The sequence below is a fragment of the Enterobacter sp. FUJ80071 genome (assembly GCF_038739915.1).
Classification (GTDB): domain Bacteria; phylum Pseudomonadota; class Gammaproteobacteria; order Enterobacterales; family Enterobacteriaceae; genus Enterobacter; species Enterobacter kobei.
The window spans coordinates 225495-283165 of record NZ_JBBXKH010000002.1 but is presented as its reverse complement, the minus strand read 5'-3'; the positions used below and the strand labels follow the sequence as shown (position 1 = coordinate 283165).

56 protein-coding genes (1 of these 56 only partly in view) are annotated in these 57671 nt (G+C 44.5%); 41 read left to right on the top strand and 15 right to left on the bottom strand.

The genetic code is table 11. The features are described 5' to 3' along the window. The 9 genes from AAER43_RS24600 to trhN form a co-directional block, all read left to right on the top strand. Positions 1–390, top strand: the 3' portion of a protein-coding gene (locus AAER43_RS24600) for an IS5-like element IS903B family transposase (protein ID WP_001118619.1). Its footprint begins 534 nt before the window's first position; only the last 390 of its 924 coding nucleotides appear in the window; its start codon lies off the left edge, out of view; its stop codon occupies positions 388–390. 604 nt (positions 391–994) lie between these two features. Beyond that, positions 995–1447 carry a H transfer determinant A gene (hdtA, locus tag AAER43_RS24595; protein WP_000952689.1) on the top strand — a complete coding sequence of 151 codons (453 nt, stop codon included), beginning with the start codon at positions 995–997 and terminating at the stop codon, positions 1445–1447. Beyond that, the gene (locus tag AAER43_RS24590; RefSeq protein WP_087878620.1) at positions 1437–1862 is read left to right on the top strand and encodes a htdF; all 426 of its coding nucleotides are present in this window, start codon (positions 1437–1439) and stop codon (positions 1860–1862) included. The genes hdtA and AAER43_RS24590 overlap by 11 nt, the downstream gene beginning before the upstream one ends. A gap of 8 nt (positions 1863–1870) precedes the next feature. Beyond that, entirely contained in the window at positions 1871–2425 is a 555-nt protein-coding gene (locus AAER43_RS24585) for a plasmid transfer protein (protein ID WP_000235773.1), read from the top strand. A 119-nt stretch (positions 2426–2544) separates the two neighbouring features. After that, positions 2545–6849, top strand: coding sequence for an IncHI-type conjugal transfer protein RSP (rsp, locus tag AAER43_RS24580; protein WP_001232109.1), 4305 nt, complete (start codon positions 2545–2547; stop codon positions 6847–6849). A gap of 277 nt (positions 6850–7126) precedes the next feature. After that, positions 7127–7639 (top strand): IncHI-type conjugal transfer protein TrhF, encoded by a 513-nt coding sequence (gene trhF, locus AAER43_RS24575; RefSeq protein WP_001286760.1) that lies wholly within the window; start codon positions 7127–7129, stop codon positions 7637–7639. Beyond that, a complete protein-coding gene (locus tag AAER43_RS24570) occupies positions 7626–9137 on the top strand; it encodes a TrbC family F-type conjugative pilus assembly protein (protein WP_001256132.1) in 1512 nt (503 codons plus the stop codon). The genes trhF and AAER43_RS24570 overlap by 14 nt, the downstream gene beginning before the upstream one ends. 144 nt (positions 9138–9281) lie before the next feature. Beyond that, a complete protein-coding gene (gene trhU, locus AAER43_RS24565; RefSeq protein ID WP_181231580.1) occupies positions 9282–10337 on the top strand; it encodes an IncHI-type conjugal transfer protein TrhU in 1056 nt (351 codons plus the stop codon). An 18-nt stretch (positions 10338–10355) separates the two neighbouring features. Next, positions 10356–13544, top strand: a complete 3189-nt coding sequence (gene trhN, locus AAER43_RS24560; protein ID WP_000776701.1) for an IncHI-type conjugal transfer protein TrhN — start codon at positions 10356–10358, stop codon at positions 13542–13544. Between the two features lie 28 nt (positions 13545–13572). Here trhN and AAER43_RS24555 read toward each other — a convergent pair whose 3' ends face one another. Beyond that, the gene (locus tag AAER43_RS24555) at positions 13573–14445 is read right to left on the bottom strand and encodes a hypothetical protein (protein WP_000771834.1); all 873 of its coding nucleotides are present in this window, start codon (positions 14443–14445) and stop codon (positions 13573–13575) included. A gap of 179 nt (positions 14446–14624) precedes the next feature. Here AAER43_RS24555 and trhI point away from each other — a divergent pair, with 179 nt between their 5' ends. The 24 genes from trhI to AAER43_RS24435 all read left to right on the top strand — a co-directional run bounded on the left by trhI (position 14625) and on the right by AAER43_RS24435 (position 36120). Continuing rightward, entirely contained in the window at positions 14625–16409 is a 1785-nt protein-coding gene (trhI, locus tag AAER43_RS24550; protein ID WP_000517885.1) for an IncHI-type conjugal transfer helicase TrhI, read from the top strand. A 394-nt stretch (positions 16410–16803) separates the two neighbouring features. After that, positions 16804–17676, top strand: a complete 873-nt coding sequence (locus AAER43_RS24545; protein ID WP_000041927.1) for a hypothetical protein — start codon at positions 16804–16806, stop codon at positions 17674–17676. Positions 17677–17733: 57 nt separating this feature from the next. Beyond that, positions 17734–18111, top strand: coding sequence for a hypothetical protein (locus AAER43_RS24540; RefSeq protein WP_096149695.1), 378 nt, complete (start codon positions 17734–17736; stop codon positions 18109–18111). A 60-nt stretch (positions 18112–18171) separates the two neighbouring features. After that, complete coding sequence (locus AAER43_RS24535) at positions 18172–19149, top strand: hypothetical protein (RefSeq protein ID WP_000810361.1); 978 nt, start codon at positions 18172–18174, stop codon at positions 19147–19149. Between the two features lie 57 nt (positions 19150–19206). Next, positions 19207–20265: an AAA family ATPase gene (locus tag AAER43_RS24530; protein ID WP_342702036.1), complete on the top strand. Its 1059-nt coding sequence runs from the start codon at positions 19207–19209 to the stop codon at positions 20263–20265. A 131-nt stretch (positions 20266–20396) separates the two neighbouring features. Continuing rightward, a complete protein-coding gene (locus tag AAER43_RS24525; RefSeq protein WP_001176645.1) occupies positions 20397–20570 on the top strand; it encodes a hypothetical protein in 174 nt (57 codons plus the stop codon). Between the two features lie 63 nt (positions 20571–20633). Beyond that, positions 20634–21761, top strand: a complete 1128-nt coding sequence (locus AAER43_RS24520; protein ID WP_000174396.1) for a DUF3150 domain-containing protein — start codon at positions 20634–20636, stop codon at positions 21759–21761. Positions 21762–21838: 77 nt separating this feature from the next. Then, positions 21839–23845 (top strand): VWA domain-containing protein, encoded by a 2007-nt coding sequence (locus AAER43_RS24515; RefSeq protein ID WP_000762700.1) that lies wholly within the window; start codon positions 21839–21841, stop codon positions 23843–23845. A gap of 72 nt (positions 23846–23917) precedes the next feature. Beyond that, complete coding sequence (locus AAER43_RS24510) at positions 23918–24139, top strand: hypothetical protein (protein WP_000192120.1); 222 nt, start codon at positions 23918–23920, stop codon at positions 24137–24139. Between the two features lie 113 nt (positions 24140–24252). Further along, positions 24253–25485 (top strand): toprim domain-containing protein, encoded by a 1233-nt coding sequence (locus AAER43_RS24505; RefSeq protein WP_000220379.1) that lies wholly within the window; start codon positions 24253–24255, stop codon positions 25483–25485. A 269-nt stretch (positions 25486–25754) separates the two neighbouring features. Next, positions 25755–26276, top strand: coding sequence for a hypothetical protein (locus AAER43_RS24500; protein ID WP_001011130.1), 522 nt, complete (start codon positions 25755–25757; stop codon positions 26274–26276). Between the two features lie 78 nt (positions 26277–26354). Further along, positions 26355–27233 carry a hypothetical protein gene (locus AAER43_RS24495; RefSeq protein ID WP_000762003.1) on the top strand — a complete coding sequence of 293 codons (879 nt, stop codon included), beginning with the start codon at positions 26355–26357 and terminating at the stop codon, positions 27231–27233. 69 nt (positions 27234–27302) lie between these two features. Next, positions 27303–28238 (top strand): hypothetical protein, encoded by a 936-nt coding sequence (locus tag AAER43_RS24490; protein ID WP_000691119.1) that lies wholly within the window; start codon positions 27303–27305, stop codon positions 28236–28238. Positions 28239–28306: 68 nt separating this feature from the next. Further along, on the top strand, positions 28307–29227 hold the full coding sequence (locus AAER43_RS24485) for a hypothetical protein (RefSeq protein WP_000991697.1): 921 nt from the start codon (positions 28307–28309) through the stop codon (positions 29225–29227). A gap of 66 nt (positions 29228–29293) precedes the next feature. Beyond that, positions 29294–30232, top strand: a complete 939-nt coding sequence (locus tag AAER43_RS24480; RefSeq protein WP_000472041.1) for a hypothetical protein — start codon at positions 29294–29296, stop codon at positions 30230–30232. 171 nt (positions 30233–30403) lie between these two features. Further along, complete coding sequence (locus tag AAER43_RS24475) at positions 30404–31360, top strand: hypothetical protein (RefSeq protein WP_000149830.1); 957 nt, start codon at positions 30404–30406, stop codon at positions 31358–31360. A gap of 263 nt (positions 31361–31623) precedes the next feature. Continuing rightward, a complete protein-coding gene (locus AAER43_RS24470; protein WP_001004201.1) occupies positions 31624–31899 on the top strand; it encodes a hypothetical protein in 276 nt (91 codons plus the stop codon). Between the two features lie 44 nt (positions 31900–31943). Further along, positions 31944–32534: a hypothetical protein gene (locus tag AAER43_RS24465; protein WP_000578891.1), complete on the top strand. Its 591-nt coding sequence runs from the start codon at positions 31944–31946 to the stop codon at positions 32532–32534. A gap of 7 nt (positions 32535–32541) precedes the next feature. Beyond that, positions 32542–32799, top strand: coding sequence for a hypothetical protein (locus AAER43_RS24460; RefSeq protein ID WP_001371933.1), 258 nt, complete (start codon positions 32542–32544; stop codon positions 32797–32799). Positions 32800–32872: 73 nt separating this feature from the next. After that, positions 32873–33409 carry a hypothetical protein gene (locus tag AAER43_RS24455; RefSeq protein WP_000107167.1) on the top strand — a complete coding sequence of 179 codons (537 nt, stop codon included), beginning with the start codon at positions 32873–32875 and terminating at the stop codon, positions 33407–33409. A gap of 16 nt (positions 33410–33425) precedes the next feature. Continuing rightward, positions 33426–33872 carry a hypothetical protein gene (locus AAER43_RS24450; RefSeq protein ID WP_000549069.1) on the top strand — a complete coding sequence of 149 codons (447 nt, stop codon included), beginning with the start codon at positions 33426–33428 and terminating at the stop codon, positions 33870–33872. A 90-nt stretch (positions 33873–33962) separates the two neighbouring features. Next, positions 33963–34925, top strand: coding sequence for a DNA replication terminus site-binding protein (locus tag AAER43_RS24445; protein ID WP_000119428.1), 963 nt, complete (start codon positions 33963–33965; stop codon positions 34923–34925). A 9-nt stretch (positions 34926–34934) separates the two neighbouring features. Continuing rightward, positions 34935–35840 (top strand): hypothetical protein, encoded by a 906-nt coding sequence (locus tag AAER43_RS24440; protein ID WP_001198595.1) that lies wholly within the window; start codon positions 34935–34937, stop codon positions 35838–35840. Next, complete coding sequence (locus tag AAER43_RS24435; protein ID WP_001805195.1) at positions 35776–36120, top strand: hypothetical protein; 345 nt, start codon at positions 35776–35778, stop codon at positions 36118–36120. The genes AAER43_RS24440 and AAER43_RS24435 overlap by 65 nt, the downstream gene beginning before the upstream one ends. A 21-nt stretch (positions 36121–36141) precedes the next feature. Here AAER43_RS24435 and AAER43_RS24430 read toward each other — a convergent pair whose 3' ends face one another. After that, on the bottom strand, positions 36142–37317 hold the full coding sequence (locus AAER43_RS24430; RefSeq protein ID WP_000795949.1) for a tyrosine-type recombinase/integrase: 1176 nt from the start codon (positions 37315–37317) through the stop codon (positions 36142–36144). Between the two features lie 169 nt (positions 37318–37486). Here AAER43_RS24430 and AAER43_RS24425 point away from each other — a divergent pair, with 169 nt between their 5' ends. Both AAER43_RS24425 and AAER43_RS24420 read left to right on the top strand, forming a co-directional pair. Beyond that, the gene (locus AAER43_RS24425) at positions 37487–37699 is read left to right on the top strand and encodes an Hha/YmoA family nucleoid-associated regulatory protein (RefSeq protein WP_001285422.1); all 213 of its coding nucleotides are present in this window, start codon (positions 37487–37489) and stop codon (positions 37697–37699) included. A 360-nt stretch (positions 37700–38059) separates the two neighbouring features. Next, a complete protein-coding gene (locus tag AAER43_RS24420; RefSeq protein WP_001232447.1) occupies positions 38060–39142 on the top strand; it encodes a hypothetical protein in 1083 nt (360 codons plus the stop codon). Positions 39143–39307: 165 nt separating this feature from the next. Here the strand turns inward: AAER43_RS24420 and AAER43_RS24415 are convergent, their stop codons facing one another. The 13 genes from AAER43_RS24415 to AAER43_RS24355 form a co-directional block, all read right to left on the bottom strand. Beyond that, complete coding sequence (locus AAER43_RS24415; RefSeq protein WP_001284318.1) at positions 39308–40807, bottom strand: lipopolysaccharide kinase InaA family protein; 1500 nt, start codon at positions 40805–40807, stop codon at positions 39308–39310. 25 nt (positions 40808–40832) lie between these two features. Continuing rightward, positions 40833–42470 (bottom strand): PP2C family serine/threonine-protein phosphatase, encoded by a 1638-nt coding sequence (locus AAER43_RS24410; RefSeq protein WP_000081060.1) that lies wholly within the window; start codon positions 42468–42470, stop codon positions 40833–40835. Further along, positions 42470–43510, bottom strand: coding sequence for a TerY-C metal binding domain-containing protein (locus tag AAER43_RS24405; RefSeq protein ID WP_001253656.1), 1041 nt, complete (start codon positions 43508–43510; stop codon positions 42470–42472). Before AAER43_RS24405 ends, AAER43_RS24410 begins: the two co-directional genes overlap by 1 nt. Before the next feature lie 84 nt (positions 43511–43594). Next, positions 43595–44233: a VWA domain-containing protein gene (locus AAER43_RS24400; protein WP_001253658.1), complete on the bottom strand. Its 639-nt coding sequence runs from the start codon at positions 44231–44233 to the stop codon at positions 43595–43597. Beyond that, positions 44233–44874, bottom strand: coding sequence for a TerD family protein (locus AAER43_RS24395; protein ID WP_000116681.1), 642 nt, complete (start codon positions 44872–44874; stop codon positions 44233–44235). The genes AAER43_RS24400 and AAER43_RS24395 overlap by 1 nt, the downstream gene beginning before the upstream one ends. Before the next feature lie 22 nt (positions 44875–44896). Further along, a complete protein-coding gene (locus tag AAER43_RS24390) occupies positions 44897–45535 on the bottom strand; it encodes a VWA domain-containing protein (RefSeq protein ID WP_001253657.1) in 639 nt (212 codons plus the stop codon). 462 nt (positions 45536–45997) lie between these two features. Then, entirely contained in the window at positions 45998–46465 is a 468-nt protein-coding gene (gene terW / locus AAER43_RS24385; RefSeq protein WP_001176767.1) for a tellurium resistance protein TerW, read from the bottom strand. 17 nt (positions 46466–46482) lie between these two features. Then, complete coding sequence (locus AAER43_RS24380; protein ID WP_011152964.1) at positions 46483–47691, bottom strand: DUF4236 domain-containing protein; 1209 nt, start codon at positions 47689–47691, stop codon at positions 46483–46485. 10 nt (positions 47692–47701) lie between these two features. Beyond that, on the bottom strand, positions 47702–48658 hold the full coding sequence (locus AAER43_RS24375; protein WP_011152965.1) for an HpcH/HpaI aldolase/citrate lyase family protein: 957 nt from the start codon (positions 48656–48658) through the stop codon (positions 47702–47704). Then, entirely contained in the window at positions 48658–49737 is a 1080-nt protein-coding gene (locus AAER43_RS24370) for a cysteine protease StiP family protein (protein WP_001585166.1), read from the bottom strand. The genes AAER43_RS24375 and AAER43_RS24370 overlap by 1 nt, the downstream gene beginning before the upstream one ends. A 1-nt stretch (position 49738) precedes the next feature. Beyond that, positions 49739–50512, bottom strand: a complete 774-nt coding sequence (locus AAER43_RS24365) for a hypothetical protein (protein WP_001040058.1) — start codon at positions 50510–50512, stop codon at positions 49739–49741. Next, positions 50505–51647: a phosphoribosyltransferase domain-containing protein gene (locus AAER43_RS24360; protein WP_001280115.1), complete on the bottom strand. Its 1143-nt coding sequence runs from the start codon at positions 51645–51647 to the stop codon at positions 50505–50507. The genes AAER43_RS24365 and AAER43_RS24360 overlap by 8 nt, the downstream gene beginning before the upstream one ends. A gap of 9 nt (positions 51648–51656) precedes the next feature. Next, the gene (locus AAER43_RS24355) at positions 51657–52715 is read right to left on the bottom strand and encodes an ATP-grasp domain-containing protein (protein WP_012695441.1); all 1059 of its coding nucleotides are present in this window, start codon (positions 52713–52715) and stop codon (positions 51657–51659) included. Positions 52716–53035: 320 nt separating this feature from the next. Between AAER43_RS24355 and AAER43_RS24350 the strand changes: the two genes are divergently transcribed. The 6 genes from AAER43_RS24350 (at position 53036) to AAER43_RS24325 (ending at position 57586) form a co-directional block, all read left to right on the top strand. Continuing rightward, entirely contained in the window at positions 53036–53617 is a 582-nt protein-coding gene (locus tag AAER43_RS24350; protein ID WP_000254137.1) for a tellurium resistance-associated protein TerZ, read from the top strand. Beyond that, complete coding sequence (locus AAER43_RS24345) at positions 53617–54774, top strand: TerD family protein (RefSeq protein WP_251258076.1); 1158 nt, start codon at positions 53617–53619, stop codon at positions 54772–54774. The genes AAER43_RS24350 and AAER43_RS24345 overlap by 1 nt, the downstream gene beginning before the upstream one ends. 22 nt (positions 54775–54796) lie before the next feature. After that, positions 54797–55252 carry a tellurite resistance TerB family protein gene (locus tag AAER43_RS24340; protein WP_000007449.1) on the top strand — a complete coding sequence of 152 codons (456 nt, stop codon included), beginning with the start codon at positions 54797–54799 and terminating at the stop codon, positions 55250–55252. A gap of 22 nt (positions 55253–55274) precedes the next feature. Continuing rightward, entirely contained in the window at positions 55275–56315 is a 1041-nt protein-coding gene (terC, locus tag AAER43_RS24335) for a tellurium resistance membrane protein TerC (RefSeq protein WP_000255079.1), read from the top strand. Between the two features lie 48 nt (positions 56316–56363). Then, complete coding sequence (terD, locus tag AAER43_RS24330; RefSeq protein WP_000116680.1) at positions 56364–56942, top strand: tellurium resistance membrane protein TerD; 579 nt, start codon at positions 56364–56366, stop codon at positions 56940–56942. A 68-nt stretch (positions 56943–57010) separates the two neighbouring features. Further along, a complete protein-coding gene (locus AAER43_RS24325) occupies positions 57011–57586 on the top strand; it encodes a TerD family protein (protein ID WP_000301247.1) in 576 nt (191 codons plus the stop codon). Positions 57587–57671: the final 85 nt, after the last annotated feature.

Below are 57671 nucleotides of genomic sequence, written 5' to 3'. Positions count from 1 at the left end.
TTAATCCGGCAAACCCACCGGAAAATCAGGTCAGCCGCCGCCGATGGCGCTTACGATACCCGGCTATGTCACGATGAACTGCGGCGTAAGAAAATCAGCGCGCTTATCCCTCCCCGAAAAGGTGCGGGTTACTGGCCCGGTGAATATGCAGACCGTAACCGTGCAGTGGCTAATCAGCGAATGACCGGGAGTAATGCGCGGTGGAAATGGACAACAGATTACAACCGTCGCTCGATAGCGGAAACGGCGATGTACCGGGTAAAACAGCTGTTCGGGGGTTCACTGACGCTGCGTGACTACGATGGTCAGGTTGCGGAGGCTATGGCCCTGGTACGAGCGCTGAACAAAATGACGAAAGCAGGTATGCCTGAAAGCGTGCGTATTGCCTGAAAACACAACCCGCTACGGGGGAGACTTACCCGAAATCTGATTTATTCAACAAAGCCCAGGTGCATCCAAAATTTCAAAAGAAAAGTCCATTTCCTCTGTGGTGCCAGTGCTAGAAAAAGTATCGGATGAAAATCAAACCGCCTCCATAAGCATAAAATCTAAAGCTAAGGCAAACAAGCGACTAGCGACTTTGGCAAGATAGGTGAGAGACAGTACAATCGACTTCTGAGTTCAACTTGTCTTACCAGGAAAGCCAGCATACTTGCTGGCCTTTTTTTTGTTATAATAAACTCAGGCTTCAGCTGAATCTGTAAAATTACTGTTAATGAAACGGTATTTTAGGTTAATTTGGATGCTGTTACAGGAAGTGCGGATTTTTCCTAAATTTGTAAAAAACCTAAGAATTATCTTAATAAATCTGGTACTTAATTATTATTTTACGTAAAAAGTCTTTGTGGTTTAATGGTTATGTAAGGATTTTTTGATACCCTTATACCCGATGGACCTAAGGTCACTGACAACGATGTTCATGTAGAATCTTCGTTTCTGTAATCCCTTTTGTCCTTGTCCCAAATGATTGATTATTATAATAAAGGCTGATCGAATGCTATCTCGCAACTCACTAATACATGGTTTACGCCGAGACCAGTTAATCGGAGTTCTGACTATTTCAGAGTTTCCGGTAGTTATGGTAGAAAGCCACTTCATTCAGTCTGAGGTTATGGGAATAAAACCCGTAATTTTTAATATTGATGAGCTTCTTGTTTCTATATCCCCAATTTCCTCTCTTAAGTTCGATTGGGAGTGGGCCCCAGTTGATACAATACTCATTGAAGTTATCATTCCACCTGTAGAGTCAGACCTTGTAAGTGCAGAAAATGACTTCCTCCGTGATTCTGGTATTGGCCATATCCAGTGCGAGCCTGGCGGAGCATCAATACGACGTACAGTTACCTTCGTTGGTGGAATAACCGCTGATAACTTACTGTATCAGTTGAGGCTTATGTGCGTAAGCGCGTTAAAACTTTTAGGAGAGGAACTGGGGGATGAAGTCTAAGATTAGATATGTTTTATCTGGTTTTGTTGTGTTATGTGCATTTGCTGGAGTTTATAAAATCCTAAACAATGTTACGGTTAAACCTGACCTTTTGGACTTCACTGGAAACACATTTAAAAAGACATCACTCTTCCTGCCATGTGATAAAAGCTCGCCTTCTTTAAACATTAAAATTGCTGATAACGAGAAAATCGTGATCAACGGCATCGCTTCAAAAGTAACTTTTGTTGAAAAGGCTGACCCCGTCAAAAGCCCTGGTTTTTGTGATGATCTTGATCTAAACAATTCTCGCCTTGTACATACGGCATCTTACAGCCTGGTGATTTCTGAAACCAAAACAGGATTTACACTATCAAATTTCAAGCATCTTGCCGATGATGAATCATTAGGCGGTATGTGGTTTTATCAAAAGTGACTTTTTATATGGCAACTTCAGACTTCGCTCTTAAAAACCATAATGTTAAAGCATTTGGTCAGGATGCAGCCCTTGTCATTGAGATGAACAATGAAGATGTTAGCTCATCAAAACCTTCACCTTTTTCAAATGAGATTGATAATTATTATCTTACATTGCACGTCGCTCCAAGGAACGCAAAAAAAGATTATGACTGGGGCTCAAACCGTTCTGTACTTCTAAAATTGTCGACGAATGAAGTTATGCAGATGGCATCTGTATTTCTTAGAATCATGCATACTTTAAAGATTGATAAGAGGAAAACCTCACATCATGGCCACGTCGTATACAAAAATATAAGCGTTACCCCAAACGAGAGGGGCGGTTTGTTGTTATCCGCAGGGATAGTTCCAGTCGATAAAGATGGCTTAAAACCCTTCATGCACATGGTCCCCGTCTCACAAATGGATTGCGTTAAAATTGGCCTCTACATACTTGGATATCTTGCTCAAAAAACGCCCTGGGTAAGCTCCGAGTCTATAATTACCGCGCTTCGCTTATCTGAAGCCAAGAATTCAAAATAGCGCATTAACATACGGAATATACGGAAAAATACAGGTTTTTTTAAATGTTATACGAACGGATATTTCTGTTTTTCATCGTAAAGTGAGTTTAATTTTGCTCAGAAAAACAGGTATTCGTCATGAGAAAATCAGGTTTAGGTTTAGCCCTGTTGTTTTCTTTAATTGCTCCGATTAAAGCGGTCTATGCTGAAGCGATTATGATTTCAGGAAAGCTACAGGCTGATTTGCCAGCCGTATCCTTTGACCCGGGGCCGGGCGACTTTGTTGCATACGTTAATTCTAACACTATCACTGCCTCAGGTGCAGGCACAGCCTGTAATGTAACGGTTGATGATCGAGCGACTTCCTCTGTTGATAACCTCGTTTGTTTTTTTGAGTGGTTACCCAATACCTTGGGATTAACTTCTAACGGCTTCACTCTTTCAGGCGTTCCCAACACCACCGGTGATTTAAAACTACCTTACAAGATTTCTTACTTCTCTGGTTCTGAACGGAAAAAAGTTGAAATAGTAAAAGGTGAATATTCAATCAAAAGTGTGGCACCGGTAAAACCAACTATCACCGGTCTTAAATCATCCCTGAACGGATTAGTCTATGACGGCTTTTCTTTCAAATCGTATTTAAAGGATGAAGCGATCAAAGATATCGCTGTTTCTGTTGAACCCCGCAATTATATTCAATACATCTCAATAGGTTCAGGCTCCGCCTGTGAAGTACCTATTGGCGGAACTTCCTGTACCATTGAAGTTGGAAGCATTAAGGCCAGTGATACAGATGAACTTTTGGGTTCACGTGATATCACAATTACAGCAAACTCTAAGAATAATTATTTCGCACCTCCTGAATCCAAAAAGCTTGTTGTTAACTGGGATTATCGGCCTCCTGTAGTAGACCATACACTTTGGAATTTTACCGATGAGGCTAAAACAATCAAAGTAGGTGGCCAGGACATCTATACCGGAGCCAAAACCGTTGCTGTGGCCGTTAAGGTACCCCAGCAAGAAACAGAAGGTGAATGGTGGCTCCCAACAGCTATGTCGCTCACTATGACTCCGGATGGCGTGTTTAAGCCGACGACTAAAGTGACTTTAGATGATGGCACTGAGATTGATTTCAAACAGTCCTGGGCAACCCCTTTACGTAGAACTTTACAGCCGGTAAGTGGACCTCAAAAAGTCGGTGATGAGTACCTCTATATCTTTGACTTAACGGATCTTATAAACGGGTCCTACGCAGCGACTTTTACAGTAGAAAATACGAGCAAAAACTCTTCTACGTACACTGAGCCTGAAAGCAAACTGATGCTGTCTGATAACCCAACGCTTATGGTTCTCAAAGATGGGCAGGTATTAACTAAACGAGCACCCGTATACTTCCTGAACGAGATTATCGTTGCAGCTTTCCAGGGGCAGGCTGGGGTTGCTGACATAAAATCAGTAACAATAGACAACAAAGTAGTTTCGTTAACACCTACAAATTATAAAGGTATTTACTACCTGCCGGTTGGAGACGATTTAGCAGTTAATTCGGATCACGAGATTACTGTGGTGGCTGAAAACCTTTATGGAAAAAACGTAAATTTCAGTACCGTGTTCACTTATCAACCTACTGGATTCACTCTTAAGAATCTGGAAAAAAACGTAACTCTTTACTCGCGCGTACGTCAGTATACGGACCTGCTTAGTCAAACAGCTGGTGATAAATGCACTCTGTTTACCACAGAGGAAAATGCGAATGCTTACCTCGCCTGGTATGGGGAAAAATCAGATGTTACAGCATGCTACCCTCAGTGGAACAATGTCCCTGATGGGTTGGAGTTCTATTTTAAAGGACGTACCCCGGGTCTAACTGGATTCTTTAATAAAACAGGTGAGAATCTGCTCGACTATCAAGTCTATATGATTAACGGGAAGGGCTCTAAAGCGGTTTCCGCAAGGAATCGCCGTACTCTGACCACACAATTACCATACAACCCGATCATCTCTTACAAAAAGAATAAAGTCATAGCAGGCATCAATCCGAACACTGCTCTGGCTTATACGACCGGGGGGGAGGCCGCTCGAATATTAGCGAAGGTGGTACCAGCTGACGTTACGATGATCGTCTCTCAAAACGGCTCTGAGGCTGTCAAAACGTCATTTAAAAATCGTTCCTCAAACAACGATGCAACGACCTTTGTACAAAGGGTCAAGGTTGCTGCTGCACCATTGTGGACAAAGAACGTCTTTGACATAGCTGTAGAATACTCAAAGGATCCAGAATTAAGAACTACAGACACCCTCAACGTATATACGGTGCCTGATTTCAATATTCGAGCATCGATGGAAGTGGATGACAAAAAAACAGCCACATCTCTTGAAGTGCCCTTAAAGGTAACAGTGGGGCGTTATAACAACTCCACACGTAAAAGTGCATTTGACCGTAAAACAATGGGAGAATGGGACGTCACGATATACTCTCAAAAAAGTGTATACGGCAAAGATCCAGAAACAGGCCGTTATAAAACTACATACGAAAGAACTGCGCTGACTGAAGCATTGCCGGTCAATGATGCGGGCATTGTCGAAACCAAGATTAAAATTGAAAATATGGATCTGGGTAATATGCGTCTGGTTGGTGTGGCTAAGGTCAGATCGCCATTCTCTGATTTTGAAATGAAACGTGAGACCAGTGCTGTAGGCATTCGAATCTATAAAGGTGAGGAACTGGAGGGTAACCTGTCGAAAAGCCTTATTATCGGAAGGATCCCACTTAGTACTCTGGTAAGCTTCAAATCTGCCAGTACGGCTAACTCTGATGCACTCGCCCCCACCGAATGGCAGCAGTCCTCTGATAATGGTCAAACCTGGACCATGCTTTCCGACATGACCGGAAAGAGAAGTGTAAGTATCAAAAAGACAGAAGTAGGAAAGTGGCTTTATAGGGCAAAAATGACTAATAAATTCACATCCAAGATTTCCTACACAGATGCCTTAACGGTAGTTACCTACAAGCAGCCTAAGCTCAGTATAGATGTTACAGACATTCTTCAGGGCTCAGATATACCTGTAACCCTGCTTGATAACGATGAACCTATACCAGCAGGCACCGCTGAGGTTCTCTGGTCAGAGGATAAAGTCAACTGGGTGCAGGGAGATACAACTTACACTGTGGCTTCAGCTGATACCCTACCGTCTACGATTTATGCCCGGATGCGTTACCTTGATTCCGATGAACTGGCAGAGGAGTCTTCATGGAAGGAAACGTCTGCTCGGTTGGCAGCCGCAAAACCCAAGCGCCTTTCTGTCTCGGTAACGGGGGTTTCAAAGGTAGAGGTTGGTCAAAAAGTTACTTTGGAAGGTAAGTTCACGAACCCTAACAGTAAGTACCAGAATGGTAATAACGTAGTTGAAGAATGGAAAACACCGGATGGCCAGACATTTAAGGGCTCTTCACTGTCTGTTACCCTTACTGAGCAAATGTTGGATAAACAGGGATATGCTGCTTTTGAATACAGTGCATGGTTAGCGGACAATAAGGAGAATACGGTTTCTACCCGTAGAGTTTCTGTCAAATCGTGGGTTTATAAATTTCCCGAGATGAAAATAAGCTCCAAACTTAAATACGACATGGCACCGACCACCCTACGCGTTGCGTTGAGCGGTATTAAGGATGGAGACTATCCTGGTGTTACTTATTCCCGTGAATGGATCTACGACAAAGAGAATCTGGTAATCACTAAAGATGAAGGTGACACCAAAGAATTTACAATTGAAAATCCTGGCAAATATACATTGATGGTTGTTTTCAAAGATAACCGAAACAATGAACAGCGTATCGAAAATACCTTTGTTGTCGATGAACAAACGCCAATGAACGTTGAGATGACACCCAAGTTCTCTAACAAATATATGAGAGCTCCACTCGATGTAACCTTAAGGTCAAACATCAAGCTATCTCATTCGGCGGACTCGATAGATACGGTCACATACAAGGTGAACGGTGAAGTAATACCCAGCGGCAAAAATTATTGGGCTCAACTGATCTCGGGTTTAAAAGAAAAGAAATACGAGATTACAATTGATGTTGTTAGTAAACTTGGACAGAGAGGTTCAGCATCTGTTGAGTTTGATGTCGTTAAAAACGCAGTGCCTAATTGTACATTGAGCTACACGGAAACCAACCTAAGCTGGAGCTTTACCAATAAATGTGATGATACTGATGGAAAAATGGTTAGATATGAATGGTTCATCAACGGCGAATTAAGGAACGTTTTCGGTAGTACGGCTACACTTTCTAAAAACCTTAACCGTGGTAAGCAGGACATAAAAGTAATTGCTTATGATGATAGTGGAGACTTTGCAACACAGCACGTGACAGTTTTCGGACCGGCTGAAGAGGCAAGTAAGTCTGAAAACACTGTATCAATACCAAGCAGTGAGTAGTTAATTTTTAAATATAAAGCCGGGACATTATGTCCCGGCTTTTTTATACCCAATAATTGGACCTTTGAAAAATTAATGTCGGAAAGTAACTTTGCTCCAAAGGCATCTTTCATGGCCGCTAACAAAGCTGCGTATACATGCTGAGGAATTAACATTCTTATAGGTGAATATTAGGTTAGTTTGCAGACTTCCGAGCGTTGAAAAACATGGATAATAGTTACTTGGATAGAGGTGCATCTGCCTAGTAAAAATATTCTTCAGTGCCAGTGAGAAAAATATGAGCGACTACATACCTAAAAAGAGAGGGCTGCTTATACTGGATTGGTATGTCCCCCTTAATATTTTATTGCTGATTCTCGTTATGTGTGTCTTTTTCACCCGTTATACATTTGGATACGGTTTATTGAATGGGTGCCTGCCTGCTGATTTTTATATGATTGATCATTCGGATAAAAGTATTAAAACTGGTGAACTCATAGCATTTAACATGCCGAAATCGGTACGTTTTATCCCAGAAAATGAACGAGTCATAAAAATTGTTGCCGGTGTGGGCGGTGACAAACTTAAAGTAACAATGGATGGGGTTTATAACGGGGACAAATTTTTTGAAGCTAATGCACGTCGTATTTCGAAGAAATACAATATTCCGTCCATTTTGATTGAAAAAGAATTGATAATTCCTGAAGGCGAAGTTTTCCTAATTGGGCAAACCGATCACTCATGGGATTCCCGTTTTTGGGGAACAGTAAAGCTGAATTCAGTAATTGGGAAAACATATGCGATCTTTTAATGTAAATAAAAAATATTTACCAATACTTCCTGGACTTGCGTTATGTGCAGTTTTAAGTAATACAAATGCAAGCACTGAGTATCAACATGATGCTGACCTAATCGCTCAGCAAGCAAAAGGGCTTGGGGCACAGGCTAAAGGTGCACAGCAGCCAGATGGGGCTCTTAGCCTTGATGCTACGCTAAAATCACCAGATGTGCAGAAGTACATAGCGCAAGCTGAAGCACTCCAAAAAAACCAGGACCTGAGCAAGCAAATAAACCGTGGTTACGTCCCCGGTATGAATGCGGATAGTGTTCAAGCAGTTATAGACCATACCCAGGCTATCAGGGCCCAAAGTAATAACTCTGAAGCTGTCAACGATATAATTAGAAGACGTGATGAAATTCAAGAAAACGCCAGCCTTAATGAAGCGGCTCTGAAAGCTGTGGAAAATAAGCCGGAAGTCATGCGAGGACAATCTAAAAATATCGAAAAATTGTTTGGTTCCTCGGGCATCACAGCTGCTGACTTCGAAAGAAAAATGGATAGCACACGTGAAGAAGCACTATCAACTGAAAATGGAATAACGATCTTTGCTTCATTTAGCTTGCCGGATTATGTACTGGAAGACCTTCTACGTACGGCCTCAGAGCATAAAGCTCGTGTAGTTTTCAATGGTCTAAAGAAAGGAACTACTCGGCTACCAGAGACACAGGCAGCAATAAACCAAATGATTGTCAAAGGAAAATTTGAATCTCCTTTGATTACAATTGATCCTGATAGCTTCAGTCAGTATCAAGTAACTCAAGTACCGACAATTATTTCTAGGGAGCAAGCTCGTTTTGCAAAAATGGTAGGCTCCTTCAACGTTGAGTTTTTTCAGCGAGAACTTGCTAAAAAACCCGATCAGGATATTTTCCCGGTTGCTGGTACCACTTATCCCGTTGAAGAAAAGAGCATCATTAAAGAACTGGAAGAACGTGCACAAAAATATGACTGGGAAGGTGCAAAAAAAAGGGCCGTTTCTGACACATGGAAAAATCAATGGATGGTCGACCTCCCTCCTGCCCAGGAACACAAAGAATTTTTAATTGACCCTACAGTGAGGGTCACTCAGGACGTAAAAGATAAGCAGGGCCGTGTAATAGCTTCCGCCGGTGAGTTGATTAATCCACTTTCGAGATTTCCTCAAAACCTGACGATGATAATTTTCGATCCACTCAATCCGGGCCAGCTGGTATGGGCTGAGCAGCAGTATCGACAACGTCTGGGTAGTGGAAAAGTAATGCCAATGTTTACCCGTATCCAAAAAGATAATGGATGGGATCACCTAAATGATTTACGTGAAAAATTTAACGGTAAGGTGTTTAAAGTTAACGAACAGATCATCTCACGCTTTCAGATTAAAAACACACCTGCGCTTATAACTACTGACCAAGATAAATTCCGGATCACCCTGTTTAGCGAGGCAGAAGTCCGTGGTATCGGAGCCCCAAATCTTTCAGAGGAAAAATAAGATGAAACTCGGATTTATTATAGGCGCTCTCTTTGCAACATGGCTGACGCTAAATTATCCGGACCAGATGAGAAGTTATTTTACCAAAGCCGTCGACTATATCGAAAGTGTTGCAACATTTATTACATCCAAGTGAGCATGATGGTGAAAAAATTCAAAAAGTTACTTTTAGAGTTCATTGTAGCAGTTATGCTTTCGCTTTCTATACCGGGTATGGCTATGGCAGCAGATGCTGGAGTCCCTGGGGCTATGTGTCAGTCAGCTGGAGTGTGGCAGGGCTTGATTAAGAATATCTGTTGGAGCTGCATTTTTCCCATGAGGATAATGGGCATAGGGGCAGCTCCAGAAGGCGCTGCTCCTTCACGTCCGGGTTGCTACTGCACAGATCAGAACGGCGTACCGGAAATAGGTTGGCAATTGAGCTTCTTTCAGCCGGTGAAGATTGTTGAAGTTGTAAAGAGCCCCTGGTGCAGCCCCTTTCTTGAAGGCACGATGCTTCAAAAATCGCAGTTTGATATTGGTAAAAGCAACACAAATCAGCCAATGACAGCAACTGAAGCCGGATTTTACGATGTTCATCTTTGGGAGTTCCCAATCATGACAATGCTCAAATTACTGATTATTGGCGAGTGCACTGCTGAACCCTATATAGATGCCAGCCTGACCTATATAAGCGAAGTGGACCCTATGTGGGAAAGTGATCTGCTTACACTCGTCCTGAATCCAGAGGCAGTAGTTTTTGCAAACCCAATTGCCTCAATGGTGTGCGCTGCTGACTGTGTAGCAGTAACAGCAGGAAAGGATAATCTCGCTGCATACTTTTGTGCCGGATGCGATGGCAACCTTTATCCATTAACCGGCCACATTTACGCAAATGATGACGCTGTAAGGACGAGTTCACTGATAACCCAGCGTCTTCTGACTAAACTACATCGCCAGGGAATGCTGATGCGAACGATGGGAGCAGACGCAATGTGTGAGAAAACGTGGGAATACTTTACACCTCGTTCCCAGTATCGGCTTTCAATGCTTTTCCCAACTCCTGAGGCGAAAGGGCCGGATTGCTGTCATCGTCTTGGTGATTCGGTACATGACTGGTCAACCCTTAAAGGTGGGCGCAAAAAAATAGGCAATGATAATTATGTCTATATGTTGTGGCGTTACAATGACTGTTGCGTCAGATATATACCAGGCGCTTGATTTCTAAGGGTAAAAATAATGAAACTTAGAAAAACGATAGCTTCAACTATTATTGCATCAATGATTGCCAATACTATGAGTTGGGCTTTTTATATCTCTCTCATAAATATGGTAATGACTCCTCGTATTTATGCGGCAGACGCTATATTTGACCAGCTCGAAAGTAACTTTAATCTTGCTAATCCTAACGCAAATCGCAATGCGACAACCAGTGCTCAGGACATTGTTGAGAAGTACAAGAATGCGGATTCAGGCGAGAATGTCAGTGGGAAGATCACCGAGAAATACGTGGGTAAAGCCGAATCCGCTAATCTTAATCTCGGAAAGTATGGGGCAGGGAACTCAAATGAAAGTGTCATGAAAAATGCCGCATCCGATGGAAAGTCCATTGGTAGCGCCGTACAACTGCCGAGTATGTCTGGAGGGACAATCAATTCAAACTATACCAAGGAAGGGGCAAAGCTGCTCTCTCGGGATGCTAATGGCAACATTGGTATAAGCAGTAATCCCAATACTACTCCTGGAACCAAAACAAATACCGGAGAGATTTTCAGCTCAGAGCAAAAGCACAGCGATATTAAGTTCAATGCCGCAGATCGTTATGGGGATGAGGATGGCTTTGTAAACGATATAAAGAATCGGAAAAGCCAGTTATTTGATGCTCAAAGTTATGATGGCGTTGCCTACCGCACCCTCGTAAATGCTAACAAGGACAACCCGGCATCATCTATAAAGCCTAACGATCCCATGTTTACTGCGGGGAGAAATGAGATAACAAATGCTGTTGCTGGTACTGGAAACTGGCTTCAGAACTGTAATGTTGAGACCTCTAAAAAAACAGTAACCACACACTATCCTGATTACAAAGAGTTCTACTGTAACTCGCCTAAGCAAGATAACTTCAGCAGCTGCACGATAACCCGTGATTTTTCAGTCCCTGTTTACATTTCAGGCGGAAACGGAGACATGTCGATGTGCGGCGATAATTGTGTGCGTATATGGTTTGGTCGCCGTGATGACAACTACTGGAGTGACGGGGTATATGATAACGAACTGACATTAAAATTCCATCCGGATGCAAAATTGGCCTCAGCAAAGATTGTTAACGCGGAGTGGGATGACCACATGCGGGTAACACTTGATGGCACGCAGATTTTTGCTCACATAGATGGTGCATATCGAGAAAGTGACTATCCGGCTCCTAAGGGATCTTGGGAGTTAAAAAAATCGTGGAAACTCGACAAGGTTTACGATGTGACTGATAAGGTCAGAAAATCGGTGTATGAGGAGCCTGATCGAGAAGTGACAATGGCATCCAGAGTATGGGTTGGTGGGAAGGGTGAAGGGTATTTTGAGGTTGAGCTGACTTTTGAAAATATGAAGCTCGAAGATAAGCACGTCCAGGAACCAGCTGGTTGTTACGATGCTGTACAAGCTCCGAATACATTCTGCCGTTTCGATCGGTTTAAAGATATGGATGTTGGCACAAAACGGCTTCCGGAAAGCGTGCTTTCATTGGCAAAGCCTCTGTATGAAGGTGATAAAGGATTTCTTACCTGGAAGACAAACCTTGAAGGCTACTTTTGTGATCCATTGGCCAAAGACAAAATTTGCTCTTATGACGCTAGTGGAAAAATTATGAAAGACGCTAATGGAAAGGACCTCTGTTACAACTATGAAGAAATAAAGAGTATGCCTGATGCATGTAGTGCTTATAAAAATGATGCAGCATGTGTACTCGATAAACAAACATGTGCAGAGGGTTGGTTCGATGAGGGCACTAACAGTTGCTACATGTATGAACAGAAATACACCTGTGACAGAGGGAAGGATGTAGTTCGGGAGGTTGAATCTTCTACAAATGCCTGTGTTGGCATGATCCCATGTTCAGGTGGAACATGCGAAACTGGGCCAAAGGAAGAGAACAACGATTTTGGAAAAGTTGCGGCTTATTCAAACATGGTTCAGTACATGCAGGGCGAAGCCAAATGCGAAGACCCTAACGATGCCAATTCATGTTCCGTCTTTGAAGGAAAACCTGAATGGTGTGGTCGTTCAGTAGGCTTTGTAAATGGCCTGGCAAAGACGGACTGCTGCGAAGCACCACAGGGAACCGCAGGAGCACTTGAAGGTATCATGCTTGCCGGATCTATGATCAGAAACACAAACTGGACCAGAGTTAATGCTCAGCTAATAAAATGGACCGGCGGTGATACAGGTACATGGGCTTCTATGTCTAATGCGGTCGGAGAGTGGACTGCATCAGCTGGTAAAACAGTAGGGCAAATGTGGAACAACGTCACGAGCTCCTTAACGAGCGTATATGAAAACGTCGCTGGTAATCTAAGCAGGGCAGTTGGGTCTTCCGCAACTTCTGGAGGGGCAGGAGGTGCTGGCCAGTTGGCACAGGAAACAATGTCCAGCTTCGGTATAGGTCAGCTTAAGCAGATGGCAATGAAGAAAGCCTACGAATTGCTACCAGATACAGTTCGTGACTTTGTCTTTAAGAACGTTGCTACTACCGGAGGAGAGGTTGTCTTCTCGGCTGCGGTTCAAAACTTTATGCTTGCATTAAACGTGATCGGTTGGATTTATACAGCCTATCAGGTCACTAAAATGCTTTTAGAAATGTTGGTAGCATGCGACCAGAAAGAGATGGAAGCTTCTATTCATAAGAATCAAAAATCCTGTTTTACATTAGATACGGAACGATGCGTCAAATATCTGAATGTTGGTTTCACAAAGAAATGCGTTAAAAAAGCAACAGACATGTGCTGTTATAATTCCATGTTGTCACGCGTTATTATGCAACAAGCTTATCCGCAATTAGGAATAGACCCTGTCGCCTCTAATTGCGTGGGGCTATCAATAAAGCAAATACAGCAACTGGATTTCGATAAAATTGATCTGACGGAGTGGATTAATGATGCAGTTCAGGTAGGAGAAGTTCCTGATCAATATTCAAAATTCTCCGAAGAATCAATTGTGGAAAACTTACCATTCCAGAATGAGAACTATCAACTTCCATCAGAACGTACCAAGGAAGCAATGGGCGGTGAAGAAAATATGATAAAGGCCAGACAAGAAAATGCTCAGGCTATAAAAGAGGAAAATGTAGATTGTAGCTATTTACCTCGACCGGCCATATGTGAGGTAGGTTCAACTACGCTGGATCCGGTTACGGGCAAGCAGTTGCCGAAATATTGAAGAAGGGGCCGTTAGGCCCCTTTTTTAATTACTTGGCTTTCAATGTTTTTTCTGGGAAGCCTTTTTTACCGTATTCACCGGTAAAGAGGTAATAATCTTTTCCGTTGATGGAGGCTGCAACACCCCCTGGAGTTGTTGTATTTGGGCTATCAGAACGGAAAATGATACCCGAAAAATCAGCGCTTGTTTCGTTTCCTTTAAATGGGATGAACACATAACGAATTACAGCGTAATCACCAGCGGGAAGGTTTAGCTCAGGAATTTCGGTTCCTGTTGCGGGGCGAATCGCCTGAAAGCTGTACATTGAATCTGTAGGGAAAACATCAGCATCAGGCTTAGAGGGCAGATCACAGGTACTCCATTTATTGACGACTGCCATATCAATTTTACATGTGGCCAGAGCTGCTTTCTGTTTTTCAGGGTTGTATCCAAATGAGGCCTGAGTTGCTTTTGTATGCTCAAAAACATACTTAGCTCCCTCACGTACCAAACTTTCATCATTGTAAGGCAATTTTTTTGGATTGGGGACGAACACTAGGTATTGATTGACCTGGATGTATTCGGCGTCAGAAGAACTGTACAAAGAGCTGAGGCTCATGATCCCAAAACCTTTTAGACCGCCTGTTACGTAGCCCATCGAACTATTGATGAGATACTTAGAAAGAAAGTTGTCGGCATCCCCTCCAGGAGTAACCTCTTGCTCCTTAAAATTAACGTCGAAACCAGCAAACGAATAGGCATTCTTGGCGACAGAATCATTTGCATTAGCATGCCAGTACTGGCCGTGACTGTACGCATTCAGAGCGGTGCCTGGCGTAGTGCCGGTGTCACCGGCACAACCCGATAGGGAAAAACCAATGACGACAGAAGAGACCAGAGATACTAAACGTAAAAGTTTCATTTAAAGCCCTTTTTGTAATGTCTTTTGGAGATGGAACCATTATTCCATAGTCACGCGTTTCACAAACAACCTGATTGCATAAAAAAGGAAAAAAAGTGATTTCCAGTAGAACCAGCAGTACACAAGAAAAGCGCTTTTATAAAAATGTATAATTATTAAAACGAAGTAATGAGGTTGAAATGGGTAAGCCAACAGAAGAGCAAAGACCTGTTATCGAGAATGCTAGCGCAAACAATATGGTGATAGCAGCGCCTGGATCAGGCAAATCGTTCACCATGATAGAAGCGGTTATATCGATTCTCAAAAAGTATCCATATGCAAGAATCGGGATGGTGACCTTTACTCGCGCTGCAACAAACGCACTTGCAGCAAAGTTACAAAAGCGATTGAGCAAGAAGGATCTTGACCGGGTGCTGGTGGATACTTTTCACGGACTCGTTAAGAAGCAACTGGACATGATTCGCTGGCCGGGAAAGATGTTGATAGGGCCAGCACAGAGATCTGTCATTCACCGGGCTTTGAAAGAATCCGGTGTAACGATGAAGTTTGCTGAAGCTGAATTCGTTATTGATGCTATCGGCAGAGAAATGGATACGGATGTGATTTCAGTTCGGCATAACAGACAACAGATCCATTTGTTTAATACCTATCAGGCGTTATGCCAGAAAGACCATGTGGCGGACCTCAATGCTCTTTCAAAATTTGTTGTCGGTCAAATGCATTCGGGAAAAATGCGCACGTTAGATTTGACACATTTGATAGTAGACGAAGTTCAGGATACTGACTCTATACAATTCTCATGGATAGCATTGCATACAAGAGCTGGAGTCTATACGAGTATAGTTGGAGACGATGATCAGGCCATCTACTCCTTCAGATCCTCAGGAGGAGTCAAAATATTTCAACAGTTTGAAAAACACTTCAGACCTAACATATTTTACTTAAACACATGCTTTAGGTGTGAACCTGAAATTTTAGAGGTGGCCGGAGCACTGATAGGAAAGAATGTTTACCGTTATGCCAAAGAGTTACGCTCGGCAAAAAAGGGAGGGGGAAAGGTCACTTTTCGTTCATATGTAGATATGGAGGAACAGATACAGGGTATTTTAAGCCTTATAAATCAGGATCCACATGGATGGGCAATTCTAAGCCGCAATAATGCTCACTTGGATGAGCTAGAAAGTTTGATCGAACAGCCAGTAATTCGTTACGGAGGTAAATCATTCTGGGATGAAAAAGAAACAAGCGATGTGTTAAGCCTTATGGCCTTTTTCCGACAATCAAATGATCCTCGCTTAATGAAGAGAGTATTGGCATTGTTTGGAGAACAGGAATCAGTTTTGGATGAAGTGGCATTGAGTATGAGAGGAAGAAAAGTTACTTTTGGCGACCTTGCCATCCCGGAGGACAGTTCTCTCGAAACAAAAACATTACATTCAAACTTCGTGCGCTTTACCCAGGAAAGTTCTGATAAAGTTGAGATAGCAAAACGTTTCGCCAACCTTACGAAATGGATGGAATCGTCGTCAATCAAGATGAGGAGTAATAAAGGTACAGCAACCTTAACAAAAATTGCTTTAGACACTTGTAAACAGTGGGCAGAAAAGACTGGTTGGATGAATATGATAAATCGTGCTGCTGCAATGTCATTAGGCCCTAGGAAGAAGGACGAGGAATACAGCCCAGAGAAAGTAGTCCTATCAACCTTGCATGGTTCAAAGGGTCTTGAGTGGAATAAAGTAATAATAATGAGTTGTAATGCGGATCAGATACCAAGTAAAAGATCAGTTGGGGAGGAGGCAATAGAAGAAGAAAGACGTTTGCTTTATGTTGGATTTACGCGTGCAGAAAAGCAACTTTTTGTAATGTGGTATGGTGATCCTTCTTTCTTTTTAAGAGAATGCAGTGAAGAAAAGATAAAAGAAGCAGCTAATATTCGAATTTCTCCACTTTATACAGAATAATTCGATATGGGCATTTACTTATGCTTAAAGCTATAGTATAAAAACAATGAGCTTAAATATCAGCTCCCAAATTTGAGTAACTTTGCTTAAAGTTACTTTCGCGTTAAGCGTTGATTTAGCCGTGAAAAGCGGCCAGCTTAAACAAGCTGTAAGACACCACCGGCAAAATGTCACCTTTGTCGCTGGTGCACTTCCCATGCCTGCAAAAGGCAATCTGAATTTACCAAACCGTAACTAATTTAGCTCCTCCTGGGGCTATTTTTGTTGCGTACTTCTAATGCCAGATAGTATAAATCAGGCGGTTCATAGCTTACGGGAGATGAATGACAGGCTTTGCCTTCGTGTTGAAACAAAAATTTGTTTCTTCCTTCTTACTATATATAGGTGACCCCAAATGTCTAAAAATAAAGCTCGCAGTAAAGCCCTTCATCAAACCTTTAGTGAAATTATTCCAGAGATGGATAAGGCGCTAAACAAACAGCTCTTAGAAGTTCTGATGAAATATACAGAACGTGATAATGAACTGATTGTTATTTTGAATGAGGACGGCCCAAATATCATTGAACTTAAGTCTCTTAAGCCTGTGTCTTTGTTGGCCGAAAAGCTTTCTGCTTATTCAAGCTATTATCATGTGGATGTTGTGGAGCTCGTGGTCAAGAAAATTGATTTCGAAGGAGCTTATAAGCTTCTTAAAGCTTCCCCAGATGTACCACTTTTTAAAAGCTTAACTGAACTGGATAAATATCTTGTTGAGGAGTTTGAAAAATACGGATTAAATTCATTTCTTGACGTGGATAATCTGGATTACTCACTTGAAAAAGCCAGTGAACTCAAAAATGAGCAGTTAATAAATTGGGTTTCGGACATCATTTGCAAACGTGAAAAATTAACTTTACGTAAGCGTTTTGATGTCGCAGTAAAGGCCCACTACGAAAATGTAGAAAAAATGTATGATACCATTCGTCCGTTAATGAAAAAACTGGGTTTCCCAGAAGATCTCATGACGCACACCTTTAGTGAGTTAAGCGTTTTTGAAACTAAAGGATGGGACCATGCAATAAAATCGAAAATTGAGACTCTCGCTAAGCGTGAAACTCAATATTTAGATGATGCGGCTAAAGCAGAGAATCGACGTCTTGTAACAGAGAAGTTGGAGAACTCTTTAGCGATTGCACCAACTAAACCAACAAGAAATTGGTTACATATTGCCGGAATTGCCTGTTTGGTAGTCTGCACGTTCATGTATGTAACTAATAAATTTATTTAATCCTGTTAAGGGGGAACCCTAACGGGGCTTCTCTTTGAACAAATCGAGGAGCGGAAAATGTCATATCTTGAATATATCAATGAAGTAAAAGTGTCCGGGATAGTTATCAGTGCTGTGGAGAAAAAAATGACTGACCAGAGTATAGGTTTGTTAATAAAGCTCAAAAATAGGATGAAGACAGAAGTTGATGGTGAAATCACTGAGAGAGAATTTTCAGTTCAAATCAAGGTGTCGCCTGAAATGTATTCAACCTGTTTCACTGGTATAAATCAGGGTGATGAGTTGATGGTCTCCGGTTATATTGTTGTCGATACTATTATGATTGAAGGGAGAGAACATCCTCTTGACTACATGAGAGTGGTAGCAACAAGTAAGTTGGCTCACATACTTAAACCTCTAAAAGGTTTTGGACAAAGTAGCTTTAATCAGATCTGACATTAAACCCACCCTAAAGGGGAGAAATCCCTTCATGGGATTTCTCCTTTTGGAGTCCCCATGAAACAAAAATTTAGGGCTACTGCAATAAGTAGTAATCAACTTAGTTTTTTTTCTATATTCGATATAGATGAAGATGAAATAACGCAAATAGTTGATTCACCCAAAGAGCATTTAAATGATGCATACACGTCCGGATTAAACTTTAAATCAGATGAAAGTAACATTTCTGAGATAAATTATGATTCTGAAAGGCGTGAAAATCACCTTTATGAAAAATCCAAATTACTTAAAAATCAGATTTTGCATACAATTAATTTTGCAGCAGAAACAGATTATCTATATTCGGTTGAAGAATATAACCCAGATTTGGGTGGTCTGGTAATAGAATGGACCCCTGAGGATGTGTATGTTGTTTTTCTATCCGCTATGGAAGAGTCTTTGGAAATCATTAAAGAACTAGTGTTGAGGAGAAAGTTATTCTTCAAAGATGACAATGGTAATATCACAGTGAATCCACTTTTAGAAGCTGAAACACGGTGGTATATGTCAAAATCATTTGAATACACTTGTTTATCTCATGGACTTGATGCATGTGAATTTAGAGCGGAATTAAAATCATGGCTCTATTATCATTCGCATCGTTCGATTAGTGAAAACACGAAATTAGCTGAATGCAGGAATGATGATGAAATCATTTTGCATGATTGCAATGACGATATGGGCTGGGACATCTTCTTTGATCAGGATTATTTAATGTCAGAAAAAAAACTGGCTGTTAAATGGACTGACAGGGAAATTATGGATGTTTACATAAAAGCTTTTAAATCCACATTAGAGTTGTTTGACGAGCTTGTTTCATGTGATCTGTTAACTAAACGAAACGCTTTTGGCAAGTTAGAAATAAATCCAATATTCGAAAATCATTTTGAATGGATCATGTCTGAAGCTTTTGAAATAGTGGGAAATCATCTTGGTTATAATGTGCCTCAAATCAGGAAACTGATGGCAACTATTTGCCAAATGAATCTCAAATAAAATGCCACTGGCAAACATCTGCCAGAGGGCGGTGTTTGCATTTTACCGGAGTTAAAAATGTCTAATGCCGCTATGAAGTTAAATGAAACATCTTCTGATGCTTATGAAAAATTAGAAGCTCTTCTTTCCCCGGATGTTATAAAGTTAAAACATTATGTGGATAAAGATGAGTATCTTTTAGTTCTAGCAAAGGACCTTTTTGGTATTCCAGAAATGGATCCAAAGATGGCTGTGCCTGTTTTCAAAACTAAAACCTCGTATCGAGCTCCGCTGAACAAAGACTACATACCAAATCCCCGAATACTTGAACAAGTGGTTAAACTGCTTATCAGTCCGGATATAGATTTAAATGTGTGTCTTAAAGGTGAGTCCGGTTCTGGCAAGACTGAAATGGTAATGTACATTAGCCACATGATGAATTGGCCGCTGACAATTAAGCAGATCAACAGCAATATTCGAGTTGATGAGCTTGAAGGTGAGCGCAGTCTTAATGGTGGTAATACAGGTTTTGTACACAGCGATTTGGTAACGGGATTTCGTAATGGTCACCTCATTCTTCTGGATGAAGTGGACAAAATCGATCCTGATACGGCAGCAAAACTTCACATGCCCATTGAACGTAAGCCCTGGTCACTCAGTGCTAATGGTGGTGAGGTTATAACTGCTAATGGCTACACGCGATTTATTGGTACTGCAAACACAAACATGAGTGGAGGCGCTCGCCGGTTCGTTTCTTCTCAACGTCAAGATGCAGCTTTTATAAAGCGGTTCTTGATAGTTGAAATGGAGAAGCCCGACAAAGTTGCTTTAACCAATGTGCTTACTAAACGATATAGCTCTTTGCCTTTTCAGGTCATTGAGAAGTTCGTAAGAGTAGCGATTGCAGTAAATGACTCTGGTACAGAAGACAGTGTGATGGATATTCGTCAATTAGTAGCTTGGGTTGGCACGTCGATGACGTTAAAAACCTTTAGTCTTCTTGACACTTTCAAAATAGCTTTTGCTTCTGCTTTACCTTTACATGTGGTCGATCTTGTTCTTCAAGCTATAGATCTTTCTCTTGGCGAAGACAAGGATAAATCGCTGGAGTATTTCACAGCAAAAAAGTCGAGTTAGATGGGATTTGTTATGAAACCTCTGATATTTGTATCTCAGAGTTATCCCATCTTGAATTTAGTGCGTTTTTAAGTACGGATGGTGCTGCTACCATTGCTATAGCAAAAAACGGAACTAATTTTACTGGACTTATGCAACTGAATAACGACTATTCTTTATTGTTTTATCATGATGGTAAAATAAATATGGAAGGTCTAATTAAAGAAATGGAATTAAAAGGTTATATGTATCAGGGAGCAATGGGCAATGATGATGTTGCCGCTGAGTTTCCCGGTATTCTTTTAATTGCACCAGAGAAGCTTTAATATCAACCCTATCGGGAAATCTTTCCCGTTGGGGAGGGTTTCCCCTTTTTTTTGGAGAAACCCATGACTTTAAATACTTCAATGCTTAACAAAGTATCTGCAAAACAAATCTCTGAGAATTTTGCAAAATCATATCCAGATTTACTGGAAGGTGCAGTTATAACAAAAATTGAAATAAGTGGCTGTCAAGGATCGCGTCGAACCGATAAAATCGATTTGTCTTATGATGGAGATGATATTACGGATCAAAAAAGCGTATCTAAAAGCGAAGTACGTTGGATTGACATAAAAGCCCTTAGCTTCAAAAGTACGATTACCAGCAGAATATCAACCCTTTGCTCACGCTTGTGCATCCGCTATAGCAATATGTGGATTTTACCAGTTTCCAGTATGGAAGAGTTTCTGGAAGGGGCCCAAGAGATTGAACGAGAGTTTCAGGCAGGTATTCAAAACGTTGTAGACAATTATGAGATGCATATTGAGGCTGAAAAAAATAGAAGCCCAAGAATGTCTTCTTTGATTGATCAGTTGAAATTAACTAAAGATGATTTCATAAAATCCTTTAGATTTAATATTGCTCACTTTATTCCTTTTACGCCTATTAGCGTTGAAGGTGATGAAACCCAGGACTACTATCAGGAACAATTGATAACAGATCTGGCAGAAGAAGCAATGAGGGTTTATGAAAAAATTAGTAAAAATAATAATTTGCGCTCAAGTACTATTGACCGACTGAAGCAAATGCAAAATAAGATCATTAGCTTCATGTTTATACATAAAGAGGCGGCAGTACTTGCAGAAGCTATAAAACACATAATGAATAATTTACCTAAAGGTGCCATTTCTGAACCTCGCGACGTTGCGGTGTTACAGCAGTGGTTTTATTTCATGAGTGATGCTTCAATGTTAAAGCGTATTATTTCAGGAGAGCAAAAGGTTACTGACTGGTTGGAATCTATTACCAGATCATTTAATCAAAGCTCACAAACAGAACCGAACGCGCTACAGAACACAGGTATTGAAGCTATTTTAGATTCAACAAATGTGTTTCAGGTTGAACCTGTCGTAGAGAACGATATAAAAAACAGCACGTTTTCAAACACTGATTCTGTAGCTGAACCTGAGAAATCAGTTTCGCAACAGGAAGACAATGCTGAAAATGGTTTTGATATCGAGCTCAAAGGCTGGTAACTGTTTGCTTTATTAAAAACCCCAGATGGGTACTTCACCATCTGGGTGAGTACCCCTTTTTTATAAAGAGGTATTCTATGAAATTAGATCTTAAATCATCGCCGCGCCATATTAAGCGTTTACAGAATATAGCAAAAGTCATTAGCGGCTTAGGCGATGTAAGAGTTGTAATAGACGACAATACCAAAGGACCGTATTTTGATCCTGTCAATAAAGTTTGTGTTTTACCAAACGGCGATTATAGCGATGATGACTTTGTCAGTCTGATTGAAGGTTTTACCTGTCATGAAGCTGGTCATGGTCGCTATACCGTCAGTGAGGTTTACAGTGACGCCTTTAATAGTGTTCTCATGTCATCTGAAGGGTTTACACGCTTCGATGACGGAATGAATGCAGAGTTTGAGAGCCTCGCTGAGAAACGTAAAGCTTATAGCAGGGCAAAACGTCTTACCGGGCTTATAAATCTGTTCGATGATGTACAGATGGAAGAGAAGGTTGGTAACGATTATCCGGATGCAAAGCGGCGGCTTGCAGCCACTTACGCACTGATGGTTAAAGCCGGAAGGATGACTCCTGATATATCTTCTCGTCCGGAAAATCCTGTCCTATTTATTGAGTGGTATCTGCTTAACTCATTGCGAGTAAAAGTCCTTCAGCAGGTAGGTCACAAAGAAACCCTCGATCCGTTTTTTGACTATGCCCAAAAGATACTTTCTCCAGTAATTTCTGATGTTGAGGAAATTTTTCATGATGCTCTTGGTTGTGAAAATACTCAGGGCTGTGAATCCCTTGCTCGTAAGACCCTGGCTCTTTTAGAGAGACTGCGGGATGAGGCAAAGGAACAACAGCAGCAGACAGAGCAGGAGGAGCAGGAGGCATATGATGAATCCGAGACCGATACCGATACCGAATCAGAAGATAAATCGCTTACGTCGACTGATAGTCGTGAGGATGATTCTGAGGACGATAGTGAAGGTCAGGCAGATACTTCCGATAACGCTGATCTTGCTCAAGAGGGATGTTCTGAGCCTTCAGAACTTGCTGAAGATAACGAGGGAAATAATGAACCCACCGGTGGCAATCCCACGGGTGATAACATTATTGAAGACGATACTGATGCGATTAACCCTTCCGAGAGTGAATCAGATGAAGCCAGTTCGACTAACGTTGAAGATGAAAGTAACTTTTCATCGGCTCAATGGGAGATACTGGCAGATTTGTTGGATGCCTTTCTTAGCAGTGATGAGGATAGCGAAGATTATCACGATGCTTTGGCTAAAGAGATTGAAGGTATTGCATCAAAAGTATCCGATGACGTGAAAGCCGAATTCGGTGCTTCTGAATGGGATATCCCTGATCTCCTTATCGATTTGAATGTTTACAATGAGGCTTTGTCTCTGAGTCATTCAATCGGTAGCGACTTGTCTGTTTTACAGCAGGTTAAAATGCGTGGCCGAAACAAAACTCATGAGCGTGGAATTACCTTCGATGGAAATCGATTAATTCTGTCACAAATGGGAGTTCGTGATGTCTTCAGAGCTCAAAGCGAATCTAAAAATAGAGGGCATGTTGGCCTCGTATTAGTTCGTGATATTTCAGCGTCAATGGCTAATGATGAAAGATATATTCATGCCATTAAGTCAGATCTTGCTTTATCGATGGCCGCTGAAAGTTTGTCAAAAATGCATGTCTCCAATATAGTTTTTCCCTTCAAGGAAAGTGAATTTGAGATTATCAAAACGTTTGATCAAAGCGTTGAGGAATCTCTATCGAAATTCACTCTTGGATGTAAGGGTTATTATACCCCTACGGGATCTGCTTTAATGGCAGCTGTTGATCTGTTACTTGACAGCCAATTCGATAGGAAAATAATTTTTCTTATAACTGATGGTTATCCGAATAAATCGGAATTTACTATCGTCGAAGTTATGGAAAAGGCTAAATGTAATGGAATAGAAATCGTTGGTGTTGGTATTAAGACTGATGAAATAATTGGTTTTGAAACGGACACTTTCGTAACAGTTGATGATACTTCTTTATTGTCTATTGAAGTCAGTAAGCTAGTTCATCAAATACTTTCTTAATAAACTCTACCCAATCGGGGCAAAAAGGCCCCGGTGGGTCTTTTTGCTCCATGAAGGAATAAGGAGCAAAATATGACTCAGATAAAAACTTACCGTGTAGAACATGAAAAAGTCGGTGCGATGCATAAAGTCCGTATTTTCGGACGTGTTGGTGAAGTTATAAGCAATGATAGCCCTCAGGAAAGAATCTTCCGCGAAGTCACTATAGCGGAGGGTAATAGCCAGCAGGCTGCGTTACTTGTAGATAACTACATACAGCGTCTTGAGAATAATGGCTTCACGACTGAAGCATAAATGTTGAGGGCCCCCGGGCCCTCTTTCTTAAATTCTGCGTTGTGGGTTTCTCCCTGTCTTCTGCACCGCAGAAGGCATTGAGAAACTCACAATGCCAGATAAGAGAGATCATCATGACTTATGCATCCCCGGCTCTTCGTCGTAAACCACAGGAAGTATCTGAACACTTTATTAAACTCGTTCATGCTCGAATTGCTGAAGTGTCTGGCTGGAAGTATATATTCGAAAGAATACCTGCTTTCAAAGACGCTTGTGCAAAAGCCCCGAGCCAGGTTCCTTGCCCGTTTACTGGCGCAGGGAAATCGAAGTTTCGTTTCCGGCAAAAAGACCTTTATACCGGATGTGCGATCCATAATGACTTTCCGGTAAATGAGTTTTGCGACGGAATTGATGTTCTGGCGAAATATTATGAATTAAGTAAAACGCAGACTTGCAAAAAGATTCTCTCAGATTTTTTCGGGATGGATCTGCATGCTCCGTTAACTGACGCCGACATTGAAAATGAACGACGCTATAAATCAGCAGTTCGTGCCACAGAAACTCTTGACCGAGAGGAAGTGGCAAAGCGAATGCGAAAACTTGATGTGATGTATCACTATACCGGTGAAATAAAGCCTAATACTCCTGTTGCTTTGTACCTCCGTAATCGTGGGATCTCCCGCTTACTGAGTCACTTACCAAAGGATTTAGGCTTTAATAACCGGATCTACTATTGGGATAAAGATAAGCAGAAATCGATTATCTATCCGGGAATGATTGCAATCTATCGTGACACCCGAGGTCGGCCTCTGACTATCCATAGAACATACGTAGACAAAAACGGTGATAAGGCACCTGTAGAAAATCCAAAGCTGATGATGAAGCCTCCTGCCGATATGACAGGTGGCTCAATTCAGTTGTTTGACCCTCACTATGATTCAGGTAGTTCGACCTGGACACTGGGAGTGGCTGAAGGGATCGAGAATGCGCTTTCTGTTGTAGAAGCGACTTCAACACCATGCTGGGCAGCCAGCTCCGCATGGTGCCTTGAAAACGTTACTGTTCCTGATTTTTTACTGCCTCCGCCGGATGTAAAATATATAAACTTTTATATCTGGGCGGATAAGGATATTGCTAACTCACAAGGCACTCGTGCCGGTATCGAAGCTGCTCAGCGACTTCAAAGCCGCATGGTTGAGTTTTTGGCTAAACGATATCCCGCATCAAAGCTGACAATTGAAGTCTTCGAACCAGCACAAGATATTCCTGATGGGAAAAAGGGTATCGACTGGAACGATGTTCTCCAGTTAACAGGGCAGGATGGATTCCCGATTCACTGGGCTCCTGAATGTCTTAATCAGCTGTAACAACGATAACTCCCCCGCATTTTGCGGGGGGGGTTATCTTATCAATATTATTTTTTAAATTGTATTGATAAGATAACCGCTTTCCTTCGTGATAATTACCTGCCTTTAAGGTCTTTTCACGGCTGAGATGCTTGCTCAGTTAAATAAATGTGCGGTACTACTGGCTATGGTCGGTTGTATGACATGGTTATTCCATAAACTATTAAAACCCATAACGGGAGTATTACCGTTATGGTGATGCTCGTCGTTTTACATCGGAGAGCATTTTAATGAATTTTCAAACTAACGAAGTTTTTAATAAATTTGCTGCTGTTATAAAATCGCGCATCGTCAATGAACCATCGTCATGCTATTTGCTGCATGATAATGAGATAGATATAACGATTTTGAAACATGGCATATTAGAAAATGACAGAAACCTGTTGTACGTAGTTCGTCCTTCAGGAACGTGTTTGTTGCGTTGTGACAAATATTTCTATCCGAAATATTATCTTCGTTGCCGTGGAGATTATAAGTCATTCATATATGTCCATCTTGATCTACATAGTGGTGAAGCTAAAGAAATCACATGGGAGCAAGCAGACGATATGCTGTCTAGTCCAGGAAAACCCCCATTAAAAGGAAATCTTGGACGATTTGAGTATATAAAAGTTGTGGTTGAGGACCTTCGTATTCGAGGTTACGCTGATTATCTTCCTGCGTATAATCTTGATGACCTTCGCCGTTTTGCCTTACAGGACGACCGCCCATCCCTTGTCAGATACATTGACAATGTAATGGCAACGGTCTGATTGGTTGCTAATTGATTTACATATTTTCCCTGATGGCCAACCTGCATCAGGGAGGCCTCAATAACGACTGGAGGCTGTATGAAGTTAGCTACGGACCTGGTAAAAGCTATTTTGATTAGAAATGGTGTTGAACCAGTAAATATAAGCGAATCATCTAAATTATCTTTGAAACAACCACTGACAGAACTTAAATTCAGTTTATATTTGCGAACTGAGCATTTATCTCACTTCCTACCCGGTTATGTTTATTCTATAAAAGAATGTCCACTGTCATATGACATCGGGATCGAAATTCAGAAAATCTTCGAAAGTTTACATTTGTTAAACGAAGAATTTGAATCCCTCGGTTTTGTTTCTGTATGGATAGAAATGCATCAAAGCATTTTTGAACAAAGTCGGTTTAAGAAAAGTAACTTTACTTTTCGGGAGGAAGAGGTCGAGCTTGCTAAAGGGCTTGTTTGTTCTCACAATTCACAAATAAGTAATGCGGCTTATTTCTGGCTTCAGCACTTTGAGGAGTTTATGATTTATGTTCGTAATAAGCTTATCGACCTCTTTCGAGAGGCCTATGACCTGATCCTTGGAATGCAGCAAGTATTTTTCATTCGGGAAAAGGAAGAGCTGTTGAAAACTATAAGTTATGGGGATGACCTGTATGAGGTGAAATTAATGGCGGCTGAGCTTTACTCTATCGAACAGAACTTAAAGTGTTCTGAATCGATAAGTACAAAATCTCAAGCTTCGGCATATATTAACCGCATCCGTGAGTTTGTGCGTTCGGGGTGGAGGCAGGGCTATATAGTCTGCCATCATAAGCGAAGTAATCAAATCTCATCATTGTCATTACCGATGTACTTGAAAGATACGTCAGGCCGAAGTGCTCGAAAGCGAGTAAAACGTCTTATATCTTCTACAGTTTGTGGTAGAAATAAAGATTTAGGTCTTACAGATTTTTAATTAAATTATACCCATGTGGGGATCACACCCCATATGGGAGTGATCCCTTTTTTATTGAGAGAGGATCACATGAAAATTATCGAAAAAATCATTAATGCCTTTTTGGTTGTTCAACATAAAAAAATACAGGTTAAAAACATTACATTTTTAGACAATGGGCAGGGCATGTTCTCTGGTATGTCTTTTGATGCTGATGTTTCACTGGAGTTTATGTATGAATCAGCAAAAGCATATAGTTCTTGTTTCTGTGATATTCCCTTTCCAGGTTTTGAAGATGCAAATCTGGAGGAAATTACGAAATTTCAATTAGATGCTTTGAAGCAAAGAAAGAATCATTCTTTCATTGTTAACCATTTGAGGTTTCCTATAGTTTTAAGGGAAGGGTGCAAAATCGAAAGAGGAGAAGTCTATTCAATTTCGAATTGCACTTATAATAAAGAAAGATTGCAGTATCTTTTTTCTCAGGATATTTACGGTAAGTTGTATAATTCCTTAGAGAAAGAATTAAGCTCGTTTTTCTCATTTATCAATGTTGAGGTGCACGAGTTGTTAAAAGATGCTGTATGCTTTGCATTAAAAATCCTGAATAAGATATCTTTGGATACACCTGAAAGACTTATTAAAGCTTTTAATTATCGTGACTGGTATTGTAGTTACGATGTTGAGCTTTTTAGGAAAGGCTTACCTGGTCATATTCTGGAAGAGCTCATTGCTCCAGATATCTTACTTTCAGACCTTAACGGTTGTAGAAAAATACTTAGAAATGCAAAACGATTTCTAAATGGACATACAAAAACCAATTGTGTTTATATTAAATATGAATGGTGGTTGGGGCCTGTGGATACCTCACACTCAGCTAAGTTGATGTCTGACAAAGAAATTAACAACCGAAGTGACTTGAAGAATTTTTCAAAGGTCTTTTTCAAAGAGTGTTTAAGTTCTGGTAAGTCGGAATATGAAAACCATCTTAGTGAAAAAGAACATGCGCTTCGCTACAATTATTAATTAAAATTATTTTCTCCCATAGGGATTTCTCCCTTTGGGAGAAATCCCTCTATTAAGAGGGTATTTAAATGAATGCGATACAAAAGTTAGTTGAATCTATTCTTGTTAAAATGGGTTTTGTTGGCGCTGTAGTGGAAAATATATATTTGGATTCAAAACCATTTCGGCATATTCGATTTGTGGCTGATATTCCAGTAATATCTTTTCTACCTCATTTGGTGAAATATCTTAAGGGCGCAGACCATCTTTACTGTGGTAACGATGATTTGCATCCTCTTTTCATTTATTTTTCCGAAGCGGCTACATTAAAAGCAGGCCCTGTAAATCTCGCGAACTTTCGTTTTGAAGTTTCTATAGCTTCAACTCATTTACGACTGGTCTCAGAGCAGCCTGATTTGCTTATCAAAGGATTTAACCGGGATAATCTAGAATACGTTTATTACCGCTCAGATTTGGCCTCTAAGGATCTTATACTAGGCCTTGTTGAACACGGTTCTCCTTTCATAAAACATCTACATGGACTTATACAAAAGCGAATTTTAAACGAGTTCTCTCTGATTTTTTCTGTTCTTGAAAAGATTTTAGAAAGCGCGAAGCCACAAATTCTTGCTTGCTTCCATAGTGTTGATTATGAAATGAACGTAAAAATAATAGCCGAAGCTATACCTGAAACTGTATCTAATCAGATAGTCACATCTGATTATATAGTTAATTCTATATCAGATGCGGACAAGTTTATAAATCATGTTCGTCGCTATTTAGCAGGCAGGGTAATGAAGAGGCGGATATACGCTGAATTAGATGTTTGTGAAGAAACATCAAATATTTCACTAGTGAACTTAGGATGCTTTACGTCTCCTCTGCTCGTTACGGAATATCAAATGTTTAAGCCACACTCTTCAGGGTTATATCGAAAAGCTATAAACAACTCCTTAAAACAGTTCAAACCAGAAATGCATGTACCTTCTGAAGAACTCTTTTATAATTAATCTAACCCATCCGGGAACTTGCTTCCCGGTGGGAAGCACTTCCTTTTTAGTCATGAGGTAGTGTAAATGTTTAAAGAATCTGACCACGTGGAATTTGTTAGTGCCTTTCTTTATCAAAATTTAGGCCTTAATGTTCCCGCTGACGATATAACCGTTCAATTATCTGATACTTCGTTCGACAAAGTAACCTTTGATTACGATGTAGATATCGATAATTTAAATTGTATGTTGGATCTCTACATATCTGAACTAATAAAGCACAACGCATCTTACTCCGATTCTATTCTTTTGAAACAAAAAATAATTTATTTTCTTGGAGTATTTAAGAATTTCGGATTTTTTACGTTTGATATTCGCGGATATAGTAATACTTTAAGCCCAGTTAAAGTTATTGATATTGTTTCAATGATTATTAATGACTGTGAAGAGTTATCTAAAGCTAATTCTTCTACTGATGCTATAAGAAATCTTTATCTCGATAAAATGAAGGTGGATGGGAAAGTGTTAGTTGCGAAATTTGCACTTAAACAGTTTTTTCATTCCGACTTTGGTGACTTTATCTCATTTGTCGAGAAAAGAATTACAGATTGTCTTAATGAAACTTTAAGGATTATCAAAGCTGTTGAACATGGCTTTGTACGTGTTGGGCAGCATAAGATTAATCGCCGTATTAATGATGACTTAAAGTTATGCATTGATTTCAATACTGATGATTATCCGGCAAATATGCCAGATATATATATTAAGTTTAACGATACATTTGATGGGAACGGGGCGTTATATTGTGACAATGATGCCCTCATATCCCTCTATACCGATGTTGCTTCAATTATCAATGTGCCGGTGATGATGGAAGTAAGATTGATCAATAAAAGAGGGCGTGTTGTCTGTGATTCTTCGCATTCAACTTACGTATCTCTCGAAAGTAATGACCGATACAGAGTAACTGATCGCACATTACTAATAACTGAAGCTTTTGACGATTTTCGTAACGCGTCTCAATGATCCTTTTGCTTCAGTCCAAAAAAGTAACTTTGGTTGGCTGAAGACACTTGTCTATGACAATGTAAAATCTGTCGCTGGCATCTTCTTTTAGCTTAACCAAACTTTTATCTAACCCAGTGGGGAAGTCGCTTCCCTTCTGGGGCACTTCCTCTCAAATTTGAGGTAGTGTATATGACACATTCATCTGATGATAAAAACTATGTCCGAGCAGTTCTGAGCTATCTTGGCATAGATTTTGATGAGGCGGATATAGTATTAAGTGTTTGCCATTGTCAAAGTGACGAGCTTTCTTTTACCTGTAATATCAAAGCTATTGAACTCAAGAATGCTGTTGATTTATATGTCGATAGTATCTCTGAGAATGAAATAGAAGCTTTAAACAGAGAATCTTTAAAATCTCGACTCTGTTACTTTCTTGAGGTGTTTGACGCAGTCTCTGGTCAGTACCTTGAGATTTCAGGAAAACACTTTGCAACTAGCCGTTTTGAATATGATGATGTTTGTAGTGAAGTTCTTAGCATGTCTAATGATGTTTCTCAGTCGAAAGGTTATGACCGGGATGAATATAACAGACTGATGCAGGTTGATGGTCAGGTTATGATTGCCCGTTTTGCTTTGCAACAGTTCTGGGATACTCATTTTATTGGACTAATAACATTTGTATCTGAGTCTATAACATCGAGCCTCTATAAAGCTTATGAAACTTTTAGTGATATAAGTTTGGCTTGCTATAAACTGAGTGAATATTCTTATTCACGCTCTATCAACAGTGAATTGACCCTTAATATTTCACTTAAAGAAAATGACTTCTGTGAGGACCTATCTGATTGCTATATGGAAGATGAGGCTTTACCTTCTGGTAGGGTAATTTCTCGACGCAACAATGACTCCATAATAAGTATTTATGAGAGCTATGCTGCGGCTTCTTATATTCCGATGATTGCATCTTTGGAAGTCGTTGATGAATACGGCGAAGTGGTTACTGACCTCTGCCATACCGTTTATGTTTCAGAGTTAACCGGTGGGCGGATTAAAATCCACGACCGTAATGACTTAGTATCTGAAGTTTTCGATAACCTAAGAAATTTAAATCTTGCAGTTGGAGATTCAGTTTCACAAGCTGCTTGATTCTTTCCCTGATTTTGATTTTTTCTCACATACTCTTATGGCACGGTTTCCGTGCCTTTTTTTTGCCTCGCTTACAAGCGTCTACTCCTCTTCTACCTATCCCACCTTACATCACCACTTAAAATCTATCTTTCTAATTCCATTATCCTTTTCGTAGCCTCTAATGCTCTGGTATGAACATACTCTTTAAACTCAAAAAAGTGCTATTAACGAAAAAAAATCCCTAAAGAGATTTGTATACTGTTCTCAACCAAGGAGAGCTCATGAATGAACTAAAATCCAAAAACGAGAACAGTACCAAAAGCAACTTTCCCCCGGTTGATAATCAGTTTTGCTTTTACCATGTTGATTTCAGCATAGAACGACTACTTTCAACGGCCGAGGATCTCCAGCTTGAGTACATCTTCCAGAAACCTGGAAGTGAAGTAAGAAAGGATTTGGTTGAGCGATTCGAACGTGGAGAGCGCTTTGTTACAGCTTCACACTGTGACAATTTCTGTGAAATCCTTGGTTGTCAAGGCCATCAGGAAAATGCATAAACCCATAAACCTACATTTCCACTTTTAAGGATGTTCACTAAAGAATGATTGGAGAAAGTATTTTTGACTGGGTAATTTACGGAATATCCATTTTGATATTTGCCTCAGCACTAATTGAAGGAAAGACAACTCGCTACCCAGCACTTTTTTTCTATGGGAGTTTAATTTTAATGTTAATCCTGATAGTTGCTGGAGGCCTTAACTGGTGGTTCTACAGGTCAAAATATGGCGCAGTAATCGTTATCTTCACAGTGGTCTCTTTACTGATGACTCGATTCCGCCTGGTCATATATAAATTAAGATTAAGAAAGTTAGTTTCAGAAATCAGATTTCGTATAAAAACGGGTTTTCGTATAATTCTTGTTTTGTCGGATAATGAGGATGAGCGTAATGTTCTGCTGTCTATGCTTAGCAACGTATTGCCAGAGCAAACGCTTATTCACACGCGTGATGCTCTCGGACCTCATTCAGAGCCTATCCTAAAAGCTCTTGAGCTACATCATCAACAGGGAACAGGTTACATACTCGTCTGTGAACAACAAATCTCAGCGCGTACGTGGTTGAGTATCGTAGAAAATGGGAAACCTGATACATCTATAGCTGTTAATTTTCATTCGATCCCAGAAATGGAGTGATTTTTCAATGAGTAGAACCGTTTCACAAAGTGTCACAGAAGATTGTCTTTTTGATACCCGCACACAAGTCAGATTACAACTAAGTCGAAGCGTTCATAAAACGCTGGCATCTGCTAAAGAAATTTTACAGGGAAGGGGGGTTGATTCGGTCTCTATTGAAGATCTTGTGCGAGCCTGTCTTGAAGAGAACCAGCCAATTGATCTAGCCTCACTTTACCTTGAAAATCTCTTAAAACAGAAAGGTACCAGCATTTGCGATTTTTAGTGTTTTCAAACCTATTAGATAAAATGCCGGTTGTGTTTATATAACATCAATAATTTCATGCAACAGGTAAAACATGAGTACTCAAAAGCAACTTTCCAGAACTACCGGCACTGAACGTATGTTTAAGGAAGAGCTGGCGTTATCCTTAATTTGTTGGGTTTTCACCAGTCCTTTTACCAACTGGACCGATAAAGTCTTCAGTGGTATTGAAGTTCCGTCTGAAGGACCGTCATCATTACGGGGTGAGACAGAAAAATTCTTTCGTTTTGTCGTTAATGAAGAAGGCTACGACGCAGGAAGGGCTGCTATTGGTCTTGACCTATGTTGTTTTTCACTTCCGTTGTGTTTGTTCCCGGACGCTGCCCTGTCTGAGGAAGAGGTTATGAGTAAGTTAACCGGAGAAGTTATCCATGGAATTCTTCTTTCCTTACCTGAGTTTATTGATATGCCAGAAGTGCTCGCTTACCAGGTCAGGGATGAAATTCTTGCTTTTAACACTCGCTGTGGAGACGGGATCTTTCATGGTTGGAACACGGCTTCAGAATTGTGGAAGTTTGAAATCTTTCCCCGCACCACCATCATGATGCAGCATACTTCGGCAATACATTAAAATTAGGCGGGGCAGAATGCATAAAAAACTTTTTCTTCTCGAATGGAAACCCTGTCAGAGCCGCGTATGGGCCGGTTGGATGGCCCTGTGGTTGACTATCAGTTTTCTGATGTTATCTGCCTTGCTTATGACAGATCATCTCCTGAACAAAGTCATCCTGCCGCCAACATGGTTGTTGATCTGGTTTTCGCCAATGCTGGGGTTTTTGATAAAAGTTCGCGTCGTCGAAACTCAACATTTCCTGGAGCATGACCTCTGTGTTGCAGGTTTCTCTTTTTACCGCTGGAAGAGGTTAGTTTCTCCCGGGCTTTGGTCAGTTGACTGTATAAATGGTCGTTTTCGCCTCAATCGGATCACCCAGGTGGGTAAGACTATCCACTATCCATGGCGTCTCCATTATCATCCTTTGTTCATGAGCCCTATCGAACATAAATCGCATGCTGTGAAAGCTGTTTCAAAATGACTTCTTTAGAGGTTTACATGACATTTATGTTCTGCAAGGTCAGCCTGGGCAGCAAAATTGATTGGAAATAACATGAGCCTGGAGAAACGTATGAGTTATGACGATTTGCCCTATTTTCGTGACCAGATTCTGGAACGCATCGACTCGCTCAAGTGTTTTCTTTCGAACACCCCCCCGATGATGGCAAACCTGATGACTGTCTCCACCGTATCTAGAACAGAAGAGCGCTTGAAGCAGGTTAAACCCATCAGGGTTAGTATTAAAGACGATGCTTCGGTTGAGGAAATTATTCAGGCACTTACTGACATCTGTGTGGATGACATAGAGTCATTAAGTCATGATTCCACCAAAGTAACCACTAAATACCCGGGTCTAATCATTGTCCCCGAAAGAGCAGATCTTCTCGAAAGCTTGATCACTTCTATAAACGAAGCAAAAAATGATTTTGCTGCGGCAATGAGGCGTATCGATAATAAAAAGAATGTCCGTTTTGATAAAGTGCACAAGAAGCTCCCGGGCCTTGTCGCTATGCACTCAACAAGAAATATCCTTTTCATCAAGTCCCAGCTTAAAAAAGTTACTTTTTCATGGCGGCTAAACCGAAACCAGGAAGTTAAAACAGCAGAGCAACTTGTGAGTTTGTTGGAGCGCAGGAGAGCCTCAGAAGTAAAAAATGTAGCAACTACCAATTTGAATGTCGTGTCTAATATCGATAAGGCTTTACACCGTCTTGAATTTCACCCACTGAAGCAGGGCGAATCTTATCGCCTTTGTCGAACTAACTCTTTCCCTGTTCCGATTGCTCACATTTTTGCATTTAGGCCTGAAGGGCAGGAACGAAACGGGAATAAATATGCTGAGACTGATTATTCAGTAGTAAAAGCATCCTTGCCCATTTTCGCAGCAGGCAACATACCTCAATTAAAAACGCTCTCTGACTGGGCTCCTGAAAACAGCCAGGGTCCGTCCAACCAACGGAAGCTGAGCCTGAAATATACAGAACTCGTGCCGGGGGCTGAGCTGGGCATTTTCATTGTCAGCCCCGAAAATTAAGGAACAACAATGCAATGGATTTCCACAGCCAGCCAGAAAATCGATGAGCGTCTCTATCGTGTCTGCGTCTGGGTAAAAAAATATCACGCTGATGCGATTAACCGCGTTGTGCTAACCGTTGATCTAAGTAAAGCCCGACATGACCCTGACGAGGACCAGGTAAGAGCAGAGCTGCTGTGCGGCCATTATTTTTTGCTTCGTAAGGAAAACGCTTCGAACTCTGCGCCTGACGATCAAAAGTTTGCTTTCCTGCCTGACGGGCGCAATCTGTGTTGGCAGACCGCAACCCCGGTGCTTCAGCATCTCCTACTCAATAAAAACGTTCCTGAGTCGCTGAGGTTGCTTACGGACTACATACATATGCGTCTGGCCAGGCTGACAATGGTACCTATGTCCGGAACCATCATGAACGAGGCTCTGCTGGACAGCATCAGCTGGGTTAAGGTGGATTTGACCTACTTCTGGCAGTACGAACAGCTCAGCTCTCATCTGGGACCCATCCAGATAACCCACAAGGCACTTGTACGCTTCGGGCACCTGGCAAAGAATGATGAAAACTCCAGTGCCATAAGAATTCTGCGTCAGCGTCTGTCTTCAGAATTCTTACAAGAATTTCAGATGGCTGAGGATGAGCTAAAGCGCAAACAGTCGTTGATGGGCACCATGGACGTGAAAATGCTGTTTCATGCTCATTACCCCAGCCAGAAGATGCTGGTGGCTCGATATAAAAATGGTTGGGTAATGGTGGATTGTTTTCTGTTTCACCATACCAAACCTAAGAAAAAAGCAAAAAACAAAACTACTGTGGCTAAGCCTCAACTTAAACAGACTAAAAGAGAAGGGAGTGAAAATGGAACTGGGCATTATGGTGTGCATCGTGTTGTTACTCTCAGTGGCGGCGGCGTGGATCAGTAATAAGACAGTTGATTTGCTCGAAAGATTCTATTTCAAGCGTCCGCTGAGCATGGAGTACGCGGCATGGCTACGTGTAATGTGTGCAGGCTTGTTATTAGTTTTTATTCAGGTTGCTCCCCAATTTACACTCCTGTATACCCTTAAACTTGTCACGCTTATTAATCTTGGAATCCAGACAATGAAATTAAATGGCGTGTACAAATATAAAAGGACGGGAATTTTGCCTCCGGGAGGGGCACTCTCTAATCTCACCAGACTTAACCCGTTCAAGAAAAAATAAAGTTATGCGCCCGTGAGGGCGCTATTCATCAAAGGCATTTCGCATAAGCTTGATCATGGCTTTTTTACCAGCTTCAATATTGCGAATGTAGCGCATAACCATTTCTTCATTCGACCAGTTCCCCATTTCCATAATCTGTGGTAGCGAGTAACCTTCAATATCCAGCTGTATCGCACCGCCTACACGAACGCTGTGCCCTGTCCAGTAACGGGTTTTAGTCTCATTTGGATAAAGCTCATTCCACATTTCTTTAAATGCCCGTAAAAGGGAATTTTTGCTGAGCATACCGGCATCGTCCACAGTGTCTTCCTCATCTTCATCGTTCAGAAGACTTTGTTTAGCACGGTAGGGCAGGTTATGCCGTTTAAGAAGCTCAGATAGCTCATTCCCTTTACTCCGAAGCTTCCAGCCGGGTGGCATATAGCCTGTATCATGGAAATTTACGGCCTGGAAAAGGTATTCATCCGGATGACTGTGCTGATCCATTTTCACAAGGTTCATCAATCTCAAGAGGCAGTTAGTTAACTGACGTGTCAGCCGGTAGGTAAGAAGTGTACTGATGTTCGTTTTTGTACGGTATACCGTCAGGTTAAATTCACCGGTCATACTATCCAGAGACAGATCTTTCAGACGTATACGGCGAATTTCGGATGAACGGAGCAGTGTTTCAAAGCCTGTCCAGATCAGGCACAGGTCACGAAGCTTACGAACTGAGTTTGTAGTACTGCGTAACTTTATCAGAGCCTTGAGATCGCCAATAAGAAAGGGAGTTGCCTGTTTAGTCGTCTTTCGCTTCCGGGCTTCCGATTGTTTTAAGGCTTCCAGCATGTACCATGCTTCAGACGTAATAATCCCGGGCAGGTTAAGCCCTTTTTTATGGATACTGTTTAAGGCCTGAAGACAGCTGTTTATGCTGCTTCGTGACAATTTGCCTTCAAGATGCCCCATAAACGCCAGCAGAGCTTCCTCAGACACGGGGAGCGAACTTACTGGCCAGTCTGTATGCAACCGGGCATTCGCCTGATACCATTCGTTCCATACTCGTAGCCAGTGCAGATAGGTTTTAGCTGTGTTGTATCTCAGATGGGAAAAGTAACGGATCAAGCGTGAAAGCTGTTTATCATGGTTGCCGAACGTTTCCAGCTGCTGATGCAATTCGCTTTCCGAAAACTGTCTGATCACTGATTGATTCTTCATCCTGCTCACCGGGATACACTGGTTTTATTTACAGTCATTTTAGCACTCATGTACCTGGTTATGAACAGGGTGGAAACAACGAAAAAGGTTGTGAAATCGTTAGGCTTAAGTGAAAAATGATATTAAGATTATCCCTGGCCAGTTGAGGCCTGTCTAAAGAAGGTTGATTATGTCTGACACAAAGCAGTCTTATTTAATGAAATTCCGTAAGTGTAGTTCGTTCGAAACGCTCGAAAAAGTATTTGAAAGGTTATGTGAAAAAAACTCGGGTGTCGCCTCTCTTGAAATTTCTGGTGCTTATGATCATCGTAAAGCTGAACTGACAATGAAAAAGTTATATGACAAAGTTCCTGCGAGTGTGTGGACCTTTGTTCGCGAGTAATTATTGATATTGGCACAACAAAAAGACTGTGTCTGGATTTGAAAATAGTTTATGCCCCTTTCGGGGCTAAAGGCACTGTAATAGCCTGTCTTTTTAACTTTCTTATTAAGTTCGGAGAAAGACTTTAATCATAAGCCAAGCCCACTGCTAAATACATCCGATATTCTCCTTAATTTTAGAAGTTGTGATAAAAGTTACTTTACCTAAACTTCTCTCTCCATATTTGTAAGGCTCTCATTTGATTCTTGTCAAACATTAATCTGGAAAACTAAAAAATCATTTCTTTTAATTCGTTTTACAGAAATCCTCCTCCGTTATTTCGGATATAGTTTGAATAATTATCAAAAACGGGGTGCAGCCATGCGTAAGAGTTACACATTTGGTATTCCATTTGGACTCCAGAGAGAATCAGGACTCTTTTTAGATATTACAGAGGTCAGCCGGGGTATCGACTGTAACTGCATCTGCCCCGCTTGCAAAACTGATCTGTTAGCAAAGCAGGGGGAGGTCAAGCTTTGGCATTTCTCACACAGTACTGCTGTAGCCGGTGACTGTGATGGTCTGATGGAAGCCATCCGGGGAAAAATTATTGAAGTCATCAACGAGCACCAGGTTCTTGGTTTCCCAAATCTTCTCGCTGGCGACGATGGTGGGCCGGTTTCACTGAATGAGGTTATTGGAAGCGGCAGTATGTTCGGAGGCACAGCTGATCTGTTCGTAAAGGTTAATGATTTATGTGTGGCCGTCTTTCTGGACAGGGATCGTAGCATTTCTGCGAAGTTAACCTTTGACCACCTTCATCCTTCCGAAAGAGTTGCCGCATTGCGTATCGATCTTCCAGATATTGAATATGAAATCAGTCAGGTGCAGCTCGGGCGACGTAAAACAACATACAGTGAGTGCATTGAAAGCCTGATCATTGATGAGACCAGTTCCCGGGAATGGCTATATCATCCATTAATGCATGAACTTGAATCTGAACCTCTTCAGGAGTATCGGGGACGGGAGCCTTCAGAGGAAGGGCCTCTTCTTCAGCGCCTTGCTGACTGTAAGATGAAATTGCCTGATATCCTTCCGGGCAGTCATAACGCGTTAGTCAGGTTACAGCAGGATACGATTGTATGTCTGTGTCGGTTAACGGTTCGGGCTTATGACATCGCTCAGACCGATGAATTTCCTTTGTTCCTTCGCTATTTCAGGTTGCACTGCCTGGAAAACAGCGAACATGTCAGTTACGAAAGACTGATCTGCTGGCAGGAAATGATTTCAAAAACCCAGGAAGGCCAGTCCTTGACACAAAACGAACTTGAATATCTTCATGAGATTGTCCGCATCGCCTTATACAATCACCGGCTTAACAATGTCAGTATTTCAGATGTTAAAAACCATGACACAGGAAAGGAGAGCGGCAGGGTAGAGCCACAAAACTATTCACTCTTATAAATAAATTGGGCTTTGCGCATTAAACCCTTGCCGCAGGAGGTGTACCGCATATCCGGCACAGACAGTCAGTTTTTCTGGCAGCTTAAATTTGACACAGCTTAATATAGTGATTCATTAAACAGGTTCAGTATGCTGCCAGAACGTTTTAGTCGTTATGGGCGTCCGTTAGTTTTCTACTAACTGAACGACGACCAGCCTGCCGCCTTCCTCCTTTGACAGAACAAACTGAGCGTTATTCGTCAGTTCAATTTTTTCCCCAATGGCAATCTGTCGTTTATCCGGTAATGACATAAGCCCATTTATGCCTTCATTTACTAACCACCACTGATCGTTATGGAAAACAAAATACCCAACTCGTTTCCTTTGCAAATCGGTTGTACGCTCATTTGGCGCAATGAGGCGATTCACATGCCACGCATAGATTGACTGCCCGCTCCACACCATCAACCGGTGGTCGTCAGGACGATAACTGCCTTCCTTTCGGGAAGAATATAAATTTAGAACCGGTAATTTACCCTTGTATGGCGTACCGCAGTAGGGACAAACCGGCTTTGTCTTACCCGAGAAAACGTACCATTTCTGTTCACACGCCTTGTTCTGGCAGGGCTGTATCAGATCGACTGTTTTAACCAGGGCGCTTTCCCACTCATCGGCGGTCGGGCGTTTAGTGGCATCGTGTAAGCCATCTATAAAGGCGCGCTCAAACAAAGGTGTCAGATAAGGGCCCATGATGGTGTAAGGAATTTTCTCCGGGTCAGCCCAGGGCAGTGAAAAGGACGATAGCTGACTGACTTTGACTGCATTGCTTTTGTCTGTCGGATGTTCAATGAAGAGTGCCTTCTCACCCATAGATAAGGTCTCATCACGTACTTCATCCGACATGTCATGTATTTTTCCGCCACGTAGCGGATGACGGAAGAACAGATACATGTAGATAAGCACCGACAGCGCATGACGGTCAGTAGTAATGCTTGGCAATACGCGGTTCGGATCCTCTTTGGAAAGATGACTGGTTTTCACCACTTCCGGAGCGATAAAATCCGGGGTGCCCACCACGTCGGGAGGATACTTTCCAGGGACAACCAGGCCGTCTACGTCAATGATGCAGGCATGTCCCATTTCTGGATCGATAAGCACGTTTTTATAGCTTAGATCGCTGTGACAGAGACCTGCCGCATGCATCCTTCTGACGGCTCTTGTCAGCAGCAGACAGACCTTGAGATAGGTAAGCGTATTGCCTCGTTCACGTGGGTCGAGAAATTTGTTCTGGTTGCTGGCGCTGGCAAACCATTTGCCTTCCTTTTCACGACCTTTTATGCCAAGAAAATCATCGTTTTTAGAGCCGTATTTAAAGAAAAAGTAGCTTTTGTAGGTTGGAACCACGATGCCGATTTTATGCCCATGCTCAACAACATGGGTCGGCCAGCAAAACAGGTCCTTCCAGTATTCACCTCCGGACTGGCCAAAAATGTTTTGCCTGTAGCGTCCGGTGATCATATCAATCCGATCCCGGGCCTGCTCGTTCTGCGGTTTATGATAAAAAGCGACGACGTATGATTTATCAGGCGAAAAGTAAACATCCTTCATCGAGCCCGAACCAATTACCTCGTCAACATACTGGACTGTTTCGCCGTCCTTTGTTTTGCACGTAACGATATTTGCCATATTGATCACCGAAAAAGCGTATCCCTTACCACAACACCGCAATAGTGCGGTCATCATGGTTCCCTGTGGAGAAAAAGTTAAGCCAGTCGCCTAACCTCTCAGGCGCAATACTGGCGTCTGTAAGGACAGGGTTGAGCTCATCAACGAGACGGGTCCATTTTTCGTCACTGCGAAGCCCATTATCCGTCTCAAACAGAGGGTCTGAGACGCCGTCTGTCATGAGGATCAAGTGAGATACATCATTCCATTTACCCACGCTGATGCGGCCGCTAAACGAGGGGTCTGCGATAATGCTCTGGTCAAGGAAACGGGTTTGTCCTGCGTATTCTCCGCTATCGGGATTTCCCAGTATCCTGACTTTACCGGAAGGGCTGTATGCACCTATCGCACCATCACCAAGCCAGAATGCAGTCGCAAACAGCTCGTTATCAGTTCGTAGCGCTACAGTTGCCAGAAGGGTTGTTGAATAGGATTTCACAGGTTGTTCTGCACAAATGGCTTCGTTCTGGATACTGTTGACCGCGAGCGTAGCTGCCTGTTTAAAATGATGAAGCATGGCGTTTATTGTTGCCTGCTGATCGCTCCCTTCCCACGCCGTGATGTGCTGCTTTAAATGGACGCCTTTCACACCACTGAGCTGATTTAAAAGGTAATCGCCAGCCGTTTTGACTGCAATCCGGGAGCCTTCCCGGGAATTTACCGCACTACCGGCTCCGTCTGCGACCAGCATGACAGACCATCCTGTTTCCTGGCAGTGGTTGATGTAGAAGTCGTCATCTCTGAAGCTTCCGGCATGCTCATGAGAGCGTCCCCGGCGACTGGCGGCAGCAATACGTATATCACCCCTGACCAGGCCAGCAGCGTCCAGATGGGACTTAGGGTAGGGAGCGTCTGCTGGTGGCTCTACCACCTTCCACAGGCTTCTCGGATCGGGATTGATTATAAATAGCTGTTTTGTTTCACATTCGTCGTGCGACGTGCATGACCAGATTACTGAAAGCTCTATATCGCCGCTTTCGGTGGGAGTACCTGTCAGCAACTCCTGTTCTTTGTCAAAAGACAGGCCAATGTTCCGGGGAAAGACAACGTCCCTGACAGTAGCCTGCTGGCCCTCACCCAGAACGATAGCAACCGGCGAAGAGAAACGTTCGCCTGCGCGGGCGTTGGGGATCGTTATTTTAGCTCTCGGGGGAACGGCAGGTGGCACAGCTAAGCTGGCCCGCTGCTGGCCTGTCGGTATCTGCCCGGGTTTTAATACCAGGGAAGACAGGTTTTCGTCTTCCCTCTGTGCTGGTTTATCAAATTCGTAATAAGGCATCAGCTTCCAGAACGGAGGATGAGGCTCATTTTCTGGCAGGGGTTGCAGTGCTGATGTATCGGTAGCGTCAATGCCCGGGTTATCAGCAACACTTACGACCGTTTGTTGCTGATCGGAAAGACTGGATGCTGACGAGGCGGCAATCTCTGCGTCGTTATCACCTTCGCTAACCCGCGCAGATAAACCCTGTGCAAGGCTCTCAATCCGCTCTTTAAGCCGCATAATTTCTTCGGTAAGGGATGGGTCCTGCGATAGAAGTAAAAGCCGCTCACCTTCAACAGGGTGGCCCAGCTCAGACAGAACTAAGCGGATAATCTTCTCTTCAAGTAAAGCATTTTGCGACATCAACCTCTCCCTCTGTTTACGTCGAAGTTAGTGTTTCCGCCATCATTGCTGAATGACAGGCCTGTTTCACACCACGGGCAGATCACGTCATCCGGGCCGTCAATACACAGCAACTTTCCGCATGAGCACAGGGCAAACGCACTGGCATTACCGCAGTGGGGGCAACCCGGTACGCCATGCAGTTCGCTGGTATTTACCTGCAAACCGGTAGCGGTGGCATCTGACCACGCAAAATAGTCCTCATCGATGGGATAGCATCCGGCAATATTAAAGCTGTTCAGGTTCAGACTGAAATCGAGCCCGGAAACCCTTGCTGGTGGCCGTTCATACTTCATCAGGTACGGACGACGGGTCTTGCTGCAACGGCCGGTAAGCGTAACGCAGTTTTCGTCGTACGCTTTTACTGGCTCGTCCTTGGCCAGCCGGACTATGTATTCAGTCTGGCTGAGCTCAGGTTGTTTGTCGTCCCCGACGCTGCGGCTGTGCGCCGTAACCGAGGCCGTGATCCATTTGATGAAGCGGGTAAAGTCCCCTTCCTGAGATTCGGTGAACAGCATGACATTCTCTGTCAGTTGCCGCAGGATATTCAGGTCCGCTGACGGCCCCAGGCCAACGGCAATGAGATTCACTTTACTCGCGTAGTGATCCTTCCAGCGCTTCACTTCTGCGGTTGTGTCGTCAGTCGGACGTCCGTCGGTAAGGAGATACACGACGGGTTTCCAGTCGCCTTTAGCCTCATGAGTGGTTTTTCTGACCTGGGTATCAATTTGCACGGTCAGCTCACGCAATGCGGCCCCAAGGCTCGTACCGCCGCCAACGGGAAGGCGGGGAGGGTAGAACGAGGCAATTTCGTGAAGAGGTACAATCGTACGGGCTACACCGGCAAATGCGATTACCGAGACCCAGGCTGTTTCAAGTGCGTGTGGATCCTTTCTTAAATCTCCGACGATCATTTGCAGACCATCAGTCATTTTTTTCAGGTTTTCACCAATCATGGACTCTGAACAGTCCAGGACAAAAAACACGGGAAGGCGTCTCATAATTTTCCTCGTACGGCTGGTACGGCCAGCAGAAAACGTTGCTGTACAGAAAGGTGCTGCCCGGAAACAGCACCTTTCTGTCTGTCAGAGCACCAGCTGGATTTCTGGTGGAGGAGGGGGAAGGGTATCAGTTCCGTTATTAATCCCCGCGCTTGTGCTGCCGGAAGACACGCTGGCCGATACCCATTTAAAGAAACCTGCAAACGCGGTTGAATCTAGCGTCTCCAGAGACACAACCTTATCGGTGAGCTGTTTTAAGTGCTCATGGCCTGCTTTAGGACCAACGGCGCAGGCAATGATGGATCCGAATCCCCGGCCGCGAATCGCTTTTACCGCTTCACCGTACGCCAGGGCATCAGAAGGGGTTCCATCAGTCATCAGGAATACCAGAGGACGCCAGTCTCCTTTGGTATCACCATCTGAGCGACGTACATCCCGTTCAACACACTGCATCAGACATTCAAGGGCAGCACCGGTGAACGTCCCGCCTGCGCTTGGCACAACGATGTCAGAAAACTGGAAGTCTTCCAGCGGCGTGAGAGGAATGAACTCACGCGCCTCATTGTCATAGGTGATAATGGAGATATGAACGCTTTCGAGGGCGTAGGGATCCTGGCGAAGAGCGCTAAGCATCGCCTGAATTCCAACGTTAACGGAATGGATTGACTCACCGCGCATCGAGCCGGATGTGTCGATAACAAGGTAAACAGGCAGGCGGCGCATCACATGTAATTCCTCAGGTGCGAGACAAACGAATCTGATTCTGAAGGCTCACCAATTGCCCTGAGTTTCCAGCCTGTAGCCTCGCGTATCAGCTCGGCAAAGACCATGGAGCGCTGGCTGGCGAAGGCGGGTCCGCCAGAAAGATCGAATCGTGCCATTTCAATATTACGGGCATCTACTGCCCGGATGAAGGCATTCTGAACTTTACCAAAGTGCTGCTGGAGCTTTTCACCATTGTAGATCTGAACGATGAACACAATTTTCTCGTACTGAGCGTCAAGGGAATTCAGGCGCACAATAATTTGCTCATCGTCACCGTCACCGGCTCCGGTTCGGTTATCGCCCGTCAGCCAGATATTGCCTGACTTATGGCGAAGGCTGTTGAAAAAGATGATATCGCCATTCACAAGCGTTGGTTTACCATTTTCCACATTGCCGAGATCGGTCACCTTTCCGGCTGAATTACACAGGAAAGCGATCACATCAAGGTCGTATTCTTCTTCTTTTTTACCAAAGATCCCGCCGAGAAAACCTTTCTTTTCCTCATTAATATCCCAACCGAGGCCGATAGTAACGGACGAGAGATCGTATTCATTTTTTTTCAGGCTTACGCCCTGGCCTTTGCTCAGACTGACAGACATGATATCCCCTTAATCAATAAAATTATAAGACCACATTTACTTCTGGCGGCGGCGGTGGCAGGTCTTCAAGACCGATCACTTCTTTTTTGCTGGACTCCACTTTCTGACTGCCTACCGAAATGCTCGCACTGACCCATTTAAAGAAAGCTTTAATCGTCGAACTGTCAGCTGTATCGAGCTGAACCACGATTTCAGTGATTTCTTTGAGGACGCTGGTATCGGCATCATGCCCGGCTGCACATGCCACAACAACGCCGGTTCTGGCCGCTTTAAAGTCATTCAGGCCTTTACGCCAGTCATCATTCGGACTTCCATCCGTCATCAGGAATACAAGGGGACGCCAGTCACCTTTAGTGTCAGCCGTCGTTTTCTGTACTTCTTTGGCAATGGAGCTGGCCGTGAGGGAAAGCGCTTCGCCAAGAGACGTGGTGCCGCTGGCTGTTAGTGCTGGCATCTGGAAACTCAGGAGGTCTGTCAGGGGGACTGCCTGTCGGGCTGAAGAATCAAAGGTGATCACTGACACGTGAGCCGTTTCGAGTGCATACGGATCCTGTTTCAGCGTGGTAAGCAGCGTCTGAACGCCATTTTTAACCGCTTCGATAGGCTCTCCGTGCATAGAGCCGGACGTGTCGAGTAGCAGATATACGGGTAAGCGTCTCAAATGTAATTCCTTCTTAAGAGATCGGAAGAGGAGAGTAGTTTCAGGAAGAGGCCAGGGTTTGTTGATTTGATAAAACGGCACGACATCTGTCGGGTGGAGATTAAATACTCAGAAGCGGCATTAAAGAAATAAGTTAACCACCATAGAATTACCGACATGTGAATGGCCTCTTATCAACAGAAAAATAATTCAGACCGGACTGGAATATAAGATTTCTGAAAAAACTCGGACAAATAAACTGTCTTATGTATGAAATTCATCATACATCACAGATCTGCATGAATGGAGTGTAAAACGCCCAAAGATTGATGTGTAGCACAAGAGGATGTCAAGACACCAGGTTTTGTAGTCAGTAAGGCGCTGCTGGCATTGCGGGAGGAGAATAGATCAAAACTACGTCACGCCAATACAGAGGTAAAATATGACAAAACCGGGGTTTTCACCCCGGTCTGAGATTTAGCGTCAGGACTTTTTAGCGCTGTATTCTTTTATCAGTTCGTCAACGGAGTGCAGAGCCAGCTTCTCTACCGCTTCACTTCGGGTCGAGCCACTCAGCGCAGCCAGACGGTCAATTTTTCTTAAGATCCGCATGCGTAGCGATAAGGACACGGCTGTTTTTTTATCCTTATCGAGTACGACCTTCCCTGTAGACTCACCGGTTTTCAGTTCAGCATTCTGTGCGAGCGCTTCATTCATCCGGCGAAGGGTCTTTTTATCCAGCTGGCCCGGATTAACGAGATGGTAGGAATGACCTGCCTTGCTGTATTTGATCTCCGCAGAATATGACTCGCGTAGCTCTTTGAGGGCCCGGGTTAATGTCGGCTCTGAGCATTCCAGACTGGTTATAATGTCGGCAGCGGAAACGGGCTTGCCGGTGCCCAGTAAGTTGGCAAGCTTAAAAATCCGGGCCTGTCTGGTATTTAATTGCATCGTAAGATTTAGCCTGCTTAAAGGGTTAGTGGTTCAATAGGCTGAAAAATGAAGGTACTGCTCATCTTTCGAATAACCGGGTGATCGCCTAACGCTTCAACCGGATCAATGTGTTCTATGCCTGCAAAATTTACTGACGACATCTGGCTGCGAGTGCATTTGCAGGACAGGATATACTCATCCTCCAGATAGCCGGTCCGCTTACTGACCCGTTGCGTAAAGCCTGACACAATCACGTTGTCGAAAGGTAGCGTATGTAAAACGATACCGACCAGGCGGAACAAGCAGCCATGGACGTGGCGGGCATAGTTTTCGCGTACGGCTTTTTGCGTCATGGCTTTTTCCGTCAGCTCCGTGCCCCGGGCATTAACGCCGTAAATCTTATCAGGGAAATCTTCAATCTCAGCTAAATCAACGTCCAGCAGGACTGCTGATAGCTCCGGCTTTACTTCAAATGCAACAATCGTTTCACGCGGCCATTCAGTTTCTGCCAGCACACCCGCCAGGTATGATTCGAAAAACGCGGCGTCTGTCCGGAACTGCTGCCGGGCATCTGCCTGAGCCGTGGCGAGCCGTTTTTCATGTTCTTCTGCTTCAAACTTCCAGTTTGCATACTGTTCGGCCCAGGCCGTCCGTTGTTGCTGGTACCGGTGCTGTCGAAGGGTATTCTCACGCTCCACATCAATCAGCTCCTGCTGCCACCGGCGAAGATTTTCGGCGTGGCGCTCAGCTTTAGCTGATTCCGATTCAAACCATTTACCCAGAAAACTAATGCCTTCGCTCTCGGCAGGCTTTTCCGGCAATGCAAGGTAGTCTGGCTTTTCTGGACGCACCGGTGCCGGAACCTGAAAAGGCGACGTTCTGTTATGCAGGTATACTGCTTCCAGCTCTGCCCAGCTGATGCCTGTTTTTGGATCCGGCGTCAGCTCGTGAATATTACGGATTGCGGTTACCGCTGACATGAGTTCAGCGGCTTCCTGCTCAAGCGCCTGTCTGAGCCCCGGGTCGGTTGCCGTCCGGTTTCCACCTCCGGAACGCGCGGCCCGGTCAAGCCGGGTACGGTAACTCAGCCCGGTACCGGGCAAGCCCAGATTGGCATAGGTCCCCCGGCTACCAAAAGAAACGGAAGCACCTCTCGGCCCGACACTCAGGCTCGGTGCACCGTTACTCAGGTTGAGGCGAACGCCAGGAATAATGTTGATCGACTTTCTGAACCTGAACCCCATTATGATTTCCTTAATGATGCTGGGTCACGGTAAGTAATCTGATTCCATCAGCGCTTTGCTCGTTCTGTAACCCATAAAAACGAGCTCTGTCCAGAATGCCAGCCGCCCAGCGGCGATGTGTGGCGGGTTCACACATTGCTCCCTGCGACTTAAACACGGCCTGGGTAGAGTTCAGGATCCGCAGAGCGTCAGAATACTCACCCTGAGTGACCATCAGCGCGTTTTGAATGACCTCTATCTGACCCGGGTGAATGGCCGTTTTCCCAACAAGCCCATGTGCCATATCAAGAGCCAGCTCTCTGGCCATAACGGCATGATCGTCAATATGCTCACATACGGGCGCGGTCAGGGCAAAATCACGCGGGCCGAAGACTGAAACGAGCATTTTGATGACGTAGCCCATCGGGCTGTCATACAGCGTCAGGTCCCGGGGGCGGCGAAGCGACACAACGTTCATAAGATCGTTGCCGCCGATTCGAAGCGCAATAATGCGGTCGTGGCAGGGATGTTCCACCAGGCGAGTGGCCAGCTCGCGCATCTGAACCACGTCAAAGACGTCTTCTGTTTCCAGCGTTGGCATCATGCACAGGTGAGTCCCGCCCATGATATCCCACCATTCAGCTAACGAACTGAGGGTAAATTTCGGCAACACAAACCCATCGACAGCGGAAAGATCATAATGCGCTTTTAACCATCTGCCCATTTCGGCATGCCGAGGGCGAATGAACACCAGAGGCCAGTCATTTTTACCCAGGCTACGCATGCTGTTACTGAGCTCGTGCAGCAGGTGCTCCAGATTTTTGAGGGCGATGGGGATGTCTGCTTCACTGACAGCATCCTCCAGGCAAATCACCAGAGAGCGCAAACCCGGGATTTTCCCGTGCAGGACGGCATCAGCAATATCTTCCCGTGTTGCAGGCATGTATAGCGTGGCTCCCAGATTCCAGGGAGAAAGACGATTTTTCATCAGAGTACCTTCTTGATAATGGTTACAGCCCGATACTGGCCGAGGGTTCCCCCCATTTCTGTAACAACTATTCCCTTTTCACGAGCAAGCCCTACAAGCAAGGCAACGTCCGGGTCGTCAATAGAACGCACAAATACATGGTCCGGTACCCGACGTAATACAGCCCGGGTTGCTTCAGCAATACCGGGTTTAATACGATTGACGCTGTCCACTTTAAATTCATCGGCCAGGAACGCGATAACGTCGCGACTTGTCTGCCATAAGACCCGGGCTGACTCCATATTCCAGCTCAGGGTAGCGAGGGATGACGGGGTTAACTTCTTACGGAAATGGGCGACGGTATCGACAAGCATCCGGCTGCATTCGAATTCACTGAGATGCTCGCAAACCATGCACCCATGTAATCCTTCAGAGGACCATACTGACCGGGAGATCAGGCCTGATACCGGCGCACCCATGATGCCAAAAGGAATGAGCCAGTCATCATCACTGGCTGCAAGCCAGGAGCAGCCACAGGGATCGGCCAGGACAACCAGTCGCGGCTGCTCAGGATAGCCCGGGCGATCTTTCAGTGCGCGTACAAGCTCTCCGGTAATTGCGCCTTTACCTGTCCATCCGTCAACAAAGACAATACCGCTGGTACCATGGCGCTCTTCAATGACGTCGAGGGCTGCACCGTCAATTCCACGATCCCGGATAATGCTGATACCGTAATGCCATGAGGTTTTCCCCATGTCACGCAGGGCCTGGTGCAGCATAACGCCGAGCGGCACGCCAGCTCTGACGAGACTGGCCAGTACAATGGGCTCATCACCGAAGCGTTCGGCCAGAGCAATAGCGAGCTGTGTGACTTCTTTTGCAAGTCTCTCTGCGCCCCGATCCAGCGCCCGGTGAAACAAATCAAGATGCCATTGTGTTGGCGCTGGCTCCTGACTGAGCATGTCCGAATAATGTTTCTTCCCTGACTGAATCAGCTCTTCTTTTTGCTCAACCGGCGTCATCTCAATGACTACCGGCTTTAGCAGAAATTCCACGTCACCGGGCTGGTATGAGCCGGTAAATGTGTCATGTGGCTGCATTTTAATTTTCTCCAAAAATTCGCTGTGAAATGGCATCTGCAAACTGACTCTGACGCGGGATGCCAAACCAGCTGCACAGTTTCATAAAACGATGATCGCTCAGGCTGTCGCCCAGACCAATTACGGGGAAGACTCCGCGTTCAGCCCGAAGTTTTTCAAGAAGCCATCTGACTGCCAGCCCTTTCTCAACCGCGGTGGGAAGCCAGGCCACGTTATTACTGTTGCGGTGGATGTAGAAGCCCTCGGTCGGAAACACCGTTTCTATCTCATCTGCAATGGCATTGAGCTCGTCAAGGCGGGTGCTGTCGCGGTGCTTCATCACCATATAAACCGCCGTTTCACCGTATTCGAAGTTCAGCCTTGCCCAGGCATTGATCCCTTTTGCGTCCATCATTTCAGTGATCAGACGCTGCATCGATGTCAGCTTTTCCTGATAGGGAGCCAGCTGGCCGAGCATATGGGCCTTCCACTCCTCGTCGGGTTTGCCTTCTGGCGTGAGAATGACGGCCCCGTGAGTGGTGATTGCCCAGGAGTGGAAAGGGATCCGTACGCGGCTGATTTCTTCAGTTCCCCGTGCGGTAACGGGTATGAGTTCAGCCTGCTCCAGGAGCCAGTCCACCAACATGGACTGTTCTTCCGTCATAAAGCTTCGTGGATTCAGGGTGCGATCAACGGCACCGGTACGGAATGGCTCCAGGGCCAGCTCGTCCACCATTTTACGACGGGTCTGAAAGAGCGTGTCGTCAAGGTCGCTCAGAACAACGGGTTTATTCATAGGTAACAATCTCCACGACGGCCGCAACCTCAGCCAGCGCTTTAAGAAGCTGCGTGTCAATACTTTCTGCGGGTGTCTCAGTACACACAAGAATGCGGTCAAACTGCTGGTGGGCGACGTTATAGACAAAATTGGGGATGCCCAGCCCGTAGTTATCCGTAAAGGAAATGGCGGACTCAATGGCATAACCAACGGCGATAGGGGAGCGGGTGGTCGATCCATAAAATGCCTGTGCTCCGGCAGCTTCGAGCCGTTCAGCAAGCAGGAACGGCTCCCAGACGAATTCCCCGGTCCCGAGAACCAGAATACGTTCCCCCTTGTGGACGGAGACCTCATGGCCGAGATCGGCCGCAGGTGCGAGCATCCCCAGTCGGCCCCAGGACTGTTTTCCCTGGATGTCCCATTCTCCTCGTGAAGTTACGTTGACTTTCGGCATGTCCGGGACAGGTGCATCAGGTAATGGGGTCCATCCCCACTTACCGCTTACAAGAGAAACCGAAGTGACTGGTAAGGTGCTGCGCTCGGACAAGGCTTTGCCACTCCAGTCGGTAAGCGTAACGGCTATAACCTGTTCAATATGTTGAAGCTTGCCGGTATTACGCAGGGCTGAAAGCAGGTTAATAAAGGTATTACCGGTGGTTGCCTCGTCATCAATCAAAACCAGCGTTCGTGCGTTGGTAACACGACGTCTTTTCTCTTCATCATCTGGCAGATAGATCAGATGATCGGTGGCGTGGCTGTGTTCTTCCTTGAACTCGCAAAGCAACGTGCCATCAACCGGGTGACGGGTAGAGGTCAGATAGACAGATTCAGGATGCTGGTGGCGCACTTCATCAAATACACCGGCCCCAAGCCCAACGGCGGTTTCAGCCATACCGATAAACAGTACGGGTCCTGTCAGTGTCGAGGGGAACTGGCTGGCAAGCTGTCTGTAGGCCTGCCGCATGACTGAGGGTGGCACGGGAATGTGCCTGCCGAGTACTTTGCTGACAAACAGAAAGGCGCGTTTCGGGTTACGTCTTTCAGCGATGTCAAACAGGTCATCGAGCGAAACTTCACCCTGGTCGCGGGTTACCTGAATCGTACCGCATGAGAGGGTACGGCGATAAATCATATCTTCGAGGATATCAGACATAAATACGCCTTAATTCAGAAGGTTAGAGAGTGATTCCGGGTATGCAATTACATCCGTAATGGATCTCACCGCAACCGGAGAAAAGGTGTTTTTAGCGCTCTGGCGCACCATATCTTCAGACATCAGACCGAGCTTAAAGGCAGCAAATAACCCAGGAAGGTTCACCCCGCTGTGAAGGGTATAACCCACCCCCCCTGACGGACGCATGTTGGTTTCAAGCAGCACCGGGTTGCCATTCACATCGTTTCGCGTCTGAACATTCACCAGCCCGTCGGCCTTCATAACCCTGGCGCAGTCACACGCCAGTTCCCAGGCGCTTCCTTCGTTTACCAGATACTGGATAACCCCTTCCTTACGGCGTCCCACGGCTGCGAGTATTTCGCCCTTATCCGCGAGGATATCGACGGAAAATTCCGGGCCTGGCAGGTACGGCATCAAAACAAGGGGTTTAAACGACTCAGCAGCTGATGCTGCTGCAATATACTGTTGCGGACTGACCAGACGATGTTCGGGATGATTAAAGACGGCCATAGGCGAAGCACTGTCATCAAAGCGCCAGAATCCCATGCCATAGATACCCGTCACCGGCTTCACGCATACCGGGCTGTCAGTGAACGGCGGGGCCGCGAGGTGTGTTTTTAATTCTGCCAGCGTATTCACCCGCCAGGATGGTACGACCGGGAGACCCTTTTGCTCCATAAACTGAGCAAAAGTAACTTTTTCGTCAGCCAGAGTTAACCAGTCGACGCCCGTTGCACCGGTAGTAAGGGTGGCACCGGTCGATTCAATGGCTGAACGGTGTTCTTCAAACCACTGGCTGTTACGGCCAGTATGAATATGGTGGATGCCGTAGGACTGAATGGTTTCCTGGATAAACTGAAGACGTTTTTGAGGATCTTCAGGTTCAGTCAAAGAATAGTCGGCAACGGAAAGGATTTCATTTCTTTCGTTACGGTGGGAGGCAAAAACGGTAATGGCAAAATTATTTTTTTTTGCAAATGATTTTACCCCCTGAATAATATCTCGCTGGGAGGATAAACCTTCCATAAACCAAATTTTCTTGTTCATTTTTTTTAATTATCCGGAACGCCATGCAAATTTATGATTGAGAAGTGAGTCTATGAGTGTCTAAGCTACATGTCAATCATAATATGATTTATAACTCCTGTGGTTATGGAGTGCGTCAGGTTTTTTGGATTCCTGATAACACATTGATATTTAAATTAAACTTAGAAAATTAACACCCTGAAAAGGATTTCTTTTTGTGTTTTTACAGAAAACTACCAAAATTTCCCTTGTCAGAGAACTTCATCATGATATGATTTTCTTCGTCAGTTACTAAATATACCTTTGATTGTCTCGGTCATTACCATTTTAAGGAATAAAACATGGTTTCATTAGTTAAGAACCAGACGGTATCACTCAGCAAAGAATCATCTGCATTAAGCCAGCTTCATTTCGGTCTCGGTTGGGATCCGGTTAAGAAAAAAGGTCTTCTTGGAGGATTGTTTGGAGGCAACGACTCAATCGATCTCGATGCTGGCTGCGTATTAATGGACAGCACCGGTAAAACAATTGACACCATCTGGTTCCGCAAACTGGAATCCACCTGCGGCGCTGTTGTGCACAGTGGCGATAACCTGACCGGTGAAGGTGACGGTGACGATGAGGTGATTAATGTCAACCTCTCCCGACTGCCTGCAAACGTTGAATACCTGGCGTTTACGGTAAACAGCTTCCGTGGTCAGTCGTTCAATGACGTCGAAAACGCGTTCTGCCGCGTTGTCGATCAAACCGGCAAAGAGCTGGCTCGCTACAAGCTGACTGAGCAGGGCTCACATACCGGGATCGTTATTTCTTCGCTGCGCCGTAATAACGGCAACTGGGACTTTACCGCCCTTGGCCATGCCTGTCGCGGCCGCACAATTGACGATATGCACTCCGATATCGTTTCAGCGGTTATTCGCTAATGAACCTGACGCCGGGGGGCAATGCCCCCGTTCCAGCCCAGGAGTTGCGGGTCCGGATCACCTCGGGCGGCCAGGTGGATGCTTCGGCGTTTCGCCTGTATGCCGACGGGAAGGTGCAGGGTGATGCGGACATGGTGTTTTATGGTCAGCCACGTAACGATGATGGTACCGTCAGCCTGGTCAGTGAAGGCCAGTACTCAACCTTTACTGTCGCGCTCAACCGGCTGAAACCTGATGTCCAGAAAATTGCGTTCACCGTGACCTGTGACGGTGGGCAGACGGTGTCCGGTCTTCGTAATCTTTCCATCGACGTGGAGCAAGGGGCTACCGGCCTGGTTAGCGGCAGTGTCGAACTGAGCGGCCGTCAGGAAGCAGCCTTAATTCTGGGTGAATTTTACCGTCGTAATAATGACTGGAAATTCCGCTTCGTTGCGCAGGGGTTCAACGGTGGACTTAAACCGCTGGCAGAGCATTTCGGCGTAAATATTGCCGACGAACCGGCTCCCGCAGCCCCGACTCCTCCGGTTGTAACCCCTCCGCCAGTTGAGACAAAAATCAGCCTGAGCAAGGTATCGCTGACAAAAGAGAAGCCTGCAATCAGCCTGACCAAACGGGATAACTTCGGTGAAATCCGGATCAACCTGAACTGGCACCGGGGCAGCGGCAAATCAGGCTTTGCAGGCATGTTCGGCTCCAAAGGAATCGACCTGGATCTGGGGGCCTTTGTTGAGCTTCAGGACGGGTATAAATCGGTCATTCAGGCGCTCGGTAATGCATTCGGTGATTATCGCGATGAACCGTATGTTCAGCTCAAGGGCGATGACCGGACGGGTGATGTATCAGACGGCGAGTGGCTGCATATCAATGGACGTGAATGGAAGCATATCCGCGAAGTGCTGATTTACGCCTTTATTTATGAAGGTGTTCCCAGCTGGGACAAGACTGATGGTGTGGTCACCATTCATGTGCCGGATCAACCGCCCATTGAGACCCGCCTGACCGAAGGTGAAAACCGTCGCACATTGTGCGCCATTGCCAGACTCGTAAACGAAAACGGCGCAATTAAAGTCGAGCGAATTAACCAGTACTTCAAAGGCCAGGACGAAATGGACCGGGCATTTGGCAGGGGATTTCGCTGGAGCGCCGGTTCTAAATAACACAGCAACAAAGGAAACAGGTATGAGCTTTTTCGACAAAGTTAAAGGTGCCATTAACTCAGGCCGTGACGAACTGACCCGCCAGGTTGGCCGTTTCAAAAACAAAAAATTCATGCAGGGCACCGTTGCTGTATGTGCCCGTATTGCCGTATCGAGTGACGGCGTAAGTTCGGAAGAAAAGCAGAAAATGATGGGCTTTCTGCGCTCTTCAGAAGAGCTGAAGGTCTTCGATACCAATGAGGTGATTGAGTTCTTCAATAAACTGGTTTCAAGCTTCGATTTCGATGTTGAAATCGGCAAGGGCGAAACCATGAAATACATCCTGGCGCTGAAAGATCAGCCTGAGGCCGCTCAGCTGGCCTTACGTGTTGGTATTGCCGTTGCGAAAAGTGACGGTAACTTCGATCAGGACGAGAAACTGGCCTCCCGCGAGATCGCTATCGCGTTGGGCTTCGACCCGGCTGAATTTGGCCTCTGATCCACATCCCTAAGGGTAAAATATGGTTTCCACACACATCGGCTTCCCGACTGAAACGGTCATTGTTTTTATTGCGCTTTCAGTCGGTGCCATCTTTATTGACCTGTTTATGCACCGTGATGACAAGCCTATTTCGCTGAAGAGTGCGGCGCTCTGGTCCGTATTCTGGGTTGTGGTTGCGATGGCATTTGCCGGTTTCCTCTATATCCACCACGGTGCTGAGGTTGCCAGTCTGTTTGTCACGGGTTATGCGCTGGAGAAAGTGCTGTCGGTCGATAACCTGTTCGTCATGATGGCCATCTTCTCCTGGTTCGCCGTTCCGGATCGTTATCGCCACCGTGTTCTCTACTGGGGGATCATTGGTGCCATTGTCTTCAGGGGCATCTTTGTCGCCATCGGTACGAGCCTGCTGAGTCTGGGGCCGTATGTTGAAGTTGTCTTCGCTATTATCGTTGCCTGGACAGCGGTCATGATGCTTAAAAGCGGTGATGACGATGATGAAATTGAGGATTACTCCCAGCATCTGGCTTACCGCATGGTTAAACGCTTCTTCCCTATCTGGCCGAAGCTCAGAGGGCATGCCTTCCTGCTTAACCAGAAGGAAGTGGATGCTGAACTGGCGAAACCAGAAAACAGCGATGTCACCATTGGCCGTGGTAAAAAAGCGGCGCTGTATGCGACCCCGCTGTTCCTGTGTGTGGCTGTGGTTGAACTCTCGGACGTAATGTTCGCGTTTGACTCGGTACCGGCAATCATTGCCGTCAGTCGTGAACCGCTTATCGTCTATAGTGCCATGATGTTTGCTATCCTGGGCCTGCGTACTCTGTACTTTGTCCTTGAGGCACTGAAACAGTACCTGGTTCATCTGGAGAAGGCCGTTATCGTGCTGCTGTTCTTCATCGCGGCAAAACTCGGCCTGAATGCGACCGATCACATCTGGCATCATGGTTACAGCATCGCGGCAACAACCAGCCTGTATGTTGTACTGGGTGTACTGGCGCTGGGCATTCTCGCAAGCGTCATGTTCCCGGGCAAACCTGAATCTGAGGAAAAGGGGAGTTAATCCCCTTAAGTGTTAACCTGAACAATTACTAATCGAAGAGGTTATTTTATGAGTGTTTCTCTTTCCAAAGGCGGGAACGTCTCCCTAAGTAAAGCAGCTCCGTCAATGAAAAACGTCCTGGTGGGCCTTGGCTGGGATGCGCGTTCAACAGACGGTCAGGACTTTGACCTGGATGCTTCAGCATTCCTGCTGGCCTCAAACGGCAAAGTGCGCGGCGATTCAGATTTCATCTTCTATAACAACCTGACGTCATCCGACGGTTCCGTAACGCACACCGGCGATAACCGCACCGGTGAGGGCGATGGTGATGATGAATCGCTGAAAATTAAACTGGACGCCGTCCCGTCTGAAGTTGACAAGATCATCTTCGTTGTGACCATCCACGATGCTCAGGCTCGTCGCCAGAGCTTTGGTCAGGTATCCGGTGCGTTTATTCGTCTGGTTAATGACGATAACCAGACTGAAGTTGCTCGCTACGATCTGACCGAAGATGCGTCCACTGAGACTGCCATGCTGTTCGGCGAGCTGTATCGCCACAATGGTGAGTGGAAATTCCGCGCAGTAGGTCAGGGTTATGCTGGTGGTCTGGCATCTGTATGTGCTCAGTACGGCATTAACGCGTCCTGATCAAAAAGTAACTTTTCTACCCGGGGCTGTTAATGCAGCCCTCATTCAACTGTTTGCAGGAGCTAAAAATGGCAGTTTCTCTCGTAAAAGGCGGCAATGTATCTCTGACCAAAGAAGCACCAACCATGAATGTTGCTATGGTTGGCCTAGGCTGGGATGCCCGTGTAACCGATGGTCAGGGTTTTGACCTGGACGCTTCCGTGTTCGCAGTAGGCGAAGACGGTAAAGTGTTGTCAGATGCGCATTTCATTTTCTTCAATAACAAAACCAGCCCTGATGGCGCGGTAGAGCACCAGGGCGACAACCGTACCGGTGAAGGCGACGGCGACGATGAGCAGGTCAAAATCGATCTGACCAAAGTCTCAGCAGATATCAAAAAACTGGTGTTTGCCGTTACCATCTATGATGCAGAAGCGCGTAAACAAAACTTCGGCATGGTGAGCAACAGCTTCATGCGCGTTTACAACAACGACAACGGCACGGAAATTGCCCGTTTCGATCTGTCTGAAGATGCCTCAACCGAAACCGCTATGGTCTTCGGTGAACTGTATCGTCATGGCGCTGAGTGGAAGTTTAAAGCTGTCGGTCAGGGCTTTGCCGGTGGCCTGGCGGCTCTTGCCTCCCAGCACGGCGTTAACATCTAAAATAACGCTGAATCATACCCCGGCAATGCCGGGGTTTTTTTTGGTTGCGATCCGCTATCAGGAGGGGGGGGGCAGAAAGGGTTCG

Excerpts from the sequence above, each read along its gene's own strand:
- AAER43_RS24490 (WP_000691119.1), top strand. The coding sequence starts at position 27,303 with ATGAAAATTATCGAAAAAATCATTAATGCCTTTTTGGTTGTTCAACAT.
- AAER43_RS24400 (WP_001253658.1), bottom strand. The coding sequence starts at position 44,233 with ATGCGCCGCCTGCCTGTTTACCTTGTTATCGACACATCCGGCTCGATG.
- AAER43_RS24350 (WP_000254137.1), top strand. The coding sequence starts at position 53,036 with ATGGTTTCATTAGTTAAGAACCAGACGGTATCACTCAGCAAAGAATCA.
- AAER43_RS24465 (WP_000578891.1), top strand. The coding sequence starts at position 31,944 with ATGATTGGAGAAAGTATTTTTGACTGGGTAATTTACGGAATATCCATT.
- AAER43_RS24325 (WP_000301247.1), top strand. The coding sequence starts at position 57,011 with ATGGCAGTTTCTCTCGTAAAAGGCGGCAATGTATCTCTGACCAAAGAA.
- terD (WP_000116680.1), top strand. The coding sequence starts at position 56,364 with ATGAGTGTTTCTCTTTCCAAAGGCGGGAACGTCTCCCTAAGTAAAGCA.
- terW (WP_001176767.1), bottom strand. The coding sequence starts at position 46,465 with ATGCAATTAAATACCAGACAGGCCCGGATTTTTAAGCTTGCCAACTTA.
- trhI (WP_000517885.1), top strand. The coding sequence starts at position 14,625 with ATGGGTAAGCCAACAGAAGAGCAAAGACCTGTTATCGAGAATGCTAGC.
- AAER43_RS24355 (WP_012695441.1), bottom strand. The coding sequence starts at position 52,715 with ATGAACAAGAAAATTTGGTTTATGGAAGGTTTATCCTCCCAGCGAGAT.
- AAER43_RS24415 (WP_001284318.1), bottom strand. The coding sequence starts at position 40,807 with ATGGCAAATATCGTTACGTGCAAAACAAAGGACGGCGAAACAGTCCAG.
- AAER43_RS24470 (WP_001004201.1), top strand. The coding sequence starts at position 31,624 with ATGAATGAACTAAAATCCAAAAACGAGAACAGTACCAAAAGCAACTTT.
- trhN (WP_000776701.1), top strand. The coding sequence starts at position 10,356 with ATGAAACTTAGAAAAACGATAGCTTCAACTATTATTGCATCAATGATT.
- AAER43_RS24525 (WP_001176645.1), top strand. The coding sequence starts at position 20,397 with ATGCAACTGAATAACGACTATTCTTTATTGTTTTATCATGATGGTAAA.
- AAER43_RS24495 (WP_000762003.1), top strand. The coding sequence starts at position 26,355 with ATGAAGTTAGCTACGGACCTGGTAAAAGCTATTTTGATTAGAAATGGT.
- AAER43_RS24395 (WP_000116681.1), bottom strand. The coding sequence starts at position 44,874 with ATGTCTGTCAGTCTGAGCAAAGGCCAGGGCGTAAGCCTGAAAAAAAAT.
- AAER43_RS24545 (WP_000041927.1), top strand. The coding sequence starts at position 16,804 with ATGTCTAAAAATAAAGCTCGCAGTAAAGCCCTTCATCAAACCTTTAGT.
- AAER43_RS24450 (WP_000549069.1), top strand. The coding sequence starts at position 33,426 with ATGCATAAAAAACTTTTTCTTCTCGAATGGAAACCCTGTCAGAGCCGC.
- AAER43_RS24585 (WP_000235773.1), top strand. The coding sequence starts at position 1,871 with ATGGCAACTTCAGACTTCGCTCTTAAAAACCATAATGTTAAAGCATTT.
- AAER43_RS24500 (WP_001011130.1), top strand. The coding sequence starts at position 25,755 with ATGAATTTTCAAACTAACGAAGTTTTTAATAAATTTGCTGCTGTTATA.
- AAER43_RS24370 (WP_001585166.1), bottom strand. The coding sequence starts at position 49,737 with ATGCAGCCACATGACACATTTACCGGCTCATACCAGCCCGGTGACGTG.
- AAER43_RS24505 (WP_000220379.1), top strand. The coding sequence starts at position 24,253 with ATGACTTATGCATCCCCGGCTCTTCGTCGTAAACCACAGGAAGTATCT.
- AAER43_RS24515 (WP_000762700.1), top strand. The coding sequence starts at position 21,839 with ATGAAATTAGATCTTAAATCATCGCCGCGCCATATTAAGCGTTTACAG.
- AAER43_RS24540 (WP_096149695.1), top strand. The coding sequence starts at position 17,734 with ATGTCATATCTTGAATATATCAATGAAGTAAAAGTGTCCGGGATAGTT.
- AAER43_RS24535 (WP_000810361.1), top strand. The coding sequence starts at position 18,172 with ATGAAACAAAAATTTAGGGCTACTGCAATAAGTAGTAATCAACTTAGT.
- AAER43_RS24510 (WP_000192120.1), top strand. The coding sequence starts at position 23,918 with ATGACTCAGATAAAAACTTACCGTGTAGAACATGAAAAAGTCGGTGCG.
- AAER43_RS24430 (WP_000795949.1), bottom strand. The coding sequence starts at position 37,317 with ATGAAGAATCAATCAGTGATCAGACAGTTTTCGGAAAGCGAATTGCAT.
- AAER43_RS24405 (WP_001253656.1), bottom strand. The coding sequence starts at position 43,510 with ATGAGACGCCTTCCCGTGTTTTTTGTCCTGGACTGTTCAGAGTCCATG.
- AAER43_RS24480 (WP_000472041.1), top strand. The coding sequence starts at position 29,294 with ATGTTTAAAGAATCTGACCACGTGGAATTTGTTAGTGCCTTTCTTTAT.
- AAER43_RS24590 (WP_087878620.1), top strand. The coding sequence starts at position 1,437 with ATGAAGTCTAAGATTAGATATGTTTTATCTGGTTTTGTTGTGTTATGT.
- AAER43_RS24410 (WP_000081060.1), bottom strand. The coding sequence starts at position 42,470 with ATGTCGCAAAATGCTTTACTTGAAGAGAAGATTATCCGCTTAGTTCTG.
- hdtA (WP_000952689.1), top strand. The coding sequence starts at position 995 with ATGCTATCTCGCAACTCACTAATACATGGTTTACGCCGAGACCAGTTA.
- trhF (WP_001286760.1), top strand. The coding sequence starts at position 7,127 with ATGAGCGACTACATACCTAAAAAGAGAGGGCTGCTTATACTGGATTGG.
- AAER43_RS24520 (WP_000174396.1), top strand. The coding sequence starts at position 20,634 with ATGACTTTAAATACTTCAATGCTTAACAAAGTATCTGCAAAACAAATC.
- AAER43_RS24460 (WP_001371933.1), top strand. The coding sequence starts at position 32,542 with ATGAGTAGAACCGTTTCACAAAGTGTCACAGAAGATTGTCTTTTTGAT.
- AAER43_RS24455 (WP_000107167.1), top strand. The coding sequence starts at position 32,873 with ATGAGTACTCAAAAGCAACTTTCCAGAACTACCGGCACTGAACGTATG.
- AAER43_RS24345 (WP_251258076.1), top strand. The coding sequence starts at position 53,617 with ATGAACCTGACGCCGGGGGGCAATGCCCCCGTTCCAGCCCAGGAGTTG.
- terC (WP_000255079.1), top strand. The coding sequence starts at position 55,275 with ATGGTTTCCACACACATCGGCTTCCCGACTGAAACGGTCATTGTTTTT.
- AAER43_RS24435 (WP_001805195.1), top strand. The coding sequence starts at position 35,776 with ATGGAACTGGGCATTATGGTGTGCATCGTGTTGTTACTCTCAGTGGCG.
- AAER43_RS24445 (WP_000119428.1), top strand. The coding sequence starts at position 33,963 with ATGAGTTATGACGATTTGCCCTATTTTCGTGACCAGATTCTGGAACGC.
- AAER43_RS24485 (WP_000991697.1), top strand. The coding sequence starts at position 28,307 with ATGAATGCGATACAAAAGTTAGTTGAATCTATTCTTGTTAAAATGGGT.
- AAER43_RS24530 (WP_342702036.1), top strand. The coding sequence starts at position 19,207 with ATGTCTAATGCCGCTATGAAGTTAAATGAAACATCTTCTGATGCTTAT.
- AAER43_RS24440 (WP_001198595.1), top strand. The coding sequence starts at position 34,935 with ATGCAATGGATTTCCACAGCCAGCCAGAAAATCGATGAGCGTCTCTAT.
- AAER43_RS24380 (WP_011152964.1), bottom strand. The coding sequence starts at position 47,691 with ATGGGGTTCAGGTTCAGAAAGTCGATCAACATTATTCCTGGCGTTCGC.
- AAER43_RS24475 (WP_000149830.1), top strand. The coding sequence starts at position 30,404 with ATGACACATTCATCTGATGATAAAAACTATGTCCGAGCAGTTCTGAGC.
- AAER43_RS24555 (WP_000771834.1), bottom strand. The coding sequence starts at position 14,445 with ATGAAACTTTTACGTTTAGTATCTCTGGTCTCTTCTGTCGTCATTGGT.
- rsp (WP_001232109.1), top strand. The coding sequence starts at position 2,545 with ATGAGAAAATCAGGTTTAGGTTTAGCCCTGTTGTTTTCTTTAATTGCT.
- AAER43_RS24420 (WP_001232447.1), top strand. The coding sequence starts at position 38,060 with ATGCGTAAGAGTTACACATTTGGTATTCCATTTGGACTCCAGAGAGAA.
- AAER43_RS24570 (WP_001256132.1), top strand. The coding sequence starts at position 7,626 with ATGCGATCTTTTAATGTAAATAAAAAATATTTACCAATACTTCCTGGA.
- AAER43_RS24365 (WP_001040058.1), bottom strand. The coding sequence starts at position 50,512 with ATGAATAAACCCGTTGTTCTGAGCGACCTTGACGACACGCTCTTTCAG.
- AAER43_RS24340 (WP_000007449.1), top strand. The coding sequence starts at position 54,797 with ATGAGCTTTTTCGACAAAGTTAAAGGTGCCATTAACTCAGGCCGTGAC.
- AAER43_RS24360 (WP_001280115.1), bottom strand. The coding sequence starts at position 51,647 with ATGTCTGATATCCTCGAAGATATGATTTATCGCCGTACCCTCTCATGC.
- AAER43_RS24375 (WP_011152965.1), bottom strand. The coding sequence starts at position 48,658 with ATGAAAAATCGTCTTTCTCCCTGGAATCTGGGAGCCACGCTATACATG.
- AAER43_RS24425 (WP_001285422.1), top strand. The coding sequence starts at position 37,487 with ATGTCTGACACAAAGCAGTCTTATTTAATGAAATTCCGTAAGTGTAGT.